The organism is Thermodesulfatator autotrophicus (assembly GCF_001642325.1).
Lineage (GTDB): Bacteria > Desulfobacterota > Thermodesulfobacteria > Thermodesulfobacteriales > Thermodesulfatatoraceae > Thermodesulfatator > Thermodesulfatator autotrophicus.
On record NZ_LSFI01000002.1, the window covers coordinates 1 to 55,648 of the forward strand.

61 protein-coding genes, 2 tRNA genes and 1 pseudogene (1 of these 64 cut by a window edge) are annotated in these 55,648 nt (G+C 42.3%); 24 read left to right on the forward strand and 40 right to left on the reverse strand.

Annotated features, from left to right (window positions below; translation table 11 throughout):
• A partial coding sequence (locus TH606_RS00460; RefSeq protein WP_068540486.1) for a chloride channel protein occupies positions 1-1,723 on the reverse strand: 1,723 nt, incomplete at its 3' end.
• 395 nt (positions 1,724-2,118) lie between these two features.
• A complete protein-coding gene (locus TH606_RS00465) occupies positions 2,119-5,145 on the reverse strand; it encodes a phosphoenolpyruvate carboxylase (protein WP_068540488.1) in 3,027 nt (1,008 codons plus the stop codon).
• Positions 5,146-5,197: 52 nt separating this feature from the next.
• Here TH606_RS00465 and TH606_RS00470 point away from each other — a divergent pair, with 52 nt between their 5' ends.
• Positions 5,198-6,634: a CCA tRNA nucleotidyltransferase gene (locus TH606_RS00470; RefSeq protein WP_068540490.1), complete on the forward strand. Its 1,437-nt coding sequence runs from the start codon at positions 5,198-5,200 to the stop codon at positions 6,632-6,634.
• Positions 6,635-7,022: 388 nt separating this feature from the next.
• Positions 7,023-7,493, forward strand: a complete 471-nt coding sequence (locus tag TH606_RS00475; protein ID WP_068540492.1) for a chemotaxis protein CheX — start codon at positions 7,023-7,025, stop codon at positions 7,491-7,493.
• 24 nt (positions 7,494-7,517) lie between these two features.
• Here TH606_RS00475 and fbp read toward each other — a convergent pair whose 3' ends face one another.
• The 3 genes from fbp to TH606_RS00490 all read right to left on the reverse strand — a co-directional run bounded on the left by fbp (position 7,518) and on the right by TH606_RS00490 (position 9,533).
• The gene (fbp, locus tag TH606_RS00480) at positions 7,518-8,663 is read right to left on the reverse strand and encodes a fructose-1,6-bisphosphate aldolase/phosphatase (RefSeq protein WP_068540495.1); all 1,146 of its coding nucleotides are present in this window, start codon (positions 8,661-8,663) and stop codon (positions 7,518-7,520) included.
• A 111-nt stretch (positions 8,664-8,774) separates the two neighbouring features.
• Positions 8,775-8,862 (reverse strand) — tRNA-Leu (locus TH606_RS00485).
• 104 nt (positions 8,863-8,966) lie between these two features.
• Entirely contained in the window at positions 8,967-9,533 is a 567-nt protein-coding gene (locus TH606_RS00490; RefSeq protein WP_068540497.1) for a prepilin-type N-terminal cleavage/methylation domain-containing protein, read from the reverse strand.
• 106 nt (positions 9,534-9,639) lie between these two features.
• On the opposite strand from TH606_RS00490, the gene TH606_RS00495 reads away from it, so the two are divergent.
• The 9 genes from TH606_RS00495 to TH606_RS00535 all read left to right on the forward strand — a co-directional run bounded on the left by TH606_RS00495 (position 9,640) and on the right by TH606_RS00535 (position 18,906).
• A complete protein-coding gene (locus TH606_RS00495; RefSeq protein WP_197460473.1) occupies positions 9,640-10,284 on the forward strand; it encodes a type II secretion system protein in 645 nt (214 codons plus the stop codon).
• A 22-nt stretch (positions 10,285-10,306) separates the two neighbouring features.
• On the forward strand, positions 10,307-11,944 hold the full coding sequence (locus TH606_RS00500) for a GspE/PulE family protein (protein ID WP_068540500.1): 1,638 nt from the start codon (positions 10,307-10,309) through the stop codon (positions 11,942-11,944).
• Complete coding sequence (locus TH606_RS00505; protein WP_068540502.1) at positions 11,944-13,158, forward strand: type II secretion system F family protein; 1,215 nt, start codon at positions 11,944-11,946, stop codon at positions 13,156-13,158. Before TH606_RS00500 ends, TH606_RS00505 begins: the two co-directional genes overlap by 1 nt.
• A gap of 1 nt (position 13,159) precedes the next feature.
• Complete coding sequence (locus TH606_RS00510; RefSeq protein WP_068540503.1) at positions 13,160-14,086, forward strand: ExeA family protein; 927 nt, start codon at positions 13,160-13,162, stop codon at positions 14,084-14,086.
• Positions 14,083-15,399 carry a hypothetical protein gene (locus TH606_RS00515; RefSeq protein WP_068540505.1) on the forward strand — a complete coding sequence of 439 codons (1,317 nt, stop codon included), beginning with the start codon at positions 14,083-14,085 and terminating at the stop codon, positions 15,397-15,399. The genes TH606_RS00510 and TH606_RS00515 overlap by 4 nt, the downstream gene beginning before the upstream one ends.
• A gap of 5 nt (positions 15,400-15,404) precedes the next feature.
• Positions 15,405-15,824: a hypothetical protein gene (locus tag TH606_RS00520; RefSeq protein WP_068540506.1), complete on the forward strand. Its 420-nt coding sequence runs from the start codon at positions 15,405-15,407 to the stop codon at positions 15,822-15,824.
• A 1-nt stretch (position 15,825) separates the two neighbouring features.
• The gene (locus tag TH606_RS00525; RefSeq protein WP_068540508.1) at positions 15,826-16,239 is read left to right on the forward strand and encodes a hypothetical protein; all 414 of its coding nucleotides are present in this window, start codon (positions 15,826-15,828) and stop codon (positions 16,237-16,239) included.
• Positions 16,240-16,552: 313 nt separating this feature from the next.
• Positions 16,553-18,058, forward strand: a complete 1,506-nt coding sequence (locus tag TH606_RS00530) for a hypothetical protein (protein WP_068540510.1) — start codon at positions 16,553-16,555, stop codon at positions 18,056-18,058.
• On the forward strand, positions 18,055-18,906 hold the full coding sequence (locus TH606_RS00535) for a tetratricopeptide repeat protein (RefSeq protein WP_068540512.1): 852 nt from the start codon (positions 18,055-18,057) through the stop codon (positions 18,904-18,906). Before TH606_RS00530 ends, TH606_RS00535 begins: the two co-directional genes overlap by 4 nt.
• On the opposite strand, the gene nusB is transcribed toward TH606_RS00535, so the two are convergent.
• From nusB to TH606_RS00550, 3 genes are read right to left on the reverse strand one after another with little or no spacing between them, the layout of a single operon-like run.
• Positions 18,896-19,318 (reverse strand): transcription antitermination factor NusB, encoded by a 423-nt coding sequence (gene nusB, locus TH606_RS00540; protein ID WP_068540514.1) that lies wholly within the window; start codon positions 19,316-19,318, stop codon positions 18,896-18,898. The genes TH606_RS00535 and nusB overlap by 11 nt on opposite strands.
• Positions 19,318-19,788 (reverse strand): 6,7-dimethyl-8-ribityllumazine synthase, encoded by a 471-nt coding sequence (gene ribH / locus TH606_RS00545; protein ID WP_068540516.1) that lies wholly within the window; start codon positions 19,786-19,788, stop codon positions 19,318-19,320. Before ribH ends, nusB begins: the two co-directional genes overlap by 1 nt.
• Positions 19,789-19,799: 11 nt before the next feature.
• Positions 19,800-21,014 (reverse strand): bifunctional 3,4-dihydroxy-2-butanone-4-phosphate synthase/GTP cyclohydrolase II, encoded by a 1,215-nt coding sequence (locus tag TH606_RS00550; RefSeq protein ID WP_068540518.1) that lies wholly within the window; start codon positions 21,012-21,014, stop codon positions 19,800-19,802.
• Positions 21,015-21,155: 141 nt separating this feature from the next.
• Between TH606_RS00550 and TH606_RS00555 the strand changes: the two genes are divergently transcribed.
• Positions 21,156-22,220, forward strand: a complete 1,065-nt coding sequence (locus TH606_RS00555) for a two-component system sensor histidine kinase NtrB (protein ID WP_068540520.1) — start codon at positions 21,156-21,158, stop codon at positions 22,218-22,220.
• Here TH606_RS00555 and TH606_RS00560 read toward each other — a convergent pair.
• The 8 genes from TH606_RS00560 to TH606_RS00595 form a co-directional block, all read right to left on the reverse strand.
• Positions 22,220-22,292, reverse strand: a tRNA-Thr gene (locus TH606_RS00560). The two genes, TH606_RS00555 and TH606_RS00560, sit on opposite strands and share 1 nt — an antisense overlap.
• 53 nt (positions 22,293-22,345) lie before the next feature.
• The gene (gene speB / locus TH606_RS00565) at positions 22,346-23,191 is read right to left on the reverse strand and encodes an agmatinase (protein ID WP_068540522.1); all 846 of its coding nucleotides are present in this window, start codon (positions 23,189-23,191) and stop codon (positions 22,346-22,348) included.
• Between the two features lie 58 nt (positions 23,192-23,249).
• On the reverse strand, positions 23,250-23,687 hold the full coding sequence (gene speD / locus TH606_RS00570; protein WP_013908468.1) for an adenosylmethionine decarboxylase: 438 nt from the start codon (positions 23,685-23,687) through the stop codon (positions 23,250-23,252).
• A 23-nt stretch (positions 23,688-23,710) separates the two neighbouring features.
• Positions 23,711-24,241: a cupin domain-containing protein gene (locus TH606_RS00575; protein WP_068540524.1), complete on the reverse strand. Its 531-nt coding sequence runs from the start codon at positions 24,239-24,241 to the stop codon at positions 23,711-23,713.
• A 414-nt stretch (positions 24,242-24,655) separates the two neighbouring features.
• Complete coding sequence (locus TH606_RS00580) at positions 24,656-25,876, reverse strand: molybdopterin molybdotransferase MoeA (protein WP_068540526.1); 1,221 nt, start codon at positions 25,874-25,876, stop codon at positions 24,656-24,658.
• Positions 25,863-26,450 carry a dephospho-CoA kinase gene (coaE, locus tag TH606_RS00585; protein WP_068540528.1) on the reverse strand — a complete coding sequence of 196 codons (588 nt, stop codon included), beginning with the start codon at positions 26,448-26,450 and terminating at the stop codon, positions 25,863-25,865. The genes TH606_RS00580 and coaE overlap by 14 nt, the downstream gene beginning before the upstream one ends.
• Positions 26,428-27,363, reverse strand: a complete 936-nt coding sequence (locus TH606_RS00590; protein WP_068540530.1) for an RluA family pseudouridine synthase — start codon at positions 27,361-27,363, stop codon at positions 26,428-26,430. Before TH606_RS00590 ends, coaE begins: the two co-directional genes overlap by 23 nt.
• Complete coding sequence (locus TH606_RS00595; protein WP_068540532.1) at positions 27,360-27,986, reverse strand: TrmH family RNA methyltransferase; 627 nt, start codon at positions 27,984-27,986, stop codon at positions 27,360-27,362. The genes TH606_RS00590 and TH606_RS00595 overlap by 4 nt, the downstream gene beginning before the upstream one ends.
• A 250-nt stretch (positions 27,987-28,236) precedes the next feature.
• Here TH606_RS00595 and purB point away from each other — a divergent pair, with 250 nt between their 5' ends.
• Genes purB through TH606_RS00620 form a run of 5 tightly spaced genes read left to right on the forward strand, consistent with a single transcriptional unit; the run spans position 28,237 to position 32,076 of the window.
• A complete protein-coding gene (purB, locus tag TH606_RS00600) occupies positions 28,237-29,559 on the forward strand; it encodes an adenylosuccinate lyase (protein ID WP_068540534.1) in 1,323 nt (440 codons plus the stop codon).
• Positions 29,556-29,957, forward strand: a complete 402-nt coding sequence (locus TH606_RS00605) for a (deoxy)nucleoside triphosphate pyrophosphohydrolase (protein WP_068540536.1) — start codon at positions 29,556-29,558, stop codon at positions 29,955-29,957. Before purB ends, TH606_RS00605 begins: the two co-directional genes overlap by 4 nt.
• A 4-nt stretch (positions 29,958-29,961) precedes the next feature.
• On the forward strand, positions 29,962-30,522 hold the full coding sequence (locus TH606_RS00610) for a Yip1 family protein (RefSeq protein WP_068540538.1): 561 nt from the start codon (positions 29,962-29,964) through the stop codon (positions 30,520-30,522).
• Between the two features lies 1 nt (position 30,523).
• Positions 30,524-31,267: a metal ABC transporter ATP-binding protein gene (locus TH606_RS00615; protein ID WP_068540540.1), complete on the forward strand. Its 744-nt coding sequence runs from the start codon at positions 30,524-30,526 to the stop codon at positions 31,265-31,267.
• Positions 31,267-32,076, forward strand: coding sequence for a metal ABC transporter permease (locus tag TH606_RS00620; RefSeq protein WP_068540542.1), 810 nt, complete (start codon positions 31,267-31,269; stop codon positions 32,074-32,076). Before TH606_RS00615 ends, TH606_RS00620 begins: the two co-directional genes overlap by 1 nt.
• 338 nt (positions 32,077-32,414) lie before the next feature.
• Here TH606_RS00620 and nadB read toward each other — a convergent pair whose 3' ends face one another.
• Genes nadB through TH606_RS00640 form a run of 4 tightly spaced genes read right to left on the reverse strand, consistent with a single transcriptional unit; the run spans position 32,415 to position 37,153 of the window.
• On the reverse strand, positions 32,415-34,043 hold the full coding sequence (gene nadB, locus TH606_RS00625; protein ID WP_068540544.1) for an L-aspartate oxidase: 1,629 nt from the start codon (positions 34,041-34,043) through the stop codon (positions 32,415-32,417).
• Positions 34,043-35,269: a cofactor-independent phosphoglycerate mutase gene (locus TH606_RS00630; protein WP_068540546.1), complete on the reverse strand. Its 1,227-nt coding sequence runs from the start codon at positions 35,267-35,269 to the stop codon at positions 34,043-34,045. Before TH606_RS00630 ends, nadB begins: the two co-directional genes overlap by 1 nt.
• The gene (locus tag TH606_RS00635; RefSeq protein WP_068540548.1) at positions 35,266-35,742 is read right to left on the reverse strand and encodes an FKBP-type peptidyl-prolyl cis-trans isomerase; all 477 of its coding nucleotides are present in this window, start codon (positions 35,740-35,742) and stop codon (positions 35,266-35,268) included. The genes TH606_RS00630 and TH606_RS00635 overlap by 4 nt, the downstream gene beginning before the upstream one ends.
• Positions 35,743-35,788: 46 nt before the next feature.
• Positions 35,789-37,153 carry a sensor histidine kinase gene (locus TH606_RS00640; protein WP_068540550.1) on the reverse strand — a complete coding sequence of 455 codons (1,365 nt, stop codon included), beginning with the start codon at positions 37,151-37,153 and terminating at the stop codon, positions 35,789-35,791.
• Between the two features lie 137 nt (positions 37,154-37,290).
• On the opposite strand from TH606_RS00640, the gene TH606_RS00645 reads away from it, so the two are divergent.
• Positions 37,291-37,746, forward strand: a complete 456-nt coding sequence (locus tag TH606_RS00645; protein ID WP_068540552.1) for an RrF2 family transcriptional regulator — start codon at positions 37,291-37,293, stop codon at positions 37,744-37,746.
• Here the strand turns inward: TH606_RS00645 and TH606_RS00650 are convergent.
• From TH606_RS00650 to TH606_RS00740, 20 genes are all read right to left on the reverse strand, one after another.
• Positions 37,739-38,176: a HEPN domain-containing protein gene (locus TH606_RS00650; RefSeq protein WP_068540554.1), complete on the reverse strand. Its 438-nt coding sequence runs from the start codon at positions 38,174-38,176 to the stop codon at positions 37,739-37,741. The two genes, TH606_RS00645 and TH606_RS00650, sit on opposite strands and share 8 nt — an antisense overlap.
• Complete coding sequence (locus TH606_RS00655) at positions 38,169-38,975, reverse strand: hypothetical protein (protein ID WP_068540556.1); 807 nt, start codon at positions 38,973-38,975, stop codon at positions 38,169-38,171. The genes TH606_RS00650 and TH606_RS00655 overlap by 8 nt, the downstream gene beginning before the upstream one ends.
• A 3-nt stretch (positions 38,976-38,978) precedes the next feature.
• A complete protein-coding gene (locus TH606_RS00660) occupies positions 38,979-39,365 on the reverse strand; it encodes a DUF6115 domain-containing protein (RefSeq protein WP_068540558.1) in 387 nt (128 codons plus the stop codon).
• A 2-nt stretch (positions 39,366-39,367) separates the two neighbouring features.
• Positions 39,368-39,550, reverse strand: coding sequence for a hypothetical protein (locus TH606_RS11445; protein ID WP_157627816.1), 183 nt, complete (start codon positions 39,548-39,550; stop codon positions 39,368-39,370).
• Positions 39,551-39,554: 4 nt separating this feature from the next.
• Complete coding sequence (locus tag TH606_RS00665) at positions 39,555-40,439, reverse strand: hypothetical protein (RefSeq protein ID WP_068540560.1); 885 nt, start codon at positions 40,437-40,439, stop codon at positions 39,555-39,557.
• Positions 40,439-40,822, reverse strand: a complete 384-nt coding sequence (locus TH606_RS00670; protein ID WP_068540562.1) for a chemotaxis response regulator CheY — start codon at positions 40,820-40,822, stop codon at positions 40,439-40,441. Before TH606_RS00670 ends, TH606_RS00665 begins: the two co-directional genes overlap by 1 nt.
• A gap of 53 nt (positions 40,823-40,875) precedes the next feature.
• Positions 40,876-41,679 (reverse strand): FliA/WhiG family RNA polymerase sigma factor, encoded by an 804-nt coding sequence (locus TH606_RS00675; protein ID WP_068540563.1) that lies wholly within the window; start codon positions 41,677-41,679, stop codon positions 40,876-40,878.
• Positions 41,676-42,509 (reverse strand): MinD/ParA family protein, encoded by an 834-nt coding sequence (locus tag TH606_RS00680; RefSeq protein ID WP_068540565.1) that lies wholly within the window; start codon positions 42,507-42,509, stop codon positions 41,676-41,678. Before TH606_RS00680 ends, TH606_RS00675 begins: the two co-directional genes overlap by 4 nt.
• The gene (locus tag TH606_RS00685) at positions 42,496-43,503 is read right to left on the reverse strand and encodes a flagellar biosynthesis protein FlhF (protein ID WP_068540567.1); all 1,008 of its coding nucleotides are present in this window, start codon (positions 43,501-43,503) and stop codon (positions 42,496-42,498) included. The genes TH606_RS00680 and TH606_RS00685 overlap by 14 nt, the downstream gene beginning before the upstream one ends.
• Positions 43,503-45,590 carry a flagellar biosynthesis protein FlhA gene (gene flhA / locus TH606_RS00690; RefSeq protein ID WP_068540569.1) on the reverse strand — a complete coding sequence of 696 codons (2,088 nt, stop codon included), beginning with the start codon at positions 45,588-45,590 and terminating at the stop codon, positions 43,503-43,505. Before flhA ends, TH606_RS00685 begins: the two co-directional genes overlap by 1 nt.
• On the reverse strand, positions 45,590-46,654 hold the full coding sequence (gene flhB / locus TH606_RS00695) for a flagellar biosynthesis protein FlhB (RefSeq protein ID WP_068540572.1): 1,065 nt from the start codon (positions 46,652-46,654) through the stop codon (positions 45,590-45,592). Before flhB ends, flhA begins: the two co-directional genes overlap by 1 nt.
• A gap of 2 nt (positions 46,655-46,656) precedes the next feature.
• The gene (fliR, locus tag TH606_RS00700) at positions 46,657-47,445 is read right to left on the reverse strand and encodes a flagellar biosynthetic protein FliR (protein WP_068540574.1); all 789 of its coding nucleotides are present in this window, start codon (positions 47,443-47,445) and stop codon (positions 46,657-46,659) included.
• A complete protein-coding gene (gene fliQ, locus TH606_RS00705; RefSeq protein ID WP_068540576.1) occupies positions 47,442-47,711 on the reverse strand; it encodes a flagellar biosynthesis protein FliQ in 270 nt (89 codons plus the stop codon). The genes fliR and fliQ overlap by 4 nt, the downstream gene beginning before the upstream one ends.
• Before the next feature lie 9 nt (positions 47,712-47,720).
• The gene (gene fliP, locus TH606_RS00710) at positions 47,721-48,464 is read right to left on the reverse strand and encodes a flagellar type III secretion system pore protein FliP (RefSeq protein ID WP_068540578.1); all 744 of its coding nucleotides are present in this window, start codon (positions 48,462-48,464) and stop codon (positions 47,721-47,723) included.
• Positions 48,445-48,714, reverse strand: coding sequence for a flagellar biosynthetic protein FliO (locus TH606_RS00715; RefSeq protein WP_068540580.1), 270 nt, complete (start codon positions 48,712-48,714; stop codon positions 48,445-48,447). The genes fliP and TH606_RS00715 overlap by 20 nt, the downstream gene beginning before the upstream one ends.
• The gene (gene fliN, locus TH606_RS00720) at positions 48,711-49,271 is read right to left on the reverse strand and encodes a flagellar motor switch protein FliN (RefSeq protein WP_068540582.1); all 561 of its coding nucleotides are present in this window, start codon (positions 49,269-49,271) and stop codon (positions 48,711-48,713) included. The genes TH606_RS00715 and fliN overlap by 4 nt, the downstream gene beginning before the upstream one ends.
• 4 nt (positions 49,272-49,275) lie before the next feature.
• The gene (fliM, locus tag TH606_RS00725) at positions 49,276-50,253 is read right to left on the reverse strand and encodes a flagellar motor switch protein FliM (protein WP_068540583.1); all 978 of its coding nucleotides are present in this window, start codon (positions 50,251-50,253) and stop codon (positions 49,276-49,278) included.
• A 2-nt stretch (positions 50,254-50,255) separates the two neighbouring features.
• Positions 50,256-50,738, reverse strand: a complete 483-nt coding sequence (locus tag TH606_RS00730; RefSeq protein ID WP_068540585.1) for a flagellar basal body-associated FliL family protein — start codon at positions 50,736-50,738, stop codon at positions 50,256-50,258.
• Positions 50,739-50,847: 109 nt separating this feature from the next.
• Positions 50,848-51,414: a methylated-DNA--[protein]-cysteine S-methyltransferase gene (locus TH606_RS00735; RefSeq protein ID WP_068540587.1), complete on the reverse strand. Its 567-nt coding sequence runs from the start codon at positions 51,412-51,414 to the stop codon at positions 50,848-50,850.
• Positions 51,362-52,009 carry a precorrin-2 dehydrogenase/sirohydrochlorin ferrochelatase family protein gene (locus tag TH606_RS00740; RefSeq protein ID WP_068540589.1) on the reverse strand — a complete coding sequence of 216 codons (648 nt, stop codon included), beginning with the start codon at positions 52,007-52,009 and terminating at the stop codon, positions 51,362-51,364. The genes TH606_RS00735 and TH606_RS00740 overlap by 53 nt, the downstream gene beginning before the upstream one ends.
• Here TH606_RS00740 and deoC point away from each other — a divergent pair.
• The 6 genes and pseudogenes from deoC to TH606_RS00765 all read left to right on the forward strand — a co-directional run.
• Positions 52,008-52,646, forward strand: a pseudogene (deoC, locus tag TH606_RS12050) (deoxyribose-phosphate aldolase); the annotation flags it as partial. The gene TH606_RS00740 and the pseudogene deoC overlap by 2 nt on opposite strands.
• A 9-nt stretch (positions 52,647-52,655) precedes the next feature.
• Positions 52,656-53,126, forward strand: a complete 471-nt coding sequence (gene rnhA / locus TH606_RS12055; RefSeq protein ID WP_068540636.1) for a ribonuclease HI — start codon at positions 52,656-52,658, stop codon at positions 53,124-53,126.
• A 177-nt stretch (positions 53,127-53,303) separates the two neighbouring features.
• Positions 53,304-53,867: a UbiX family flavin prenyltransferase gene (locus TH606_RS00750; RefSeq protein WP_068540591.1), complete on the forward strand. Its 564-nt coding sequence runs from the start codon at positions 53,304-53,306 to the stop codon at positions 53,865-53,867.
• Positions 53,867-54,718, forward strand: a complete 852-nt coding sequence (locus tag TH606_RS00755; protein ID WP_068540593.1) for a UbiA-like polyprenyltransferase — start codon at positions 53,867-53,869, stop codon at positions 54,716-54,718. Before TH606_RS00750 ends, TH606_RS00755 begins: the two co-directional genes overlap by 1 nt.
• A gap of 291 nt (positions 54,719-55,009) precedes the next feature.
• The gene (gene greA / locus TH606_RS00760) at positions 55,010-55,480 is read left to right on the forward strand and encodes a transcription elongation factor GreA (protein WP_068540595.1); all 471 of its coding nucleotides are present in this window, start codon (positions 55,010-55,012) and stop codon (positions 55,478-55,480) included.
• A 2-nt stretch (positions 55,481-55,482) separates the two neighbouring features.
• On the forward strand, positions 55,483-55,648 hold the 5' end (the start) of the coding sequence (locus TH606_RS00765; protein ID WP_068540597.1) for an Lrp/AsnC family transcriptional regulator. 296 nt of this gene lie beyond the right edge of the window; 166 of the gene's 462 nt are visible here — the first part of the coding sequence; it begins with the start codon at positions 55,483-55,485; its stop codon lies beyond the right edge, outside the window.

Below are 55,648 nucleotides of genomic sequence, written 5' to 3' on the forward strand. Positions count from 1 at the left end.
TGTAGAAATTGATTACCTCTCGGCGGCTTATCATGCCTAAAAATCTTTTAGGGTCATCGTCTGCTACTACCGGCAATTGGTCAATATTTCTCAGGGTAAATTTCTTTAAAACGGTGTTAATATCTTCTGAAGGATGGGTAGTTATCACATCTTTTCGGGCAATGTCTTTAATCAAAAGGATATCTTTTAACTCTTCGTTAAAAATAAATGGCCTGATATCATTTATAGAAAAAATTCCCACCAGATTGCCTTCTTTATCTACCACCGGGAAATAATGTTGCTCAGAGCGCCCAAAAAACTCCAGAAATTGCCTAAAGGTCATATCTTCAGGAATAACGGCCCAAACTTTCTGGGGATTGAAAATATCCTTTACTTTAATGTCGGTAAGGATGTCGGTAAAAAACTCACCCCGATGCGCAGGAGAATGAACCGGCGAGGGCACCTGTGATTCATAAAGACTTTTGTATGGCAAAAAGCGGGTAAGCCATGTTTGAATAAGATAAGCCAGCATCACCGAGAGGGCTGCTGCAGGCAGAAGCTGGAAACCACCAGTAATTTCCACCACAATCAAACTATTGGCAATGGGTGCTCTTGCCGCTGCCCCAAAAACCGAAGCCATACCTACCACCACGTAAGCCGCTGGGTCCTGGCCAAAGAGGCTGGCTACAAAGCCCCCCAGCATGCCTCCCACGTAAAGACTTGGGGCAAAATCTCCTCCCGAACCTCCTGAGCCTACGGTTAAAGAGAAAGCTACAGCTTTAGCCAAAGCCAAAAGAAGCATCAAGTCTCCTGAAAGCTCGCCATTAATGGCCTTTTGAACCCAGCCGTAACCAATACCAATAATCTGCGGGAGGAAAAGGGCCAAAAGCCCTAGGAAAAGGCCTCCCAGAGCGGGTTTCAAAAAAAACGGAAAAGGCATTTTTTCAAAAAAATTATGAATGGTGCCATAAACGTTGGGAAGCAAAGCAGCCATAAAACCACTAAAGAGACCCAGTACCGCAAAAAAGAAATATTCATGGCTATGGGTAATACCAATATTGGCTGGAAGACTAAAAAGTGGTTCCCAACCCATAAAAAAACCAGAAAAGGCGTAGGCCACCACCGCTGCGATTAAACAATAAAGCAAGGCCCGCGATTCAAATTCAATCTGGCTATAAAGGACTTCAATGGCAAAAAAAGCACAGCCTATAGGCGAGCGGAAAATAGCTGAAAGCCCTGCCGCCATTCCTACCAGAAGAAGAAGGCGTCTTTCATGAGCCGGACGCTTAGTAAGATAAGCCCAGATAGCCCCTACCCCAGAACCAATCTGGGCCGTAGGGCCTTCTCTTCCAGCAGCACCTCCTGAACCAAGGGTTACAGCCGAAGCAATCATCTTGACAAAAGGCACATGGGGCCTGACATGCCCTTCTTTATAATGGAAGGCTTTGATAGCGGCGTCTGTGCCGTGACCTTTAGTTTCCGGGGCCAGTAAATACACAATTAAACCTGAAAGAAGGCCACCCAAAGTGGTAACCACTGGGAGCAAAAGCAGGCCATAAGGCCCTATCCACTCTTCTAATGTACCACCCTCTAAAGGAAGGCCAGGGGGTTTATATTTAGCCAGGCGGTGTAAAAAAAACTCTTCAGAAATATCAACTAGATGAGCAAAAACATAAGCCGCAATGGCTCCTACGATTCCTAAAAAGAAAGCGTCAACTAAAAGCCATAAACGGCGTCTTTCCAATGGCTCCACCTTGCCCTAAAAAGCTATACTTTGCTTATATAACGAAAATTCATTAATTCAAGAAGTATTTTTAATATCGATTTTTATTACAGGACATCAAGCGAGGCGACGTAGTCGCCGTGACGATCCCTGATCCCTTTACTGCGAAACAGGAATGGCTTCGCCACTTTATAGTTTGCAATGACTCCTCTCCCTGTCACTGCGAGGAGCGCGTAAGCGCGACGAAGCAGTCTCATAAAAAATTACTCCACTCGTAAAAACCATACAAGGACGAACCATTTTGTCACCGCGAGAAACGTCTATCGTCATGCGAGGAGCCAAAGGCAACGAAGCACTCTCAGGGACAAAAAGATTGTTGACAAACAAAAAGATGTTATCTGTCTGGGACCCAACATTTAACCAAAAGAGCCGATTATATGAGTTACTCCACCTGTAATCCTTTTAACCAGCCGGTAAAGACTTTCCAGAGGAATAAAAATATTTTGATGTTCTTGAAAATATCCCAGGTACCGTTCGCTTTGATAAGTTGCTTTTTCTCCAAAATCTTCGGCTTCGGTGGAATACTCAAGGAGAGGAAAAATTTCTTTTAAAACTTTGACTGCCTCTTCCACTTCTAAACAAAGTATGCGCTCAATAACTTCTTCTCTGGTAGTCCCTCTTTGGGGGCTAAAATCAGGAATTTGAACAGCCAGAGTAAAAATATGGTAAATAATTGCCAACCTTATGGCGTGAAGAATTTCAAGGTAATCTCTAACTCTTTTGTCCATCCAGAGGCCATCTCTATCGTACAACACACCGGGAATGTTATCTCTAATGCTATAAATTACCTGTAGAATCTCGGTAAAAAGCAAAAGATCCAGGCCCAAAAAGCGGCCGATTCTTGAAAATTTTGTAAAATAGTCCTTGGCTTCAAGAGAATTAGCCACCTGACGCAATTCTTCAGCGTGAAGAGAGTTATCAGCCTTGGCAGATAACATGAGCCAAAAACCAGGGTCTAACACGTTAATGTAGCCCAAAAACGCGTAAAAATCAGAAAAAGAAAGGGCATATTCAGCCATAGAAATAATGAGCTTAAACCTGGGGGAATTTTTCTGAAGCTGTAAAAATATTTCAGGATTTTTCTTAATAGCCTGGCCAATTCCTCCCATGGGAATAGCCAGAAGGCCAAGTTGGTGCAAAACGGCGTTGTGGGGGATGGCCCTTATTTCAGCAGCAGTCAAAAGGGATTTCTCTATTTCAAACTGGCGCTTAATGGGCCTTGAGCCTGTGGGAAATAGAAAATTGCGTCCATAATCGTTCAAAAGAAGGGCATAATCCGGGTCCTGCATTAACTGTTCATTAAACTGCTGAATGGTGGTAAAAAATTCAAATATATAATCCCATTCCTGGTAAAAGGGGTCATTGTCTGGTTCTTTTAAAGATTTTTCAATAAACTCAAATATCCGGGCCAAAACTCCTAAGGCAAGATACGGATTTAAAAAATAAACGTAACCATCACCGCCTTGAAAAGAAACTTCCTCTTTTAAATCTATTCCAACCTGGGTTAACTCTTTCCGGCTGCGAGGAGACATTAAATAATTCAAGCGGGCTTCAAAGCTTGCCGGGTGAGCTCCTCTTCCAATAGATTCTCCGTGAGTATTGAAAATAACCAGTTCTATATCATTTAACTTGTGTTTATTTAAAAGTTTGGCCAGTCGTCGGCGAAAGTTTTCAATAATAAAACCAGCTGCTGTTTGCCCTAAATGCCGCCCGGCATCGGAAAAACCAGTTTGAATACAGAAACGCCCCCGAAGTAAGACATAGTTGCGAAAATAATAATTGCTGAACATTTCATCAACAATACGTGCTCCTCTGATTAGCGCCCGTGGGGTTTCAAGAAGGGGTGAAATATCAACTATTTCTTCCACGTTGAAAAGCTTGGCAAAATAAAGAGCAGCAATAGATGTAAAACTGCTCTCAGTTTCAGCAATAAGGAATCTAATTGGCGTTTCAGAATCAATATATTTAGCCATCTGGGTTACCAACATAAAAAGGCGCTTAGCTGTAGTACGCTCAGCAAGGAGTGACCCAAAGTTTATAGTAACCGGAGAAACTTCTGCCAGGAGATTATCAAGGGTCTTGAGATAAGTTTTCTTAGCACTTGGATCTTCGGGGTCTGTCTCAAGACCTATAAGGGTACGAATAGCATTATGAATTTGTTTGGAGTTCAGACGCACGTGAATATGTGAGCCACCAAGCCCAAAATTATCTATCTCCGCCCGCAAAAGGCAAAGTCTATGGAGAATTTCTGGATAATCCTGAGCCCGGCCTATAGCCTCATCAACCCAGCTAATAAGAAGACTTGGCCTGGTGAGACGGCGTGATAAACCTTTGTACATTTTTTGAGATATACGGCGTAAGTCATCAAGGCTTTCTAAACTATTTTCAGATAACTTACGAAAAACTTCTATTTCTTCGTCTATGCCCTCAAGGTTTTCCGTAACAACTTTTAAGGCCTGGGCCAATCCCTCTCGTAAAGCCTCATTGTTACCAGAAATCGGACATAAATCTAAAAGGGCCTGAAGCTGGTCCTGGTAGCGCTTAAGAGAAAGTTTCCTTTCCTCAAGGCGAAAGGTAAAAGAACGGGCCCAGTCAATATCGCGCCGTCCGTCAAGGTCATATCCCACCCATGAGGCTACTGTTATCAAGCGGGGCCTAATCTCCCACCATTTTTCGGGAAAATGCTCTTTGGCCACTTTATATACCAGGTCATAAAGTCGTAATATTGCTTTCTTCAAATTAGAAATAGCCTCTAAAGCCAGGGAGTGTTCTTTTTCAAGGGTAATATCTGGTTCAGGAAGATGTTCAACGTGTAAGGCCTTTAAAAGGAGTTGTTTTATCTGCTCTTTGTTTAAAGGAACACCAGCTAAGTTTCGGCCGCTGGCAAGGTCCGACAGGGCTCTTAACAAGTCAAAGCGCAGGGCAAAAGTGGGATGGCCTGTAATAACTATACCCAAAAATTCCCGGGCTACCTGGACTGCAAAAGTCTCCCAGTCTTTTTCTTTAAGGCCAGGGAGATTTTCAATAAATTTTTCAATAACTTCCAGGTTTTTAAGTGGTTCTGTTTCGCTTACGTACTGACCAATACGTTCAGCTCGCACTACATAGGCCTTGGTATCAAGAAATTGAATTAACTGTTCCAAAGCAGAAAAAGTTATCTCACCCTTTTCTAAACGCTGGGTAAGATGAATGGCCAAAAGTAAAATGGGGTTAGCAAATGGGTTTTCATCAGTTACCGAACGGAAATGCCTGAGATGAATTTTAAGGTCTTCATAAAGACCTAGGATATCGGTTTCTCTATCAACAGGTTTAAATAATAATGAATCTGAGGGGAAAAGGCCTCTGCCTTCGGTTACAAGGTTTTGAAAAATATCTCGGAGCATGTTTTTTTTTATATTAAAAACCTAAAAAAGAAAAATCAATACCGGAAATAATATGAATTTTATTCCATCGCAGCTAATAGATGTTCTCAAAGATTTGATTGACCAAGAAATATACGTTACTGGAGGTCCGATAAGAGATACTTTTTTAAAAAGGCCTTTTAAAGACATTGATTTAACCTTACCCCAAGGGGCCAAAGAGCTGGCCCAGAAGGTAGCCCAAAAACACCATGGACATTGTGTTCCCTTAGATGAAAAAGAAGGTGTTTTTCGGGTAGTAATAGAAAACTATTTTCTGGATTTTTCAAACTTTCGCCAAAAAAGCCGCTCTATTGAAAAAGATTTAAGCCTAAGAGATTTCACCATAAACGCCATGGCCGTTACGCTGGAAGAGTTTCTCCATGAATCTCCTTCAGCCTGGAACTTAATAGACCCTTTTGAAGGCCAGAAAGATTTATCCCGACGATTACTAAAAGCCCTAGGACGCACAAATTTCATAGATGACCCTCTTCGCATGCTAAGAGGCTACCGCCTGGCAGCTGAACTTGACTTTGCTCTGGAAGCCCAAACCAGAAAATGGATAAAAGAACTACATAAGCATTTAGGCCACGTGGCCAGAGAAAGGATAGCCACTGAACTGGAACTTCTTTTTTCTCATACGGCAGGCAAGGTCATTGCTCTTATGGCTGAGGATGAACTTTTGTTTGAGATTTTTCCTGAATTAAAAGCAGCCAGAAATGTAACCCAACCATCTTTTCACCATTTAGACGTATTTGGTCATCTTTTGTTAGCTTTAGAAATGTCTGATCTGGTAATAGAGGCTCCGGAAAAATATTTTGGTGATCTGGAAGCCAATAATCCTTTTACCTCAATTAAAGATAGTCCTCGTAAAAAGACAGCTATTCGTTTAGCTGCCCTTTTTCACGATATCGGGAAGCCTCATACTTTCGCTATAAGGCATCGCATAACTTTCTACGAGCATGACCGCGTTGGTGCCGAAATTTTCTTAAAGATTGGGGAGCGTTTAAGATTTCCCAAAAAATTCACTAAAGAAGTAGCTCTTTTAATAAGGCATCACATGCGCCCTTTTCACCTTTTACATGAGTTTAAAGTCAACCGATTAAGCCGCCGCGCCATACGCCGGCTAATAAAAGATGTTCCAGACTATCCTTCTCTTTTCATGGTAGCCATGGCTGATAGCCTGGCTTCAGCCGGGCCAGACAAAGAGCCCGGCCTTGAAATAGAACTGGCTAATCTTTTTTGGGAGATTCATCATTTTAACCAGGAAGTACTTATAAATCAGGAAAAAGAGAGATTGGTAACAGGTCAGGATCTGATAGATTTATTTGGGCTTGAGCCTGGCCCTATTTTCCGCGAACTCCTTGAAGCCGTAGAAGAGGCCCGCAGTGAAGGCAAAATAAAGACCCGCGAAGAAGCCCTTTCATTTTTGGGAATACTTATCCAGGAAAAGTTCAGGGAAAATTTCAAATAAACGTGGTTATTAATGAGAGCCTCTGTTACATTACAGAACGTCATCGCGAGGCGACGTAGTCGCCGTGGCGATCTCTGATCCCTTCGCTACTGCTCGGGATAAAGATTACTTCGCTCCGCTCGCCATGACAAAGAAGGGGTCCCTAATGACTGCTCCAAAAATTGTTATATGTTTTGTGCTCCCATTCCTGTGAAAATGGTCTTAAGGGGACAGGCCAGGGGGCCTCACCCCGCCAAGCTTTTCATGCCTTCGTTGTGCCCCGCAGGGGCATGGCGGTGGTTAATAAAATTTGTAAGTCTATTTATAGACACTAACAGAATCCCAAACAAGAATCCTTAAAGTTTTTTATTTTTTATCACGAAATAAAAGAAAAAACTCGGGAGGGTGAATGTCTAAGTCACCAATTGTGGAAGCTATTGAAGCGTCGGTTATTGAAGTTTTAAGCACCTATACCGGTCAATCTCCCTCTCCAGAAAAAACTTTTATCAGGCACGAGAGGGAATCCCTGGGGGATGTATCGGCAATTTTAGGGCTCACGGGCAAGGGCTTCACCGGCACTTTTGTGGTCACCTTTGAAAAAAATTCTCTTTTTGGTGTAGTAGAGAGCCTATTTGGACATAGGCCCGAAGAAATTAATGATGAAGTAAGAGATGCAGCCGGAGAAATGGCCAATATGATTTGTGGGGCCTTTCGTCGCCGTTTTGAACAAAACGGTATAAGCCTTCAGAGTTCAACTCCGGCCATTGTTTCTGGGGAGAACCATACCCTTGAAATACTTTGCAAGTCTCAAAGGTTGGTAATGCCTTTTTCTTTTAATGGTTCAAAAATTTTTATAGAATTTTGCCTGGATAAAAAGTAGGGGAGGCATAGCTCCCCTACTTGATTACTCGTGGATTTCTCCTTCACCAGAACCAGGGGCTTTGGCCTCGGGTTCGCCAATATCAACAAAGCGGTCCTTAAGCTTTTCAAGCACTTTAGGAAGGGTGGTATATTCCATCTCTTCTGGTGGCAAGCGGTGAGGCTCAAAAATACCCTGCCGACGCAATTGATTGGCCAGTAATGCACAACGATTACGCGCGTCATCAAAAGCAGGGTCGTCAAAGAGGTCATTGGGACCTACAAGCTTTCCTTCACAGAGTTGATAACCAGCAGCAATCACCCGAGGAGGACCATCAAAACGGGTGGGTTTGGCCTCTTTAAAAGAAACGGGCATAAGCGGCCCGGTGTGAGAACCACGCATCCAGCCTTCCACCAGCCAGGGACGAGCGAAAGGCTCAAGGGCTTCACCCACCGCCGGAAAACCACTCTGACAACGGACAATAAGGACAGGGTCATCCTTTCCAACATAGCGGCCAGCCATAAGGGAAAGCTTCTGGGTAGAAGCTACCGCTGCAATTTCCCCGTCACGATTGCGATAAACTGCTCTTACTACATAGCGGCTGGTAGCACCAATGAATACCAGAAGATCGTAAAGCTCGCGAGGGGTTTCTAACTTTACAGCCTTACCAGAGTAAACATCCATAACTTCAAAGGTAAAACCATCGTGCATGGAAGGGTCGATTACCAGGCCAGCAGTGTTCATAGGGTCAGCAAACATCTCGTAAAGAGCCAGGTTCCAGGCGCTGGGAGAGGTTTTATCAGCAAAATAGACGATAAAAGGCTCACTTTTGCGTTCTTCTATTTCCATTTCAGCCACTCCCGGGCCCATGCCCTTTACGTTTCCCGAAAAGGCATCAGCCAGAAGATCCTGCCCTGCGCCGTAAAGCTTAAGCTTTTTGGCCACTTCAGTACCTGCTACAAAGGCGTCCCAGGCTAATTTATGAATTTCTTCATTATCTTTGCCTTTAGTGTGGGTCATAACAATAGCGATGTCATCACCACAGGTGATAACTGAGGCGTCAAGCAAAATGCCCTTTTCTACCCCGGCCTTGGCATATTCTTCAACCTTAGCCACCACTTCAGGATGCGTAGAAGAATGCCCTACATAACCGCCAATGTCCGCTTTAATAACGGAAATTGTAACTTTCATAAAAAGACCTCCTTTTTTTAGGTTGGTTTTTATTCGGAGAAGAACCCCTTTATTTAATACCAACTTTTAGGAAAAATTAGAAGGAAAATTTTTAGAAAATAGGATGAAAGATGGTGCCGAGGGCGGGAGTCGAACCCGCACGGGCGCAAGGCCCAGTGGATTTTGAGTCCACCGCGTCTGCCAGTTCCGCCACCTCGGCGTTTTGTTAATCACATAACATAAAGACTTTTAGCCTGCAAGCTTGGAAGGATAACAGCAGGCGAGGGCTTTAATGCTCAGCCCTCGCCCTATTATAGGTTGAAATTAAAGACGGAAGCAAAGGGTATAGGATGTTGCAGGATCATAAGTAGTAGCTGAACCATCTCCCTGAATACTTCCCGAGTTGGGAATTCCGTCATCATTAGTTCTATCTATAGCATCAGCTACGTCGCCAGGAACATTCTGAAAACAAATCGTATGTCCAGAAATATTATAGTCATTATAATTAATATAAACTCTACCCCCAAAAGCATGGGTAGGATGGGTACTACCTGACCCCGGAATAATTCCTGCGCATCTTAAATGGTGCCAGTATCTACCCCAGGTGGTTCCATCTTCATCATCCATACGGCCGTCTCCGTCTCCATTCGTGGGGACAGGATTACAAGTAGCAAATCTGGTAGCAGCATTGCGATCATCTCCAGGAAGGGCACCGTATCTTTCCTGATAAGTATAAATAGCTGCTACATAGCCCTGATAATCGTTATAAAGGCGCTTAATTTTGGCGTTTTTAATGATTTCCTGGCCTTTAAGCACCCCTCCTAAAATAATACCAATGATTACCAGCACAATGGCCAACTCTACCAAAGTGAAACCTTTTTTGTTATGCATTTTAAAAACCTCCTACTCTTTAAGTTTTCCAATTTATATTTTTGTTAATTTTATTTTCGGCCGAAAGAAAATTTAGATTAAATTTATTATGGTGTCAAAAATTAAAATGGGAAACAAAGGCTTAACTTTAATAGAATTAGCTATCGTTCTGGTTATCATGGGCTTTATTTTAGGCCTAGGTGTAAGCATGTTAGGCCCGCTTACTAAGCGAGCTAAATATATTGAAAGCCGAGAAAAACTTGACGCCAACCGAGAAGCTATTATCGGTTATATTATCACCTATAGAAAACTCCCCACTGCCAATGAAGTCGCCACAATCGTCCCTTACAGCAAAGACAGCACCGGAAAACCATTTCTATACATTTACGACCAAAACCTTGCCAGTGGAGACATCTGCGATCAAACCAGTACAAACATCAAACTAAAAGATCCAGATAATACAACAAAAGAAAACATAGCTTTTGTTTTAGTAGGAAGCGGTATTAATTACAACATTCAGACGGGAATTGCTAGCGGTTCCACTGATGATATAGCAGAAAACGGCTTGTTTACTGCTAACATAACTAGTGACGTAACCGTAAAAATTTACTCTCAAGGAGAACCAGATGTTGATGATTTCGAATTCTCCTCTGAAGACAGCTCTTATAAAGACATCTTTCGCCCTGAAGAATACGACGACATTTCACGCTGGGTGACACTCTGGGAACTCAAATCAAAAATATGTTCCAGTAGTTATGATAGCAGTAAATAAACAGTAAGGCAAAAAAACAGCCATGAAAAAACCCATTGGCCAATTACTTAAAGAAGCAGGGTATATTACCGAAGAGCATATTAAGTTTGCTCTGGTAGAACAGCAGGCCACCGGCGAGCGCCTAGGTGAAGTGCTGGTACGCCTTGGCCTGGTTACGGATTTTGAGATCGCCAGAGTCCTTGGAGAGCAAAACTGGCTTCCTTTTATAGACTTATCAAACATTACTCCCGAAAAAAAAGCCCTTTTGAAAGTTCCCAATAAATTTGCCCGTGAAGCCCTGGTCTTACCATTCAAACTTGATGAAAAAGGCGTTTTACACGTGGCCATTGCTGACCCTTTTGACCGTCGCACCATAGAAGCCCTTTTACGGCACGCCCAAAGTAAAGTAGAACTTTACGTGGCCCCCAAGTCACAAATACAAAAAACTGTAGAGCATTTCTACTACTTTCTTCAGCACCCACCCCGCGAAGAAATAGCTGCTCTCCTTGAAAAATTAAAAAGAAACCCCACTCTTAACTTTGACGTGGACCAACTCTTTCAAAACCTGATGATAGAAGCCATCAAATTAAACGCCACAGACATACATTTTGTGCCCTATGAAAAAACTTTTCGGGTATATTACAGGGTTGACGGTTTATTGGAATTGGCCTTTGTTTTTCCAGCTACAGTTCATGGACGGTTGATAAACGCCGTAAAAGTTAGAGCCAATATGGACATTGCCGAACAACGCCTCCCCCAGGACGGCAAAATGCGCTTTATATTTCTCGGAGACGAATTTGACTTAAGAATCTCCACCGTGCGAGGACTTTTTGGGGAAAACCTGGTAATCCGTCTTTTACCTGTTAAAGCCTCCATAAAACATCTTACTACCCTGGGTTTTGACCAGGAAGAAGTGAAAGCCCTAGAAGAACTCTTTACCAAGCCACACGGAATGGTGCTGGTAACCGGACCCACAGGTTCGGGAAAAACCACCACTCTTTACGCTGCTCTTCGCTTAATTGACGCCATCAAAAAGAATGTTATGACCGCAGAAGACCCGGTAGAATACCACTTCCCTTTAATTCGCCAGACGCAAATAAACGAAGACATAGGCTACACCTTTGCTGCAGCCATCAGGCACTTTTTGCGTCAGGACCCAGATGTAATACTGGTAGGCGAGATAAGAGACGAGGATACCGCTCAAATGGCCGTACGTGCCGCTTTAACCGGGCACCTTTTGCTTTCCACCCTCCATACCAATGATGCCATCTCTGCGATTGAACGCTTACGAGATTTAAATGTTACGGACTCTCTACTGGCTGGAAGCCTTCTCGGAGTTACTGCCCAGCGCCTTTTGCGGCGTATATGCCCTGATTGTATGGAAGAATACCATCCTCCCACAGACCTACTTAAAAAGTATGGACTGCCAGAGGATGGAATCTACTTCCGAGGAAAGGGTTGTGATAACTGTCATGGCAAAGGATATCGCGGAAGGATAGCTATAACAGAAATTTTGATCCTTTCTGAAGATTTAAAAGAAAACATGGCCAAAGGTCTTCCTGCTACAGAGATAAAAAAGCAAGCTCTTTCTCGAGGAATGAAAACTTTATGGGATTCTGCTAAAAAACGCATACTAGCAGGAGAAACTACCTTAGAAGAAGCCATAAGGGTGCTCGGCTGATGCCTGTATTTATTTACGAAGCCCTAGAGCCTGCCACAGGAAAGCGCATAAAAGACGAAGGGGAATTTACAAGCCCTCTTGAACTTTTGCGCTGGCTTGAAAGACAGGGCTTAGTTCTCCTCAAATACAAGCCTAAAAAACATTATTTATGGGAAAGCCTGTTTCAACCTCGGGTAACTCGCAGAGAACTGGCCGAATTCTGCCGCAACCTTGCTTTTATGATAAAAGGTGGGGTGCCCTTAATCCAGGCCCTGGAAGACCTCGAAAAAACCACTGATAATAAAACACTTGCTCGTGCCATCCGAAAACTCAGACGAAATATTGAAGGAGGAAAGACTTTTCACGAAACAATAAAAGAACACGAAAAAATATTCTATCCCATTGTTCAGGCCTTAACGCTGGTTGGCGAGGAGACCGGCCGGCTTGACGAAACCCTTTCAGCAGCAGCCGAACATCTTTTACGCGTGGATGAAATTATCTCAAATACCAAAAGGGCCTTTATTTACCCTGGCTTTGTTCTGGTGAGCATGACAGCGGCTCTGGCCTTCTGGATATTTTTTGTCTTGCCCCAAATTCTTACCCTTTTTAAGGAAATGAGAGTTGAATTACCACTTGCCACGCGCATTCTTATAGCCGTAGTTTCTTTTTGTACAGCTAACTGGATTTACTTTTTGTTTTTCCCCATGCTAATAGCTTTTGTTTTGCTGGGAGCCTGGAAAAACAGGCAATTTCGTTTTTACCTGGAAAAAGGTATTTTAAGACTGCCTTTCATAGGCAAAGTAAAACGTGCCTCTCTTATGGCCTTTTTCTTTGAATACTCCGCCCTTTTATTAGAGGCAGGGGTAAACCTTATGCGCACCCTTGAAATTATGGGGCAGAGCCTTAAAAACCCTTATATGGACGAAATTTTAAAGACCCTCAAAGCTCGTATTGAAAGCGGTTTTAGCCTTTTTGAAGCCTGCCAGGCCACAGACTTTTTCTCCCACCTAGAACTTCGCATGATAGGCGTTGGAGAAGAAACCGGACGCCTCGTTGAACAACTCCGCTATCTGGCCGATTACTATTATCAGAACCTTGAAAGATTGGTGGCTGTGTTTTCTAAAATAATAGAACCTATTCTCATTGTAATAGCAGGGCTTATGTTTTTGATAATTGCTCTGGCCTTAATCGGGCCAATTTATGATATGATTTCTCAGATTGGAGCAAGCTATTAATATGACCCAAATACCTGATTATTTGGATTTTTTTGCTTTAAAAGACCATCCTTTCAGGCTCACGCCTGATACTTCATATTTTTTTCCTTCCTATAAACACCAGGGAACTTTAGAAGTTTTGCGCTACGCTCTGGCTCGCGGTGAAGGGTTTTTAATACTAACCGGGGAGCCCGGCACTGGAAAAACCCTTATTTTGCGGCTACTTGTTGAAAGTTTGCCAAAAGATAAAGAAACTGCCTTTATTCTATCTCCTACCCTTAACCCTAAAGAACTTTTAGAGGCTATACTTGAAGATTTAGATATAGAAACCTCCGCTTCCGAAACCAAAGAACAGCTTTTAAGAAAGTTTAAAGATCATTTACTAGACTTGGCTAAAAAGGGAAAAACTCTTGTTCTTATCGTTGATGAAGCACAAAATCTTCCAATAGAAAGCCTTGAAGAACTGAGACTCCTTTCTAATCTGGAAACCGAAAAGAAAAAGCTTATCCAGATTCTTCTGGTTGGTCAGCCAGGCCTAAAAGATAAATTAAAGTCTCCAGAGCTTTCTCAACTTCTTCAACGAATTTCTGTATGGGAAAAACTTGAGCCCTTAAGCCCTTCAGAAGTGGTGGAGTATATTAATTTTCGCTGGCATAAAGCTGGTGGCATAGGGTTAAACCTAGATAAACGAGCTTATAAACTTCTTTATAGAGAAAGTCAGGGAATTCCTCGTTTGATAAACAAGATAATGGACAGGGCAGTACTTGTAGCGGCGGCTGAAAATAAGAAAAAAATAGACGAAAATCTTTTAAAAGACGCCTTAAATACCCTAGACCCTTATGATAAAAAAAACGGCAAAATAGTTTTTTTTAAAGTAGGAATATTGTTTTTATCAATAATAATTATCTGTATTACCTGTCTTATAATCTGGCGCTGGTGGCTTAAATGAAAAAGATTTTCGTTTTACAAAAAGAAGGCGAAAAATATATAGCCGCTCAATTTAAAAAGAAGGGCTCGGAAATTATTTTACAGGACTACCCAGAAGAGACTATTCTTAAAAAATTCAAAGCCAGAGAACTTACATTAATAAAGTATTTTCCAGAACTTTATCTTGGAAAAGAAGTCATACCTAAAGGCCCTAAAGAGCTTATCAAAATTCAAATAAGAGAACGACTTAAAGAACTGGGTATTTTTGAAAGCACTCCTTTTATAGTTTTCAAAATAGAGGAAGATTTAGAAACTCAATTAGAAGTTAGCTTTATAGCAGTAAACAAACTGCTCATAGAAGAGATTGTCTCTGAAACTCAAAAAATAGAAGCAAGAATTAAGCTTCTTTCTGCAGAACAAATAGCCACTTGCTACTTAACTATTCACGAAACAAAAGAAAATATTATCAGCATATATCTAAGTGAAGATAAACTTTACATAGCCATAACTGGTCTTAATAAAATCATTTATCTTAGAACATTATCTATTAATAAAAGCTTTGGTATTACTCCTTCGCAGGTAGAAGAAACTCTGCTTACCACTATTGATTATGCTGAAAGAGTTTTAGGAATAAGTCTAAAAGGCATAATAAGTTACGGGCCTAAAAGGGAACTTGTTCCTGAAACATCTATTCCTTTAATAGAAGCTTCTTTTTCTTTTATTAAAGGCGCAGATATTAATCTGATTTTAGAAAAACCTTATTTTTTTGGTTCTTTTTTTATCCCTGAAGAATATAATCTTTTACCAGAAGACTATAAAACTTTTCAAAAACATTTTAGTTTAGTAAGAAAAATCGCATATTTTATGCTTTTAAGCTCTTTTTTAAGTTATGGTGTCTGGTTTTATTACACCCCCAAAGCAAAGACAGAAGAAGAAAAATATAAAGTTTTAGTTAAAGAGTTAAGATTAAAAAATGCTGAACTAGAGCAGATTATACCTCCAGAAACAGAAGAAAAATTAAAAAAGATTATTTCTTTAAAAAAAGATTATCTTAAAACCTTTAAGTTAAATACATTTTTATCCTGGTTAAATACTATAACTCCTGGAGAAATAAGAATTTCTGATATAGAAGGTAAAAAAGAAGAAAATGAAAAATTTTCTCTTTTAATTAAAGCAGAATGTAAAGGAGAATTAAATTATATTCAGAACAAATTTGACGTTTTTTTACTTAGATTAAAAAATAAAATAGAAACAAACGAAAATCTTATTTCTTTTATTTATGACGAAAAAAACAAAAAAGGATATTTAACAATAAAAGGATTTTATAAAAATTAACTATTATGAAAGAGATTATAAATAATATTAAAAAACACCTAGAAATATTGGGACTAATATTAATAAGCCTATTTTTCATATTAAGCACAACAAAAGCCTTTGAAGCTAAAATAAAATACGAAAAATACAAAAAAATTAATAACAACTTAAAAATAAATATTGAACGAGTCAAAAAACAGAAAGACAATATTAAATTAGTAGTTAATAATCTAGCCCAAAAAGAAGTTATTAACTCCAAAATAAACGCAGATTTTATTGCAAACAACGAAATAGAAATAAACAAATACATAAATTCAATCTACAAAAGAAATTATCTAATTTTTTTAGATAACATTAAAATAAAAAATGAATGCAAGAAAAATATCTGCTTTTTAAAAATTAAATTATCAGGAGAAAAATTTACATTTTATGACAATAAAGAGTAAAATGAACATCTTATTATTATGGCTGCCAATAATTATGGCCATAATCATTACGGGTATCAAAATATGGAAGATAAAAAATTTCAAAATATATATTCCAAACACAAAATATATAAATATTGAAGATCTATCTATTAAAAAAGAAATTAAAAATATCAGTAATATAGAAATAAATAAGCAAAAAATTTTTTTATTTAAAACTAACAAAGAAGAAAAATTAACAGTTAAGAAAGCATTAAAACTATCAGGTATCATAACAATTAATTCCCAAAAAATTTGTATTTTAAATGGCAAATTTCTTAAGGAAAATGAAGAAATAAATTCAATAAAAATAAAAAAGATTCTAGATAAAGAAGTTATCGTAGAAATAGATAATAAAGAAGAAAATATAAAAATTGGGCAATTAAAATTCATTTAAAAAGACTTTTGCAAAATTCTAGAACATTAATTTTAGATCGCCACGGCGACTGTGTCGCCTTGCGACAAGGATTGCTTCGCCACTTTGTGGCTCACAATGACAGAGTGGGAACCGTGGCTCGTAATAAGGCTCCGTTTTGTCACTGCGAGGAGCGCGTAAGCGCGACGAAGCAGTCCCTGTCCCGAGCGCTAGCGAAGGGATCTAGATCCCTCGCTTCACTCGAGGACAAGCAAAGCAGTCTTAAAAATATTTTTCAAAGGTCTCTAAAATTACAAAGAGAAAGAAGAAGTAATGAAGTAATGGAGAAAGAAATATGAAAAAAATAATTACTTTTATACTTTTGGGATTTATTTTAACAAGCTGTGCCAGCTCCTCCAACTACAATAACTCAAATATTGAAAATTATACATTACATATTCCAGAAATAACATCAAATGGCTCACAAAAAAATATTTCACAAGAAAAAACAAATAAAAAAGAAGAAATTGAATTTAAACCAAAATTTAAAGAATTATCACCTTTAGAAAAAGAACGAATAAATATTTCGGTAGTTAACGAAGATTTTGAAAAAATTTTATTTATAATCGCCAAAGCAGCTGGGCTTAATCTAATCATTAATGACGACATCAAAAAAGAGCTTCCAGAAGAAAAAAGACTTATAACTATAAATCTAAACCAAGTTACATTAAAAACCGCACTAGATATTATCACAAATCTTACCGAAACTACATACAAAATAAAAAATGGAATTATTTATATTAGTTTATATGAGGAAAAATTTTTTGATTTAAATTTTCTTACATCAATTAGAAGTAGCAATTATGAGTTAGGTGGAGATGTTTTAGGAAATGAAGATCAAAAAACAGAAGAAGATATTACAACTCCACTTAAAGGAAAAATAGAAATCAAAGGAAATACAGAAAGAAAAAACATATTTGATACCATCAAAAACAATATAGAAAAATTATTATCTAAAAATGGACAATATACACTTAATGAATATACTGGCACACTCTACATAAGAGACAAAGCTAAAAACATAAAAACGGTAAGTAGTTTTATAAAAAGAATAAAAGAAAAATACTCAAAACAAGTATTAATAGAAGCAAAAATTATAGAAGTAAATCTAGAAAAAAAATACCAACTAGGAATTAGATGGGAGAATATCTTAAGGAACAATCTCAAAGACACCTTACACTTAAGCAGCAGTTCTAGTTTTTTCTGGAACAACTCACAATCTTTTATATTAAATTTAACAGGTAATCCCTATTTCGACATAATACTTGAAGCTATCAAAAAATATGGCCAAATTAAAATTATATCTAACCCTAGAATCAGAACAATACATGGACAACCTGCATTTATAGGGGTGGGCAAATCAATAGCTTATATTAAAGAAATAAAAAGAGAAACAACAGCTTCTGAAGGCATAACAACCGTAGAAACTACCATTGAAACTAGCTCTGTATTCGATGGACTAATATTCAAGGTAATTCCATACCTAGATAAAGACGACAATATTTTATTATCTATAATCCCCATTAAAAGTGACATAACAAAACTAAATACAAGCACAATTGATGACTATCAAATAACTCTTCCTGAAATAAATTTAAGAGAAACAAGCACGGTAATAAAAACAAGAAACAACGATCTAATAATCATTAGTGGATTAATAATGAACAAAGAAGAAAAAAACAATTACAGTGTACCAATAATAAGTAAAGCGCCAATAATAGGAAATCTTTTTAAAAGCAGAGAAGACTTATCATCCAAAGTGGAACTCGTAATCCTACTGAAAGTAAACTTAATAAAATGAGCAAACTATTTGAATCCATAAAAAAATTAGAAGAAAAAAAGACAGAATTTTCTATAAAAGGGAACTACTCGATCAAAAAAGAGAAAAGAATTAAAAGAAACAAATTTTATATCTATATAATTTTGAGCTCTTTTTTAATCGGATGCCTAACCTTAGTAGCTTTTTTTATTTTTAAAGCAAAATTTTATCAGGGAACAGAAATAAAAAATATAAAAACAGCCTTCCCCAAAACAGCTAAAAATAGCATAGATAATAATCAAAAACCTCAAAAATTAACCAAAAAAGAAAAGAAAAACCATACATTAATTCAGACAAAAAGAGAAACAAAAACAAACATTCAAAAAGAGAATAAAAAAGAAAACAAAATGATATCAGAACCCAAAAAAAGTAAACTAAATCATTACACGACAAAGAAAAACAAAAAACATATCACTAGAAAAGAAAACAATAAAATCGAAAAAATTTCAATCTCAGAACTTTCCACAAAAAAACATATATTAAACAGATACATTATGTTTGCAGAAGAGGCTCGCAAAAATAAAAATTACGAAATAGCAATCTTTTACTATCAAAAAGCATTATCAGAAACAAACGAAAAGACGAAAAAAGCTGAAATATTGAACAATTTAGGTGCAATTTATTTACTAGAAAATAAAATTAATCTTGCCCAAACAGCTCTTGAAAAAGCTATCAAATTCTCCGCTTCTCCAGAAATAGTCTACAACTTAACTATAATATACCTAAAACAACAAAAAATTGATAAAGCCTGTTCTATAATTAAAAGAAATAAAAATAAAGCTCTTCCTGAATTAATATCCATCCAAAAAAAGTTTTGCTCTAAAAATTAGCTATTTTTTTATACTCATGTTTATAAATAGCATCTAAAATACCATTTACAAAAGAAGCAGACTCATCTGAACCAAAAGATTTAGCAAGCTCTATGGCTTCATTTATAGAAACCCTAGGAGGGATATCAGGCCGATAAAGCAACTCATAGGTAGCCAGGCGTAATATATTTCTATCTGTGGCAGACATTCGCGAAAGCTTCCAGTGCTTAGAATATTTCTCAATAATTTTATCTATTTCTTCCTGCTTTTCGGCTACTCCATTTACCAATTCTTTAGCAAACTCTAATACTTTAGGTGACGGATTAAAATAGCCTTCATAGGTCTTAAAGGCTTCACTAAAAGGCACTCCAGCTACGTCTGCCTGATAAAGAATCTGAACGGCTATTTCGCGTGCTTTTCGGCGCAAACCCATTATAGTTTCCTCAAAAGATTGGCCATTTCTATTGCTACCATAGCGGCATCAAAGCCCTTGTTGCCAGCCTTAGTACCAGCCCGTTCAATAGCTTGTTCAATATTGTCAGTTGTTAAAATTCCGAAAGCTATGGGAACCCCCGTCTCCAGCATAACCTGAGCAATACCCTTGCTGGCTTCAGCTGCCACGTAATCAAAATGAGGCGTAGCTCCCCTTATGATGGTCCCCAAACAAATAATGGCATCATATCTTTCTGACTGGGCCATTTTTTGGGCCACCAAGGGAATTTCAAAAGAACCTGGCACCCACACTACTTCTATATTTTCTTCAGAAACTCCATGACGGCTTAAGGCATCAAAAGCACCTTCTAAAAGTTTCTTTGTTATCAAGCTATTAAAACGGCCAACTATTACACCAAACCTGAGACCTTCTCCCTTAAATTCTCCCTGTATAGTTTTAATCTTATCCATATATCCTCCAATCAGGCTTTTGCTTCTTTAAATACGCTTAATATATGCCCCATTTTTTCGCATTTACATTTGAGATAACGGTAATTTTCTTCATGTGGTTTTATTTCTATAGGCACTCTTTCTACAACTTCAAGGCCATAGCCCGCAAGACCTATTAATTTTTTGGGATTATTAGTCATAAGACGCATTTTTTTAACGCCAAGGTCCCTTAAAATCTGAGCCCCTATACCATAGTCTCTTAAATCTGGCTTAAAACCTAGAGCTTCGTTGGCCTCTACCGTATCCTTGCCCTGGTCCTGCAACACGTAAGCTTTGAGTTTATTTAAAAGGCCTATGCCCCGGCCTTCCTGCCTCAAATAAAGAAGAACTCCCCTTCCCTCCTCAGCAATCATTTCAAGGGCTCTAACAAGTTGAGGCCCACAATCACAACGCAAAGAACCAAAAACATCCCCTGTAAGGCATTCTGAATGCACTCGTACTAAAATCGGCTCTTCGGTAACTTCCCCCATAACTAAAGCCACATGGGTGAAAGGGTCAATTAAATTGGTATAGGCCAGAAGCCTAAATTCACCCCAGGGAGTAGGGAGCCTGGTTTCAACTTCCCTTTTAACCAGACATTCGTTTTTCAAACGATAAGCAATTAAATCTTTTATTGTGACTATTTTTAAGCCGTGTTGTTCAGCAAATTTTTCAAGCTCTGGCATGCGGGCCATACTGCCATCATCATTCATTATCTCGCAAATAACACCAGCTGGCTTTAAACCGGCAAGCCTTGCCAGATCTACCGAAGCTTCAGTGTGTCCGGCTCTAACTAAAACACCCCCATCCCGCGCCATTATGGGGAAAACGTGTCCTGGAGTCACTATATCTTCTGGGCCGCTTTTGGGATCAATAGCTACCTTGATGGTATGAGCCCTATCGTAGGCCGAAATACCAGTGGTTACTCCGTGGCGGGCTTCAATGGAAACAGTAAAAGCCGTATCAAATTTGGTTCCATGGCGCTTGGGTTGAAAAGGTAACTGGAGCCTTTCCACATCTTCTCTAGTAAGAGTTAAACATATTAGGCCGCGACCATATTTAGCCATAAAATTTATGGCTTCAGGGGTGATCTTTTCTGCTGCCATCACTAAATCGCCTTCATTTTCACGGTCTTCGTCATCGGTTACGATGATCATTTTCCCCGCTTTTATATCCTCTAATGCCTCCTCAATGGTAGATACAGGCATAAACCCTCCTTCAACTCTCAAGTCTTTGTTCATTATACATTTATTAGCGATTAGGCCAATTACACAAATTCAAAAATTTTACTTGTCATTTTACCTGGATATTATGCTAAAAATTTAAAAAAGACCTTCAAGGACGCCATTTTGGAAAAAAGAGAAGTAGATGTAGTTATAGTAGGGGGAGGAAAAGGTTGTCGGGAACTCTTAGTCTTATTGGAAGAATATGAACCCAAACATTTGCATCTTGTCATTTTGGGAGTAGCAGACATTAACCCCAATGCCCCTGGATATCTTTACGCCAAAAGAAAGGGTTACTTTGTTACCACTGATTTTCGGGAATTATTCAAACGATTTCCTGATGTAGACCTGGTAATAGAACTTACCGGTTCAGACGAAGTCCTTGACGAAATCTTTAAAACAAAACCTCCTAAGACCAAAGTAATTGACCATTTAGGAGCCAGGCTTTTCTGGGAAGTCATCGCTATTTTACAGGAAAAGAACCTCTATGAAAGAAGACTACAACAATTAGAAGGAATTAAATTAAACATAGATATAATTGCTCATTTAGCTCATGAAATAAGAAATCCTTTATTAGTTATAGGCGGCTTATGTAAAAAGATATCAAAACTAAAAGAGATAGACCCCAAAATTAAAACTTATATAAACGCTATAATTCAAGAAGTAAATCGTCTAGAAAACCTAATGAATAGATTAACTTTTATTAGTAAACCTTTACAACCTAATTTAAAATTATGTTCCCTAAACAATTTAGTTAAAAAAGTTGTAGAGGATTTTAAAAAGAATTTACCTCCAAATATAACGATAGAATTAATCTTAGAAGAAGAGATACCTGAAATATTTTTAGATGAAGAGCTGATTGCTCAAGCCTTGTATGAATTACTGGAAAATGCCAAAGAAGCAATGGAAAAGACAGGGGGACAAATATTAGTAAAAACTAAAATTTGCTATGATGAAGTGGCTATAATGGTAAAAGATGAAGGGCCTGGTATGGAAAAAAGCGTTCTGGAAAAAGCCACCATGCCCTTTTTTACCACCAAACCACAGGGGACAGGTTTTGGCCTTTTTTTTGTTCAAAAAGTAGTCCAGGCCCATGGAGGAACTTTACATATTTTGAGTGAACCTGGGGAAGGAACAACTGTGGTGACGGAGTTGCCGGTGAGGATGTTCTATCCGATTCCGCCAGTGTAAGCCGGCGGAGGGAGTCGAACCCTCAACCCCGGGATTACAAATCCCGTGCTCTGCCGATTGAGCTACGCCGGCAAACCAGGATAAGAAATAACATGTTCTTTGAAAATGAGCAACAAAGCCAAAATTTAAGCTTTACTATACAAGTATGACAAAAATTTATAAATAAGTTTAGCCGCAAAAAAAGCAGAGCGATTATCAATAGGCAAAAGTTCTACCACATCAAAACCAACCACGTTTAGCTTTGCCAGTTCCCTTAAAATTAAAAGGCCATCATACCATTTGAGGCCACCGGGTTCAGGGGTGCCTACTCCTGGCACTTCTGAGGGGTCAAATCCATCTAGGTCTATGGTTACGTAAACAGGTCGAAGGCCAATTGTATGAGAAATTTTCTGGACCATGGAATAGGGATTAGCCACTACCTCCTTAGCCCAGAAAATCTCAAGGCCCTTTTCACGTACAAAATCCATTTCTTCTCGGGAAATAGCCCTAATACCTACAGGAAAAAGCTCTACACTGAGTTCTAGAGCCCGCCTCATGGTGCAGGCGTGTGAATAACGGCTCCCCTGATAAAAGTCTCTTAAGTCTGCGTGAGCGTCTATCTGCACCACACAAAGGTTGGGATATTTTCGGGCTAAAAGCTCTATTGGAGCAAGGCTAACCGTATGTTCTCCGCCAAGGACTATCGGAAACAAATTCTTTTCTAAATGAGGTTCAAGGCGTCTCTTAAGCTCCTCAAGCATTTGTTCTGGAGCAAGAGGAAGATCTTCTTCTGGCAAGGTCAAAAAAGGAGCTTTTTGATAAACTTCACAATCTGTTTCTTCGTCATAAAACTCAAGGTAAGGGCTTGCTTCTAAAATGCGCCGTGGGCCAAAACGCGCCCCAGGCAAAAAAGAAGTGGTAGCGTCGTAAGGAGCCGGTAAAAAAACTATTTTGGCCTTTTCAGGATTTTCTGGAAGTCCAAGAAAAGTCATTTCACATAATAAAGGCCGGGAAACCCCGGCCTTTTAAGTTTCTTCTTTTAACAGCTTCTTATACGGTAAACTGATTGCGTTCCGCCCTGATAAAACGTTCTACCGTTCTTATAGAGCGGGGGAATTCAAGTCCACGGTCAAGGACTTTTATCTCGCTCTTTTTGACTTCAAAAATTTTAGTAATATCACGAATAGCCTTGTCCACGTCAAAATCTTTACAGGAAAAAATATCCACACTCATATAAAGTTTTTCCGGGAAAGTGTGAATACTTATATGACTTTCAGCAATGATTACAAAACCAGATATGCCCCAATCTTCAGGAACCGGTGCGTGATACTTAAAAACATAAGGGGGCATAATTTTTGTCATTTCAATTTCTGCCGGGTAATTGCTCAGGAAATCGTAAATAAAATCAATATCCATGAGCTTTTCCCGGTTACACCCATAACCGTCAAGAATTAAATGTTGACCAAAACCGTATTCTATCTTTTCCATGGCCTTCCCTCCTAAGCGAAAATTTAAAAGGTGGGCGGGGATACCACCCACAGGATTTGGGCCATGGAGCGCCCCACGTTCTCCACGAAATGGCGCTTGTCGGCCCGAAAGTAAAAACATTCACCTTTACGGAGCTTCTCGGCTTGTGCTCCTATCCAGAGCTTCACCACTCCCTTCAAAATAAAACCAAACTCTTCGCCCTCGTGGGGCGCATCCGGTGTGGTTTTCTCCCCTGGTTTAAGGGTAACCAACACCGGCTCCATTATTTTTTGCCCTGATCCCGGGATCAAAAACTCAATTCCGCTACCTTCTATCTTCTGGCGGTCTTCCTGGCGAAAGACCACCCGCTCCGCACTTTCCTCTTTAAAGAACGTCGCTAAATCTGTTCCCAAGACATCTAAGATATCTTTTAAAGTGACTATCGAGGGATAAGTTAAATCCCTCTCAAGTTGAGATATATAACCCTTAGTCAAACCAGCCCTGCTAGCCAGCTCTTCTTGTGTAAGATCATTTGCTATTCTCAATTTTTTTATTTTTTCTCCTATCTTGAGCATATTATGGGCTTAAAGCCCAGCCTCCTTAAACAATAAACCTGAACCGGCCCTTTAAAAGACCTGGTCCAGGTTTGATTACAATCTTTAAACAAAAAGTTTAATGTTAGTGTGCGCCGTTCATATAAAAAACATTTTAGGAGTTGTCAAGAAGTGAATTCAAAAAAATTAATTTTTGGCATGTTAATTTTGGCATAATCGTGTCATCCCACAAGATTGCTTTCGCCACTTTGTGGCTCGCAAGGACGGAAAGAAAAAGACTCGCATGACTGGCCCAGTTGTCACTGCGAGGAGCGTGTAAGGCGCGACGAAACAGTCTCCCAATCAGATCGCTCCACGGCACGGCTAGTGTCTCGGAAGCAAGATTACTTCGCTTGCAATGACAAAGTTAGAAAGAAAGGCCAGCCTCGTTAAAATCTAAAACGAGCAGGAACAGAAAGGTTTTAATAGACGCACACAAAGAGGCTCTCCTGCTACTATTATCGTTTTGCCTTCTGGGAGAACAGCCAGGGCCTCGGCCTGGCCTAAATAGCTCAAGCGGCTTTTAAAAGGTGAGGCTTCAAAATATACCTTATCTTCTTCTTTAAAAAGTTTACCGAAGAAAAACTGGGTCCAGTGTTTTTGCCCTGAAAGGGGTTTACGATTAAAGGCTTTTATAGTGGGAAAGGGGTCCATGTCCCGGCCAGAAAGCTTAAAAAGTCCTGGCAAGGCTAAATTCAAAAAGGCCATCTGGTTTGATGGAGGGCCTCCTGGCAGGGTAAAAATCACTTTTTCGTCAACTTTGCCAAAAGAAACTGCTTTACCTGGCCCGATACGCACGTAGTTAAAAATCTCTTGCCAACCAAGGTCTTCAAGGACTTTTAGCACCAGATCTTTAGGGCCCCTCCAGGCTCCACCACTGGTAATCAAGACGTCGTTCTGGGAAAAAGTTTCTTCAATGGCTTTCTTTAATGACGATTTTTCGTCATTGATTAACGCCCAGGATACCGGAAAACCAAAGTGTTTACACCAGCTAACCAGGGTAACCAGGTTACTGGCATAAAGTTTACCGGGCTCAAGAGGTTTTCCAGGGGCTACCACCTCGTCTCCAGTAGCAATTATCTTAACTTTAGGTCGGGGAAAAACTTTGACCCTATCAAAGCCAGCTGCTGCTAAAATTCCCACTTCCATAGGTGAAAGAAGGGTGCCTGCCTTCAAAATAATGTTATCTGCTGAAAGGTCTTCTCCTCTTTTAAGGACGTTCAAACCACAGGGAGCATCAGCCAGGGCTAAAATCTTGTCTCCTTCCACGCGACTGAATTCTTCAGATAAAACGGCATTGGCACCTTGAGGCAAAGGGGCTCCAGCCGTAATTCTCACACAGGTGCCAGGCAGAACTTCAAAATCCTCGTCTCCTCCGGCAAAAACCTGGCCAACGAGATTAAGGACAACAGGATTTTCTGGATTAGCTTCAGAAATATCCTCAGACCGCACGGCAAAACCATCTTTAAGGGATACATCCCGATTGGGTACATCTACTTTTGCTATCACGTCTTCCGCCAGAACAAAGTCTTTTGCTTCCCAAACGGGCAAATAAATGGGTGGAAAAGGACTTAAGTGCTTGGCAATAAGGGTGAGAGCTTCTTTAAAAGAAATCATTTTTAATTTTTTCCTCAATTTTGGGAAGTGAATCCGTGCTTTCAATTACTAAATCCGGAAAAATTTTTTCCGGTAAATCTTTCTTATAACACTTAAGAAGTTCTTTGGCGAGCTTTTCATCTTTTAAACGCTGGCTCAGGCGTTTGAGTAAAACTTCTTCTGGAGCTATGACCCAGATAACCCGGTCAAAAAATCTCTCCCAACCGCCCTGGTAAAGAAGAGGAATTTCAGCTACCACCAGTGGTTTGTCCCTATTTTTGTCAAACCAGAGCAGAAGACTATTTTTGACCAGTGGATGGAAAATTTCTTCAAGTTTTTTTTTAATTTCTAGATTTGTCAACATAGCGCAAAGAAGCTTACGGCGATTAAGCTCGCCTTCTTTAGTCAAAAATTCCTTACCAAGGGCTTTTATCACCTGGTGAAATCCGACCTTACAAGGTCCAGATAGCTTTCTCACTTCTTCGTCAGCTGAAAAAACCGGCACTCCCTTTTTTGCAAAAATTGAAAGCACGGTGGTTTTTCCCGCCGCTGGTGGGCCGGTTATGGCCACTCTAAGATTTTTGGCGCAACTCATTTAAAAGCTCCTCAAAGTCTTCTGGCAAAGGGGCCTCAAAGGCAAGGTCTTCACCGGTAACGGGGTGCTTAAACTCAAGGCGGAAGGCGTGAAGCATCTGCCGCCTGGCTTTTGGGCCATGAGGTCTTGCCCCACCATAAAGTTCGTCTCCCACTATGGGGTAGCCTATAAAGGCCAGGTGCACTCTAATTTGATGGGTGCGCCCGGTTTTGGGTTCCACCTCAAGAAGGGCCGCTTTAGAGAATTTTTCCCTTATCCGGTAAAAAGTTATGGCCTCGCGGCCACTTTTAGCGTGAACCGACATCTTTTGCCGGTTTACAGGATGCCGCCCAATGGGCTTTTCTATTTTTCCCGCTGCTAATCTCGGAACACCATGCACCAGAGCAAGATAAACCTTTTTCACCTGGCGGTCTTTAAACATCTGGGTTAAGGCCTGGTGGGTAGGGTCGTCTTTAGCCACCACCAAAAGGCCTGAAGTGTCTTTATCAAGGCGGTGCACAATCCCCGGCCTTAGCTCTCCACCAATACCAGAAAGGTCTTTTAAGCGAGCCAGGAGCCCATGGACAAGTGTGCCCTCGTAATGCCCTGCCCCGGGATGCACTACTACCCCAGGGGGTTTATTTATCACGGCCAGATGTTTATCTTCATAAAGTATCTCAAAAGGCACTTCTTTCTCAGGTTTTATTTCAAGAGGTTTGGGCGCAGGCACTATGACTTCTATTTTCTCATCTGCTTTAATTTTATATTTCGGTTTTTCAACTATATTTTCGTTTACTTTCACGTGTCTGCTTTCAATTAACTTTTTGGCTTGCGAGCGAGTAATTTCAGGGATTTTTTCCGCCAGAAAGCTATCAAGGCGTTTACCTTCATCATCTGGTAGCACCTTGATTTTAAAGATTTTCCCTTCGCTCATGAAGAAAGCCTTCCCCTGGCCTTATCTTTGATTACTCGCCGATAGGCCCATTCTTCAAGGATAGCCTCCATTTCCTCTTGAGAAAGATGCGGCGTCTCATAAAGGCCCTTTTCCTTTCGCTGTCTTTCTGCTTCGTAGAGAATAATCCCTGTAGCCACAGAGACATTTAGACTTTGCACCATGCCGTGCATGGGAATTTTGACCACCAGGTCAGCTAGCTCGCGCACTGTTTCTGAGATTCCCTCAAGTTCGTGCCCTACGATAATAACGGTGGGGCTGGTGTAATCTACCTCGCGAAAATCAATAGTTTCGGGAAAAAGGCCGGTGGCCACCAGTTGAAAGCCCTGGTCTTTCAGGCGGGTAAGGGCTTGCTTGACATCGTTTTCGCGGTGAAGCAAAAGCCAGCGATGGGCCCCACAGGTTATGGCGTCATTTATTGGAAGTTCGCCTTCATGGAAATAATGTACATTAAGCACACCTACGGCGTCTGCTGTACGTAAAATAGCACTTACGTTGTGGTAATTCACCACGCGCTCAAGAAATAGGCGCAAATCAGGCTGGCGCCTTTCAAGCACCTTTTTTATGCGTGCGAGCCTTTCTGGAATAACTAAAAAATCCTTCATAAAGGCCTCCCTTTGGGTTATGATTTTTAGCCGATAATAAAGTCTTTGCAAAATTTATTAATGAGAGCGTAAAACAGATGACAATTTTTTGGGGTGTCATGGCGAGCAAAGCGAAGCAATCTTTATCCTGAGCAGTAGCGAAGGGATCAGAGATCGCCACGGCGACTACGTCGCCTCGCGTGACGCTCTGTAATGTAAAAAATGCTCCTATTAATAAAAACCGCATAATCAGAACAAAAGGAGAAAGACTATGATCGCACGTTATACCCGAGAGGTAATGGCTAAGCTCTGGAGCCCAGAGGAAAAATTAAGGGCCTGGCTTTTGGTGGAAGTGCTGGCTGCTGAAGCCTGGGCCAAACTAGGTAAAGTGCCAGAGAGTGCCATAAAAGTTATCCAGGAAAAGACCAGGCCTTTTCTGGAAAAAGGTTTTAGCCCTGAAGACGTATCTCAGGTGGAAGAAATTGAACGTGAAACCCGCCATGACGTTATCGCCTTTTTGACCTACATGGAACGCGTAATTGGCCCTGAAGGCCGCTACCTCCACCTGGGCATGACTTCCTCTGATATGCTTGATACTGCCATGGCCTGGCTCATGAAACGGGCCATGGAGATTATCCTGGAAGACACCGATGAACTCCTTGAAGTTTTAAAACGTCGGGCCTTTGAGCATAAAGACACCGTCATGATTGGCCGCACCCACGGCATCCACGCCGAGCCCATAACTTTCGGATTAAAGTTCGCCCTGTGGTACGAAGAAATGCGCCGCAATAAAAGGCGCCTTGAAGCTGCCCTTGAAACTATTTCTTACGGCAAGCTCTCAGGTGCAGTGGGCACCTTTGCCCACATTGAGCCTGAAGTTGAGGCCTATGTTTGTGAAAAACTGGGCCTTAAACCCGAGCCAGTCTCAAACCAGGTAGTCCAGCGTGATCGTTATGCCGAATACATGGCGGCTCTAGCGGTGATGGCTGGCACGGTGGAAAAAATCGCCACGGAGATAAGGCACCTCCAGCGCACCGAGGTGCTTGAGGCCGAGGAGTTTTTTGCCAAAGGGCAGAAGGGGTCTTCTGCCATGCCACACAAGCGCAACCCCATTCTCTCAGAAAACCTGTGCGGCCTGGCTCGTATGGTGCGTGGCTATGTCATGCCTGCCCTTGAAAACGACGCCCTCTGGCATGAGCGGGACATAAGCCACTCTTCAGTAGAGCGAGTAATAGTGCCAGACGCTACCACCCTTTCAGACTTCATGCTCAAGCGCTTAACAGGTATGCTGGATAAGCTGGTGGTTTATCCTGAACGCATGAAAAAGAACCTGAATCTTTTAAGGGGGTTAATTTACACCCAGCCCCTTCTTCTTGCCCTTACGGAAAAGGGGCTTCCTCGGCAGGAGGCCTATGTGATGGTTCAGCGACGGGCCATGGAAGTCTGGGAAGATGAAAGTAAGACTTTTCCAGAAGTAGTGAAAGGTGATCCAGAGATAACCAAACACCTTTCATCTCACGAGTTAGAAAAAATTTTTGACCTTAGCCATTACCTGCGGCACGTAGATACTATTTTTAATAGGGTTTTCAAATGAAAAGGTTTCCCGTGGTAGCGGCCTGTTTATTAAAAGATGGCAAAATTCTTCTAACTCAAAGACCTCCGGGGAAAATAAGGGGAGGGTTCTGGGAATTTCCTGGCGGGAAACAGGAAGAAGGAGAAACACTTGAACAGGCTCTTAAGCGAGAAATATTAGAAGAACTTGGCCTTAAAGTTTCTGTAGGCCCAAAACTCGCTCAGGTTGATTTTGACTATCCTGAAGCGGCTATAACCCTTTACTGCTTTAGCTGTGAAATAGTATCAGGCAGCCCCAGGGCCCTTGAAGGACAAAAAATTGGCCTATTTTTACCTTCTGAGATAGAAAAATTACCACTGGCACCGGCTGATAAGCTATTATGGGAAAAACTAAAACGGGCCTTTAAGGCCGGGAGGTAATGAAATGAATTTACTTTCACGCGCTAAAAAAATAATCCTTTCTCCCAGAGAAGAATGGCAGGTAATATCCCAGGAAGACTTAACATTGACTGATCTATATCTCAATTACGCCCTGATTTTTATTCTTGCCGTATTTATTGCCAGTTCTTTAGGTTTAGTCTTATTTAGCCCTTTCCCGATGGGGCCTGGCCTCCTGGTAAGGCAGTTAATACTTAGCCTATTAGCAGGTTTAGGAAGCCTTTTTATTATGGCCTATATTGTTGATTTTCTCGCTGTCCGTTTTGGAGGAGAAGCCGACCTGCTTGCTTCCCACAAATTGGTAGTTTTCTCTTCAACCCCGGGCTGGGTAGGCGGGCTTTTAAGTATTTTCCCGCCGGCAAGTATTATTGGCCTTATTTTTGGTTTATACGGCATTTATATCTTCTATCTCGGAGTTCCCGTTATAAAGAAAGTTCCTCAGGAAAAAGCGGTTTTATTCACCGTGGTGGTTATTTTGATATCTCTGGTCTTTTTCTCCCTGTTGGGTTTGCTTTTAAGCCCTTTTTCCATGTACGCTACCAAATAAAATGGACGTTCTTGTAGAAATAAGGCATCTGTTCTTCTGGTACGGCCAGCGCCTGGTGCTAGAAGACATTAATTTTGACATAAAAAGAGGCGATTTCCTGGCCATTCTTGGGCCAAATGGCTCAGGGAAGACCACCCTGTTAAAATGCATCTTAGGGCTGCTTAAACCCCAAAAAGGTGAAATTAAGCTTTTTGGAGTGCCTGTTGAAGAATTTTCTGAAAAATGGCGTCTTGGTTATGTGCCACAGAGAGCTATTGCCCTGGTTGACCCGGTCTTTCCTCTATCAGTAGAGGAGGTAGTAGGGTTTGGTCTTTTACCCAAGAAAAAATTTCCCCGTTTTTTGGCCAGGGCTGATAAAGATGCCATTTTAAAAGCCCTAAAACAGGTTGAAATGGAAAATTATCTTCATCAGCGTATTTCAAAGCTCTCCGGCGGACAACAACAGCGAGTCTTTATTGCCAGGGCCCTGGTTAGCCGCCCTGAAATTTTAATCCTTGATGAACCTACTACTGGTATTGATGCCGCCACTCAGGAACGCTTCTATGACCTTCTGGCAGAGTTTAACCAGAAAGGTTTAACTATTGTCATCGTTACCCATGATATAGGAATTGTTAATAAGCATGTAAAACAGGTGGCTTGTCTTAACCGCAGGTTAGTTTATCACGGCACTCACGAAGAATTTTGTTCTTCACCCAGGCTTCAACAAATAATTGGTGAACATCACCTGGTAATTCATAGGCACTAATGATTTTTGAGCTTCTACAGTACGACTTTTTCAAGCGCGCTATTCTGGCCGGGGGCTTTCTAGCCTGGGCAGCATCTATCCTGGGAATATTTCTGATTCTTAGGAAAGACGCCATGATGGGCCACGGCCTCACTCACATAGCCTTTGCTGGAGTGGCTCTTGCTCTTCTTTTAAATGTTCTTCCCTTTCCGGTAGCCCTTATTTTTTCGGCGCTGGCCGCCTTTCTTATCTTAAAAGTACGCGAAAAGGTTGGCCTTTACGGAGACACAGCGGTAGCTATTCTATCAAATCTTGGTCTGGCTGCTGGCATTTGCCTGGCTACGCTGGCCAAAAACTTCAATGTTTCCCTGCTTTCTTTTCTCTTTGGAAACATTTTAGCGGTAAGCCCTGTTGAACTTTATTTTTCAATAGCCTTAGCCCTGGTAGTAATAGCAAGCCTTTTACTTTTTTATCACGAACTACTTTACATAACTTTTGATGAAGAAAGTGCCAAAGCCGCCGGGCTCCCTGTAGCCAGGCTTGATGCCCTGCTGGCCCTACTTACCGCCATAACCGTGGTGGTTGGCATGAAAATAATGGGGCTGTTATTAGTGTCAGCCCTTCTGGTTATACCCTCAGCTGCAGCCCTACAGGTAGCCAATAATTTTCGTTTATGCCTGGGGCTTGCTTCCTTTTTCGGAATAGTTAGCGCTTTTTTAGGTATAATTTTAGCAGGCATTCTAAACCTACCCGCTTCAGGGACTATTGTCCTTTTTTCTGGTCTCATTTTTGGTCTAAGCTTTTTATGGAGGATTATTAAAGGCGAATAAAGCCATTTTATTAATGAGGGCGTAAAACACGAGCCTTGCGATAACACGATGTTATTGTTAAAAACTTTCTGCAAGGGTTGCCTCAGTATTACCTCAAAAAGTACATCGCTGATACAACCTTTATAGGGCTGGTAGGCGTTAGCTTGAGCTTAGGTAAAAGCTAGATCATTGATATCAACGGCAGGGGTGATTTTAACTCTGATTGCGAGGCATACACTGAAAAACTTGTTCTCCAATACACTTTCTAACATAACTAGAGAAAAGGAGGCCTTAAGCCTCCTTATCATTGTTTTTCGCAAATCCCTTAAAAATACCCAAAAATAACCTGAAAACGGAAGTTAGCTTTCCCTGGCGCGCCAGAGAACGGTATCTTTGCGAAAAAGGGCATCGTTTTTCTGGGGATATTCCACCATAAAATGTGTTCCCCGGCTTTCTTTACGCCTTAGAGCACACTCAATGACCAGCTTGGCCACGTGAGCCAGATTTCTCAATTCAATAAAGTCCGCGGTCAGGATGTAAGCCCAGTAGTGAGCTTCTATTTCTTCAAGAATGGAATTAAGCCTTTTTTGAGCCAGACGAAGCCTTTGTTCAGTACGTACTATGCCCACATAGTTCCACATAAGACGCCTTATAGCATCCCAGTTGTGGGAAATAAGGACTTTTTCCTCCATATCTACGGCGCCACCAGGGTCCCAGTCAGGCACAGCAGGAGGCTCAAATCTCTGGTAAAGGGGCCATTCTTTTTTCAGGTGAATTGAAGCCTGATGGGCAAAGGCAAGTCCCTCAAGGAGAGAATTTGAAGCCAGACGGTTAGCACCGTGAAATCCCGTACAGGTGCATTCCCCTAAAGCGTAAAGACCTTTTATGTCTGTAAGGCCATAGCGGTCAGTAATAATGCCACCGCAAAAATAATGGGCCGCAGGAACAACTGGAATAGGCTCTCTGGTAATGTCAATACCAAATTTTAAACAGGTCTCATAGATGTAGGGAAAACGTTTGATGATAAAGTCTTTCGGTTTATGGGAAATATCCAGATAAACACATTCTTTTCCCGTTTTTTTAAGCTCAAAATCAATGGCCCGGGCTACAATATCTCGCGGGGCAAGCTCTTTTCTTTGAGGATCATATTTATGCATAAAAGGCTTGCCAAAAGGATCAAGTAGAATGGCTCCCTCGCCTCGTAAAGCCTCGGAAATGAGAAAATTTTTGGCCTTGGGATGATAAAGGCAGGTGGGATGAAACTGCACAAACTCAAGGTTAGCTACCCGGCAACCAGCCCTATAAGCCAGGGCCATTCCATCCCCTGAGGCCACATCAGCATTACTGGTATATAGATAAACCTTTCCGGCCCCTCCTGTGGCTAATACCGTAACCCTGGCCAGAAATGTTTCTATTTCGTTAGTCTCTTCGTTTAAAACATAGGCCCCGAGACATCTTTCATGCCCAAGGACCTCTCGTGGACAACCACGGTAAACCTTGCAAAGGGTTATAAGATCAACAGCCAGGTGGTTTTCAAGTATCTCTATGTTAGGATGCTCGCGGGCATGAGAAAGTAAAACCTGTTCTACTTCCCGGCCGGTGTGGTCTTCCACATGAACGATGCGCCTACGACTATGCCCTCCTTCTAAAGTGAGATGTAGTTTTGAAGGGTCTTTAGGATCACGGGTAAAAGGGACTCCCAAATCAAGGAGTTCTTTAATACGGTCAGGGGCCTGACAAACCACTAACGAAACGGTATCTTCTCGCGCCAGGCCATCTCCAACCCTCAAAGTGTCAGCAATATGGAGATCAAAGGAATCGTCTTCTGCCAGAACACAGGCAATACCACCTTGAGCCAAAGTGGTATTGGCATCTTCAGCTCGCTTTTTGGTGATAATGGTAACCTTGCCAAGATCAGCTATCTTAAGGGCCAGGGAAAGACCGGCAATCCCTGACCCAATTATCAAAAAATCTGTCTTTCTTGACATTATTCCTCAGGAAGATTGGGCTCTCTTTCCAGAAAATGACTTAATAATTTTTCCCCTGTCTTAAAAAACAGGCCAGTTTCAGTAGCGTCTTTTTCATTATAGCCCTGACTGCGCTTTATTTGCGGCTGGCGAGAATCATAAATGGCAAAAGGTACTGGCCTTGAAGCGTGGGTGCGCAAAGAAATAGGGGTGTAATGGTCTGTCACCACCATGAGGCGATATTCTCCTATTTGAGCCGTAGCCTCTTCAAGGACAGTGCGCACCACATAGCGGTCAAAATCCTGGATGGCTTTGATTTTCAAGTCAAGAGAACCTTCGTGGCTGGCTTCATCAGGGGCCTCTATATGGAGAAATACGAAATCTATATCTTCTTTTAGGGCCTCAATGGCAGCCATGGCCATGCCTTCGTAGTTGGTATCAAGATAACCAGTGGCTCCTGGCACGATTATAATCCTTAAGCCGGCAAGCACTCCGAGCCCTTTTATTAAGTCCACTTCAGCTACTACTGCTCCATTTAATCCCCACTTTTCTTCAAAAGGTTCAAGCCGTGGCATTCGCCCCTGACCCCAGGGCCAGAGGGCATTGGCCGGATTTTTACCCTCTTCCCTGCGCTTTATGTTTATGGGATGTTTTTCCAGAAAAGCCATGGCTTTAAGGAGAAAATCTCGCAAAATGGGCTCATTTTCATAAACCATCCAGGCTTCGTATATATCCCTGCCTAAAAGATCATGGGGAGGATAAGTCTTTATACCTTCAGGACCTCCTCGCCAAACAAGTATATGACGATAGCTTTTCCCAGGATGTAAAAAAAGCTTATCACTGGAAAGGTGCTCATTTAGCTCTTTGATAAGGACATGGGCCTCTTCTGTGGAAATATGGCCTGCACTGTAGTCATACATAATGTAGTGGTCATCTACCTTTTTTATGGTAACGAGGTTACAACGAAAGGCTACATCTTCAGGACGTAAACTTAGGCCAAGGCTCGCTGCTTCTATAGGCCCCCGGCCTGTATATTGATACTCAGGGCGATATCCAAGCAGAGACATATTGGCCACATCGCTTCCAGGTTCCATCCCTGGAGGCACCGTCTGAACCAGGCCCAGGTCTCCATGTTGAGCTATAAAATCCATACCTGGTGTGAGTGCTGCTTCAAGGGGGGTCTTTCCATCAAGCTCTTTTAAAGGGAAATCGCCCATCCCGTCACCAAGAAGTATTATGTATTTCATTGCTCCCTCCTCGCTTCTTCCTGACCTTGAGCGTCAGAGTCCCTTTTCTTTATGCCTAAAATATCTACTTCAAAACGCAAGGTCTTCCCTGCCAGAGGGTGATTAAAATCCACTACCGCCAGGCCTTCTTCTACTTTTTTTAAAATAGCCGGGTGAACCACACCGTATTCATCTTGAATTTTTACTAGAGAACCTGGATTTATACCCTCTGGCAATTTTTCAGCAGGTATTATCTGGAGTTTTTTAGGGTCATATTTCCCGTAATGTTCTTCAGGAGAAACTAAAACAATGACACGTTCTCCAGTCCTGTGACCTACTAAAGCCTCTTCCACTGCTGGCATAAACTTACCTTCTCCCACTTTAAGGACGATCGGTTCTTTTGAAGAATCGACCACTTCTTTGTCAGCTAAAACCCTGTAGTTAACGAGTATTTCGTCTCCAGGCTCTATAACGAGGGAATCTTTTTTATCCAAAATTTCCTCCCTTTCTATCTGGAGCATAATATTATCAAAGCGCCAGTCAATGACATTTTATTTCTTTATCTGAGTCTTTATCTATTTGAGGCGGGGTTTTTAAGGGAAGAATAAAATAAAAGTTATTGCCCAGAGGAGTTGGTTCATAACCAACCACACCTCCGTGTAATTCTATAACCTTCCTGACGAAATAAAGCCCTCGCCCAAAACCCGGCTTACCGTTAGTATTACTACCACGCCAGCCCTCTTCGAAAAGCTTTTGGGCTTCTTCTGGGCTGAGGTGAGGGCCGGTGCTGAACACATTAAATTTTATACCATCTCGCCCTGGGCCGAAATAATCAGGTATCACCTCACGTCCAAAAGAAATAAATTTTATCTTTTCTCCCTTTTCGTTGGTTACTTCCTGAGCATATTTTAAAACGTTACTGAAAAGATTAGCATAAACTTGTGAAAGGAGCCCCACGTCAACGGCTAAAACGAATTCTTCTTCTGCTGGAACTCCGCCCAAACGGTTATCTATCATAATACCAGCCTGTTCAAAACGTTTACGGTATCTTTCAAGCTGGGCTTCAATAATTTCTTTGGCAAAACGGCAGGGCCTGCGCCGCAAAACAAATCGGCCTTCTCTGAAGTGCTCTTGCCTGAGAAGGCTTTCTAGAAAAAGGCTGGTATTTTCATAATGTTTCTCTATTTGCTGATAACAGCTAAGCAATTCTTGATAAAGATTTTCTATCATTTCTTTTTCTCTGTCACTAATATCTTTATCAGTTAAAATTGTTTTTATTTCTTTTAATGAATCTATTTTTTTTCGTAATTGTTTAAATAAGTAGCGATAATAAATATTAGGTATAATAACATTGTGTTCAATATCAGCTACCAATTCATTTACAAATCTTATGTGCTGTAGTATTTGATCTATAAGTAACTTTATATGCAAACTATAGCCAATACGGTTAGCATATTTCTGGAAGAAAAATTTTTCCTGTTCAGAAAGGTTATTTGCCTTTACTTCAAGGATTCCCAGCAAGTCTTTTTCTTTATGAGCAGGAATGAGATTTAAAAGCTTGCGATTCCCTACAAAAGGAAAAAAATGGCGGTTACCCTCTCTGAAATATTCTCTTTTTAAAGGAAGGTTGGTTTTTTGAGGGTATTCTAAAAGGCCCTTTTCACTTGAGGCCACCAGCTCAACATAATTATCTCCTTGAACCAGATACAAAAAACTTTCGTGGTCAAAAAACTCTTTGGGGATTAACACACAGAGGCGATAAAAGTTTTTGATAGAAGCAAACTCCTGGGCCAGATCAAAAAAGGCCCAGAGGGCATAAAGCTGTTCTTTTGAGAAATTATATTCATCGTATAGGTCTTTTTTAGTGAGAAGACGTTCTCTTATTGTTTTTAAGCTTATATCCATATCTAAAATCTAAATTGAAAACAGCCAAAATTCAAATCTGGAATAAAAAACTCCAGTTTAATCTTAAAAAAATTTTTGTTGACTTTTGAAATATATTATATTTTCTATCAAATAACAGCATTTCATAGGAGTACATCATGAAAATAACCACCAGAAGCAGGTATGGAACCCGTATGATGATAGAATTAGCCAAACATTACCGTCAGGGCCCCCTCCAGATAGGAGAGATTTCTAAAAGGCAAAATCTGTCGGTAAAATATCTGGAACAGTTGATTATACCACTCAAAAAAGCCGGGCTCATAAAAAGTGTAAGGGGGCCTAAAGGTGGGCATATTCTTGCCCGGCCGCCTGAAGAAATTACTGTCTGGGACGTGGTTTCCGTGCTTGAAGGGATAGAAGCCCTGACCCCCTGTATTGTTAAGCCAGAGCTCTGTGAACAAAGCGATACCTGCCCCACCCGCGATGTATGGGTTCTATTAACCAAAACTATTGAAAATTGCTTAAAAAGCATTACCCTGGCTGACCTGCTTAAAAAAATGGAAGAGGGAGAAGAGCCGACAGTTGAAGTAAAGTGCCCCTTAAAAGCTATTTAAGTCGGTGCTCAAGATGATTAATGAGTAGCTTGGCGGCCTCTATCACTCTTTTAGCGTCATGGGTGGTTAAAGGGCCAAGCTGCATGGAACCATCTAAAAATAAATCCTCGTGTTTAGCCAGCCTTTTAAATAAGTCCAAAAATTTAACCGCCTCTCTAACCGAGCGAGGAGCGTTTTCCCCTTCTGGAAATCTTAAAAAAAGTTCTTCAAGGGAAGAGGCTGAAATTCTTTTTTCGGCTTTACGTTCCAGGGCTTTTAAAGCTTTACGCGCCGCCTGCCAGGCCAGATGAGCGGAAAGATCAGGCTCTTTTTCAAGAATTTCCTCGGCACGTTTTAAATCTTTATAAGAGCTCGCCAGCCAAGAGGAAGGTTTTTGAGATTCTAAAATGGGTTCTTTTTCCTGGCCTTTTCGCTTTAAAAATTTAAACATTTAGCTTCAAAATTTGCCCAGGTGTAGCAGAAAGTCTATCACTTTTAATAATAACCTGCTGTTTAAACTCCGAAAACATTTCCTGTAACCCTGGTAAGGCTTTTTGGGCTTTTTCAAAGGCCTCTTCACTGGCAAAGTTGAGCTGAATAGTTAGCCCTCCCTGGTAACATAAAAACCTTGCTTCCATAAGGCCTAAACGAGAAAGAAAAACCACTAGAACAAAAACGCGCTCGCCTTTTCTTCTGGGGACACTGCTATCTTCTGCGAGATAACCCCAGGAAACACGGTCTCCTATAATAAAGGGGATTAAAAATTGGCCTTCTTGCCAGTTTTTGAGCAAAAAATCCCGCAATTCTTTTTGGATTGGTTCTTTTGTTTCGTTTGCCCCTGTCTTTTCCTTTTTTAACAGGTTAGCTAGGAAAAATTCTAAGACCTTTTCCCGAGGAACATCTTCTAAAAAAGGAGGCTTTTTTCCAAGGGCTTTAAAAATATTACCTAAAATCAGCAAAAAATTTTCCTTAGAAAGAACCTTTTCAAGGCCAAGAGATAGAACTAGAGGTGGCCCCAGGGAAACAACCTTGAGCTTTATTGACTGGCCAGGTTTTAAAAGATGCAAAGGCACCTCATCAGAGATAAGGGCTTCTAAACGCTCATGCCCCACAAAAAGTGTTAATAAACGGCCTTCTATAGTTTCTACTTTGGCGCTGATTACCTGCCCAGGCCTTAATCCTTCAATAAAGCCTTCAGGCAACTGCCTTAAGGTTAACGGTGCAGTAAACCTGACTGGAGGAGTTATCATGATTTAGCCTTTTCTTTTTTTTACGGCAAGAATAAGATTTACTTCACCTTCCTGAAGCCCGGTTTTTTTGGCTATTTCTGAAATATCAAAACCTTTTCGAGCCAGTTCATAAACCCTGTTTTTTATATCTTTGGCATCTTTACGCGTTGATTCCCAGGCATTAGCCCCGGTTTCAAGAGCGGTAATAATTTTTTCTGAGAGTTCTTTTTTTTGAGCCAGGTTTTCTGAAAGTTTTTCGCAAAGTTCATTAGCGGCTTTTAATCGTTTCTCTACTTCATCAATAGGGATTTGCCCCACACGCCTTAACTGAAGATAGAGCAAAAAAAGCAAAAGAAGGAGAATTAAATCAAAAATAGCCTGAAAAAGAAAAAAAATAGTTACATCAGCCATATTCACACGCAAATATTAATTATTTTACCTTTGGGTAAAGACAATGATTCTTTGGATTTTTTCTCTTTCTTTTTGATGAACTTTTTAGCCGGCCTTCCTTCACGATGAGGGAGACGTTTGGAAGGATCTTCTACCCGCATCATTAGATAATTAACAGAATATAGTCCTTTTAGTTCATCAGCCATGATCTTATTTTAAGATATAACCACTTACTTTCACATCTATTGGTACTACATCAGCAATCTTTTTCTTTGTCAAATAATTTAAGAATTCCTTTTTAATGATTTTTTCCCCCTGGGGGTTCTCCCACACGTAAAGTGGGACATTACGTAATAAGCGATAAAGGTGCTCTCTTAAGAGAAGTTCGTTCCGTTTGGCCATTTCATAGTCCCTTTTATTAGCAAAATAAAGGATAACCTTGGCTTTTACGAAAACATTTTCTCCTGAATTTTTCTGATAAGGGATAAGAAAATTTTTAAGCAGCAACATTTTTTGACTTTCTACTGCTATAGGTGAGGCCACCAGAGGGACTTGTTTTTCAGCCTTAGGGGGAGGAGTTTCAGGTTTAGCCGGTTCCTTTTCAGGGATAGTAACTAGCGGTTGCTGGTAAAGCTTCAAGAAAGTAAAAACTCCAGAGGCCAAAAGAATAGCAGGGATCAAAATAGCAAGAACAAGCCAAACTATACCTAGTTTTGAAGCCTGTTCCTCTTCATCTTTGTCTTCTGGTTCATCTTTCTCATCTTTGTCTTTTGAATCTCCTTCCTGAGAAGAATCCTTTTCGGATTCAGAAGTATCTTCTTCTTCCAACAATTCCTCATCAAGGAGGCTGGCTAAGGGGTCTTCTCCAGGTAAAGGGGCACCATCTTCCCCGGTATTTTTTTCCTTTTCTACATCTAATTTTTTGTCGGGTTCTTCTTTGATTGCCTCAGAATCTTTAGCTTCATCCGTTTCGGCAGCGGATGTTTCAGAGGGGGAAACTTCCCCCTCCTCATCTTCTATTAAAAGTTCAGCCAGAGGGTCATCCTGCTCTTCTTCAGGGGGTTTATTTTCTAAATTTTTTTCTTCTTCAGGCATCAGCTAAAGATTTTTTTCAATTTTTCCTGCAAAGTTTCAGGTGTAAACGGCTTAACAATATACTGGTTAACTTTATATTTTACCGCTTCTATAATATTTTCCTTTTGCGCCTCAGCCGTTACCATAAGAAACGGCAAATCTTTAAAGCGTTCGTCACTTCTTACCTTTTTCAAAAGTTCAATACCAGTCATTTTGGGCATATTCCAGTCAGAGATAATAAGATCCACCTTTTCGCCTTTATCAAGAATTTCCCAGGCAGTAGTACCGTCATCAGCCTCAATGATATTTTTAAAACCAAGCTGAAGCAAAATGTTTTTGATAATACGGCGCATGGTAGCAAAGTCATCTACCACTAGCACTTTCATATTTGTATCCATAAACATCAACCTCCTTAATTTCGTTTCTTCGTTACTTATCGGTCAGCTTGAAAAAATTCCTAAAGCTCTTCAAAAAATTCTTTTCCCACCCGGCCTCTGAGTTTGGCCCTTAAACGCTTCAAGGCCTTGCTATGAAGTTGAGAAATGCGACTTTCGGTATAACCAAGGATTTCTCCTATCTCTCTCATAGTAAGGCCTTCGTAGTAATAAAGGCTCAAGACCAGCTTTTCTTTTTCTGGCAGGCTATCAATGGCCTCTGCCAGAAGGTCTCTCAATTCTTTTAGGCCACATTCTTCAAATGGGTCTGGCTGGTCTGGATCTTCTATTAAGTCAAAAATGTCTTCTTCGTTTAAGTCCGGAAGCTTTCTCTTGATGGTTTCAATATCTATAAAAGAAACATTTTTGGTCTCTTCCAGCATTTTATGAAACTCTTCAATGCTAACTCCTAACGCTTCTGCCACTTCTTCATCTTCAGCCGGGCGTCCAAGGCGCTGTTCCAGTTCCTGATAGGTCTTTTCAATAGCATTGGCCTTTTTTCTAATGGAACGGGGCACCCAGTCAAGAGAACGCAGCTCGTCAAGCATGGCCCCGCGAATACGAAACTCAGCAAAGGTCTTGAACTGGATATTTCTCTCTGGATCAAAGCGGTTAATGGCATCTATAAGGCCCATAATCCCCGCGCTGATAAGATCGTTGATATCCACATTGGGTGGTAGCTTCAAGGCCAGTCTTCCAGCTATGTATTTTATAAGAGGGGCATATTTAATAATGAGTTCATTTCGATGTTTAAGGTCCATGTTCTTGGGGAACTCCTCTTTCAATTGCTTTTCTATTTCTTTGGTCATCAAGTTTGGAGCTTTCATGCACAACCCCCCATGATTTTTCGTCCAAAAAATTGCAATCCACCTTCTAAAGGATCTGTTTTCAGATTAGCTATTTCCAGGGCTATTTCTCTGATGGCCTTACTGGCTGGTGAATCTGGAAATAATTCAAGCAATGGCACCTGGGCCCTTATAGCCTCTGAAACCCGTCTATCTACAGGGATACCACCCAGAAGATTAAGGGATATGCTCCCTAAGAATTTTTCTACCACCCGTAAAAGCTGCCTATATATCTCAAAGGCCTGAGATGGCCGTCTTATCATATTCACCACCAGGTGAAATCGTTTGATGCGGTAGCGTTTAAAAAGGACCTTTATCAGAGCGTAGACATCGGTTAAGGCCGTAGGTTCAGGGGTACAAATAAGGATCCTTTCTTGAGAGGCCAGGTTGAAATAAAGCACGTTTTCTGAAATGCCAGCGGCTGTATCAAGGAAAACATACTCAAGGCCAGCGGTAAGACGGTCAAAGGCCTCAAGTAAAACCAGTTTTTGTGATTCAGAAAGACTGGTCAATTTAACCAGCCCGGAGCTAGCAGGAAGTATTTTTAGGCCCCTTGGTCCAATTAGAACTATCTCTTCCAGCTGGCAACGCCCGGCCAGGACATCTCCTATGTGAAATTTTGGACTCAACCCTAAAAGGACATCAACATTTGCCAGACCCAGGTCAGCATCAAAAAGTAAAACGTCATTCCTGCCACTCAAGGCGCAGGAAACATTAAGGGCAAAGGTGGTTTTGCCTACACCGCCCTTGCCGCTTGAAATAGCAAAAACTTTGGGTCCATTTTCTGGATACAAAGCCTCATACCCCAGCATATCTTTCCTCCAGTTCTAAATTCCTCATAAGCAAGCCAAACAAACGTTTGGGGGTTACTCTTTCAAAGTCTTCTGGCACCTGGTCTCCGGTGGAAATAAAACTCACAGGGGGCATTTCTGGCAAAAAAAGACCGAAAAGAAGCCCCCCTGAAGGGAGACTTTCCACATGGGTCAAGACAAGGGAGGCCACGGGAATTCCTCTCAAACGCTTAAAAAGAGAGGGAAGCACCAGTGAAACATCAGCCGCCCGCACTACCAAATGAAAAGAAGAGTCTTTTATGTTTAGGAACTTTTTAAGACCGAACTCAGGGAATCCTGCCCCAAGGGCCGGGGTATCAATCAGCACGTAATCAAATTCCTTAAGTTTTTTAGATTCTTCTGGAAAGTCCTCAGGATGAGAAAAGTAAAGGGGAAACTCCAAAAGCTCGGCAAAGCGACTTATTTGTTCTCTGGCCCCTACGCGTACAGTATCAAGAGAGACAAGGCCCACCCTGTATCCTGCGGCTGAAAGCCTCGCGGCAAGTTTTATAACCGAAGTAGTTTTTCCAACTCCGGCCTGGCCAATAAAAAACAGAAACTTAGAAAGCCTGGCCGGAGCAACACGTTCCCTAACTTTAGCGGCTATGTTTTTGAGGAATAATTCTTTGCTACCGTTACCATTGCCTGAAAGAATTTTTATTACCCTGGCGGGAACCCCCTGCTCAATGAAAAGCTCTGTCCAGGCAGAACGGGGTTTTAAGCTTGCTTCAAGGCCAAGGATTATCTCTTTCAAAGAAGCAATCTCTTTCATTAAAACGGAGATATTTTCTCTTTCAGGAGGCTTTGTTTCTTTTTCTTCTGGTTCAAAATCAATGGCAGCTGTAATCTCATAAAGCCAGCGGCCGTCCTCTCTAACCCTTCTGGTAGAAAGGATTACCGCTTCCTCTCCCAAGGCCTCTTTGACCTTAGCCAAAGCCTCCACCGAAGTTTTGGCTCGAAACTTTTGTACCTTCATTAGACAAGCCTCACGGTTTCATGTATTTCAACCTGAATTTGCGGTGGAATTTCTGCTTGAGAAATAACCGCTGCCTGCGGGAGTGAACGTTCTATTAAGCGGCGTAGGTGACGCCTGGAAACTGGCCCGGTTAAAAATACCGGCGTATAACCAGCCATAACCAGCCTTTCGGCCGCCTGGGTGCAGGCAGCCACAATACGGCTTCCTACTTTAGGGTCAAGGGTGAGAAAAGTGCCCTGGTCTGTACGCTTAAGGGCGCGCTTTATGGCTTCTTCTATATCTTCGGCAATGGCGGCTACGTGTAATTTCCCATCCTCAGCGAGGTAAGGCTTAACAATTAATCTGGCAAGTCTCTGTCTTACGTATTCTGTCAGTAGGTCCGGATCTTTTATGCTCTGGCCGTAATCTGCAATAGTTTCAACAATAGTTAGCAGGTCCCTTATGGAGACCCGTTCATGCACCAGGTTGTGAAGCACTTTCTGTACTACCCCAAGGCTAACGGCGTTTAGACACTCTTCCACGGCTTTGGGATAGCGTTTGGCCAGGGCGTCTAAGAGCTTCTGGACTTCCTGTCTGCCCAGCAATTCTTCGGCGTTATTCTTGATGACCTCGGCCAGATGGGTAACGATAACCGTGGAAAGGTCCACCACAGTATAGCCTGCAAGTTCAGCCTCTTCCTTCTTTTCTTCTGGCACCCATATAGCGGGAAGCCCAAAGGCCGGCTCCTGGGTGGGTATGCCCTCAAGTTGTTTTTTGACTTCTCCAGGGTCCATGGCCAGCACGTGCCCGGGCATAAGCTCAGCCCTGGCCACCTCCACCCCCTTTATAAGAATTACGTATTCGCCAGGCTTTAGTTGCAAGTTGTCACGTACGTGCAGAGGAGGCACAATAAGCCCCATTTCCAGGGCAAACTGGCGTCTCATAGTGCGGATACGTTCAAGGAGATCTCCACCCTGTGTCTCGTCCACCAGGGGGATCAAGGCGTAACCTACTTCAAGCTCTAGCACATCTACCACCAACAACTCTTCTACTATTTCGGGAGCTTCTGTTTTTTCTTCCGGTGTGGCAGATTCTTCTCGTTCTTCTTCACCTGGCCATTCTTTCTGAGTGCGGTAGGCCACATAAGCCAGGGCTAGCATCAACACTGAAAGTACGACAAAAGGCATGGTGGGAAGACCGGGAAGCATACCAAAGATAAAAATAATAACTGAGGCAATAGCCATGGCTTCAGGCCTGGTGGCAAACTGTCTGGCAAAGTCTTTCCCCATACTGGCCTCAGCTGCCGCCCGGCTGATAATGATACCAGCAGAGGTAGAAACGATCAGGGCAGGAATCTGTGAGACCAGGCCATCTCCAATAGTAAGCAGGGTGTAGCTCTGGGCCGCTTCTCCTAAAGAAAGCCCCTTCTGGGCCACACCAATTATCAAGCCTCCCAGAACGTTAATGGTCATAATAATGAGGCCGGCTATGGCTTCACCACGCACAAACTTGCTGGCACCATCCATAGCCCCGTAAAACTCGGCTTCTTTAGCTATCTCTTCACGGCGTCTTTTGGCCTCGGTTTCGTCTATCAAGCCGGCGTTTAAGTCAGCGTCAATGGCCATTTGTTTGCCAGGCATGGCATCAAGGGTGAAACGGGCAGCCACTTCAGCAATACGTCCGGCTCCTTTGGTTATGACCACGAAATTGATTATCACTAAAATGGCAAAGACAATGGCTCCAACTACGTAATTCCCTCCCACCACGAACTGGCCAAAGCTTTTAATTACGTTTCCAGCAGCTGTTGGCCCTTCGTGCCCGTGAAGGAGAATAAGTCTTGTACTGGCCACATTTAGCGACAGCCTAAAGAGGGTAGTTACCAGCAAAAGGGCTGGAAAAGCCGAAAAATCAAGTGGCTTTTTTATGTACATGGACATGAGCAAAATAAGTAAAGCCAGGCTAAAGCTAAGGGATAGCAAAAAGTCTAAGAGATAACGCGGCAGGGGGAAGACCATTATTGTAAGTATGCCCACCACCCCAGCGGCTACCGCCAGGTTAGAGGAGTCTAAAGAAAATTGTCTGTTTAAAGGAAGCGCTTTTTCAGCCATTAGTTAACCTTCCTCCTCAAGCGATATACGTAGGCCAACACTTCCGCCACCGCCTGATAAAGCTCAGCCGGAATGTATTCCCCGATTTCAACTTCCCTATAAAGGGCCTGAGCCAGGGGAGGGTTCTCCACAATGGGAACCCCTGCCTCTTTGGCCACTTCTTTTATACGCTGAGCTACCAGGCCTTCTCCTTTAGCCAGCACCTGTGGGGCTGGCATTTTCCCTGCCTCATATTTAAGAGCTACCGCGTAGTGAATGGGGTTGGTGATTACCACGTCGGCCTTGGGCACCTCGGCCATCATACGACGCTGGGCCATGGTGCGTTGAATCTGGCGAATTTTGCTCTTAACCCACGGGTCACCTTCGGTTTGCTTGAGTTCTTCTTTTAGTTCCTGTTTGGTCATGCGGAGCTGGCGATGGGTTTCCCAGCGCTGAAAAAGAAAATCAAGTATGGCGAGCACGGCTAAAGCCATAAGGGTCTTTAAAACCAGGTTACGCGAAAGGAGGTAGATGTTTTTGCCAATTTCAGCCGGGGCTTGATCCGCCAAATAAAGAACCAGGTCTTTTTCAGACATTAAAACCAGATAAGCCACCAGGCTTATAATGGTGAGCTTGGCAAGAGACTTTAAAAACTCAAAAAGAGCCGGAAGAGAAAAAAGACGCTTAAAACCTTTTATAGGGTCAATCCTTTCGCCTTTGGGCTTCAGGACTTCCCAGGCGGATACACTTCCCACCTGAAGATAAGCTGAAAGGAAAGAAACCATAAGAAGGACAATCAAAAGGGGCATAAGCACTTTGCCCCCAAGCTTTACTGAGAGCATAAGAACTTCGTAAACCCTGTTGCTATCAATAAGGGGCTTTGAAAAGCTTAAAAACTCACGATAAACAACCAGCATCTGGCCAACCATGTAAGAACCAGCCATTACAAAGACGAGCACACTGCCAGAAAGCACGGCCACCGCGGATATTTCACGGCTTTTGGCCACCTGCCCCCGGCGTCTGGCTTCTTCAAGCCGCCTCGGCGTAGGCTCTTCTGTTTTTTCCTGAAGGCTCTCGTCCGGCATAACTATTTCCCAAACGCCTTAATAATCTGGGGTACAAAACCCACAGCCTCGCGCCAGGAAGGCGCAAGCACCATGCTGAAAATCTGAAGGGTAAGCCCGAAAAAGAATAACCCCACGGCAATGGTTAAAGGGAAACTCACAATCAAAATGTTTATCTGGGGTACAAAGCGGGCCACTATTCCCATGGCTATCTGGATAAGAAACAGGATAGCCATGGCTGGAGCCATTATCTTTATGCCCAGCACGAAAATCTCTTTTCCCTTGAGTACGAGGACTTTAAAGACTTCAACCGGCGTCTTGAGAGTGGCCGGTGGAAGGAGCTTTAGGCTCTCGCCCAGAGCTAGCAGGAAATAATGATGCAGATCCAGGACCAAAAAGAGCAAAAGGGCAATCAAATAGGCAAACTGAGAAAGCACAGGGGCCTGGAGCCCGGTGGCCGGGTCAAGCACATTTGCCACACCAAACCCCATCTGAAAGCCCAGTAACTGCCCTCCAAATTGCACTCCGGTAAAAATAAGTCTTACCAGAAATACCAGAGAGACTCCCAGAGCTGCTTCGTTCAGGGCCAAAAGGCAAAACTCCCAGGGAGAAGCAGGCATAATAACCCTTCCCACCCAAATTGGCGTAAAAACAAGGGAAAGGACCAGCACAAGGGCGGCCTTTACCTGCAAAGGGATAAGCCTGCTTCCCAATATCGGTAAAAAGGCCACAAAAAAGCCCACCCTTACCAGAATAAGGGCAAAGGCCACGGCATATTTGGCTAGCTCGGTGTAAAAGTCAAAAAAATTCATTTAATGTACCCCGGAATCCCAAGAATTATTTGTTCGGTAAAAGTAAGCATCTTTCGCATAATCCAGGGAAAGGCCACCATTAAAGCCACCAGTACCGCCACAATCTTGGGCACAAAAGTCAGAGTCATCTCCTGAATCTGGGTCACGGCCTGAAATAAACTGATAAGAAGGCCTACAACCAGGCCAGCCAGAAGCATGGGCATAGAGACAAGAAGGGTCAGCTCAATAGCTTGTCTGGCAAGCCCTACCACAGTTGTCTCTGTCATCTCTTCCTCCTACCCAAAGCTTTTCACCAGAGAGCCCACCAATAAATGCCAGCCGTCAACCAGCACAAAAAGAAGCACTTTAATGGGCAAGGAAATCATCACCGGTGGAAGCATCATCATACCCATGGAAAGAAGAACACTTGCCACCACCATATCAATAATCAAAAAGGGTATGTAAAGAAGAAAGCCAATTTCAAAGGCCGTGCGCAATTCGCTAATCATAAAAGCCGGAATAAGGGTAAGGGTGCTTACGTCTTCTTTGTTTTCAGGTTTTGGAGCACCAGAAAGCCTTATCATCAAAGCGAGGTCTTTTTCACGAGTATTTTTGAACATGAACTCCCGAAAGGGCTTTACCACGTCTTTAAAAAATTCTTCATCTCCGATTTCTCCGGCAAGGTATGGGGAAACCGCCTGATTATAAGCCTGGCTAAAAACCGGGCTCATAATGAAAAACGTAAGGAAAAGGGCCAGCGCAATGAGCACCTGATTAGGGGGAGTTTGTTGAGTTCCCAAAGCGTGGCGTAAAAGGGAAAAGACTATCACGAGCCGGGTAAAAGAAGTAACCATAAGAAGGAGAGCCGGAGCCACCGAAAGAACCGTAAGTAAAAGAAGGACCTGAAGCACGGTAGCCATCTGCTCAGGCCCTTTGGCCTGTTCCAGGCCAAAGCGCACCGTAGGTAAAGTAATGGCTGAAGCTATTTGGGGAGTCAGCAATAAAGCCAAAGTTATCAAGCTAAGAGTTACTCTTTTCATCTTTTTTCCAGCGCCGAATAAGTTTTGGCCCGTTTTCACCCAGGCCAATAAGCATCTTTTCGCCAAACACTTCAATGAGGGCTAATTGAGCTTTATGGTTTAGTGGTCGGTAAGCCAGAAGTTTTATCTCGCCTGTCATCTCTCCTTTAGTGAATTTGAGCCTTTTAAGCCCCCAGAGCCCTGCCACTAACAGGGCACATAGGACAAAAGTTGCGCCCAAAACCTGTAGATAAAGAGCTAATTCGTTCATGAGCCGAGCTGCCTTACCCTTTCTTGTGGAGAAATTATTTCTGTAAGCCTTACGGCAAAGCGGTCGTTTACCACCACCACCTCGCCCCGGGCCATAAGGCGTTTATTCACATAAATTTCTGCTGGTTCTCCGGCAAGTTTGTTTAACTCTATGATTGAGCCCTGAGAAAGCTTCAGTAGATCATTGATAATCATTTTGGTGCGGCCAATTTCTACGGAAATCTCAAGGGGAATGTCCAGAATAAAATCAAGATTGGGATGGCCTTCGGTTCCGTTGCCGCCAGGCTTAAACTCTTCAAAATCAGGCTGAGAAGCGCTTACTTCTTCCTTGGCAGGCTTTTCTTCTGCCTTAGGCGAAGAGGTTTCTGCTTCTTTGGCCTCCTGCAAGGCCTCTTCCCACTGGGCCAGAAGGTCTGCTTCGGCATCACCAATATCTGGCTGGGCTGCTTCCTGAGTATCTTTTTCTTCTGTCTGGCCTTCAGTTTGTGTAGTCTCTTCTTTGGGTTCTTCCTGGTTCAAAAGGGCATCAATATCATCCTGGCGTAGTTCGTCAGACATGGTTTTACTCCTCTTTTAAAAATTCAATTACACGAACCGCTTTGCGGCCCCTATAAATACCAAGCTCTCCAAGCATTTTATGGATTCCTTCCACATAGACCGGCAAAGGCTGGTCAATCTTCGCATCAAGTTCAATTATGTCACCTTCGTTTAGCTCAAGGACATCTTTGCCAGAAACCTCAGCGCTACCCATGGGCACTAAAATCTCTACCACTACGGAACGAATGATTTCCTCAAGCTGTTCACGCCAATAAGGGTCTGCATCTTCTTCGCTCTGAAAAGGGGAATAAAGTTTGGCTTTAACCGGTTGTAGGGTGCCCAGACCGTAGCAGAGAAGCAGTTCACCTTTTAAGTCCTCAAGCTCAAGATTGAAGGTACAGACCACTACGGTTTCATCAGGCTGAAGGACTCTGGCAAACTGAGGGTTAATTTCACTACGAACATATTGAGGTTTTACGGGATGGATCCCTCGCCAGGCCTTTTCAAGCTCTTGCAGTGCGGCTTCAACTACTCGTTTAATCAGGCGTTGTTCAATAATGGTAAATTCACGGCCTTCAACCTTGAGCATACGACGGCTACTTCCCCCTAGAAAACGCTCCACAAAAGTAAAAACCAGACGACTTTCAAAATTAAGCAGGCAAAGCCCACGTAAAGGCTCAAGTTTAAAAAGGTGAAGAGAAGCTGGAACTGGTATGCGATTTAAAAAGTCCTTAAAGCGCTCAAGCTTTATGGGAAGCGCAACGATATCCACCACCTCGCGCAAGAGAGAAGAAAGCGTACCTCTGAAACCCCTGGCAAAATAGTCATTCACCACCTCAAGGCCTGGCATCTTAAGCCGGGCTGAGACGGTATAGTTCCTGAAATCAAAGGGGCGAATGTCTTTGTCTTCGTATTCCGGTTGTTCGGGGGTAGTATCAACCGCCCCTTCGTCTATACCGCTTAATAGGGCATCAATTTCTTCTTGCGAAAGAATATCACTCATGGCTATTGCACCACAAACTGGGTAAAATATATGTTCCTTACGCTATTAGGCCCTAAAAGTTCGTTTAGCTTTCGTATTAACTCCAGGCGCAATTCAAGCTTGCCTTCAGGTGATAAGACCTCTTCTACGGTTTTGCTTGAAAGCACCATAATGATGGCGTCATTTATCTGAGGCAAACGCTCATTGGCCAGCTGGTAGGCCTTGTCATCCCTAAATTCAATGGTAATTTTGGCCCGCAAATAGCGCTGGCCAGTGGGGTCTGCCAGGTTTACCACAAAGGGGTCAGGCTGAAGAAATGGCCCTACTTCGGGTTCAGGTGGCTGCTCCTGCTCTGCCTCTTCTGGTGGGGGGCTGCTTTTGGCAAAAAGGAAAAAGTAAGCCCCACCAGCGCCACCAAGCAATAAAACTACCCCTACGATGATTATTAACAGGAACTTTTTACCGCCTTTCTTTTCTTCCTGCTGCTCTTTTTCTTTTTCGGCCATGGCTACCTCCTTCGACGAAAAGAGATTTGCAAAGTGAGTGCCAAAAAGGAAAACGGCTAAAATGGCGTTTTTTGGGAAGAAAAGATAATAAAGGGACTTATACTTTCTTTTAAAACGTCAAACTATTGACATTAACCCCTTCAAGGGCAAGGAGCTTTTTCTTCACTTTGAAGCCAGAGCTAAAGCCTCCAGGGCCATTTTTAGCGACGATTCTATGACAGGGATAAAAAATAGGGATAGGGTTTTTAGCCAGGGCCTGGCCTACCGCACGCAAGGCCCTTGGAGAGCCTATTTTTTGAGCAAGCCAGGCATAGGTCTTGACCTCGCCCCAAGGGATTTCAAGTAAAGCCTGCCAGACTTTCTTTTCAAAAGGACTTCCCAGAAGAAAAGAGGGATAAACTGGAGTCTTCTTATGCCCTGAAAAGTAGGTCAAAAGTTCCTTTACTACGGATTCCTTAAAGGCTTGTGGAGCCAGAACAAAAGATAAGGAATAGCCTTTTTGTTTTAGGCGTTTGAGAAAAAGAGGAGCGGGAGCGTCTCCAAAAGTAAGGTGCCAGAGACAGCCCTGCTCATCCCAGAGAGCGGTAAAAAGAAAACCTTTCGCTTCAAAGGTGGCCTTAAATTTAGGACTCATCGTCAAAGGTGAGGCCAAAGGTATTAGCCAAAGATTTGACATGATGACGCTCCCCCCTTTTTAGCCATAAAGGCACAGGGGCCAGAACCAGTTGTTCAAAAATTTGGCGCTTTTCTTTTTCAGAAAGCTCACGGGAAAGGACTTCCTCACGCCAGCGAGCCATTAAATCAAGGTATTCGGCATACTCCGGGCCAAAAGTCTCTTCAAGCTGTTCTCGCAGGCGTCGCGCAAGGGCCGGGCTAGCACCAGAGGTAGAAATAGCAATCTGAAGCCTTCCCCTTTTTACAATAGAAGGCACAATAAAGGAACAAAGGACAGGTTTATCCACCACGTTACAGAAAATGTTCTTTTCTTCGGCCTCGGCAAAAACTTGTTTTTGCACGTTAGGGTCATCAGTGGCAGCGTAAACCAAAAAAGCCCCTTCTAAATCTCCTTTTTGATAAGGACGTTTTATCCACTCTACTTCGCCCTGTTCATCAAGTTTTTTTATTTCTTCTGTAACTTCAGGAGAAATAACCTTGACTTTGGCGCCAGCTTCAAGAAGAGTTTTAATCTTGCGGGCGGCTACTTTTCCCCCGCCGATAACAACACACAGCTTTTGCTCAATTTTAAGAAAGATGGGATAATACTTAGCCATGGAAATAACCTCCGTAAAAGAATTGGCCAAATACATTGACCTTACTTTACTAAAACCTACCGCTACTGTCAGGGATATAAAAGCCCTTTGTGAAGCGGCTAAAAAATATGAAGTAGCAACTGTATGCGTAGCTCCAACCTTTGTGCCCCTGGCAAAAGAACTTTTAGAAAAGTCTTCAGTAAAAGTCTGTTCGGTTATAGGTTTTCCCCTTGGGTTTCAAATAACATCGGTTAAGGCCTATGAAGGGAAAGAACTAGTAGCCCTGGGTGCCGACGAATTAGATTTTGTCATAAATCTTCGCTGGGTAAAAGAAGAAAGGTTTGAATTCGTAGCTGCTGAAGCCCAGGAACTCAGGGCTTCCATGCCAAACACCGTATTAAAGGCCATTATTGAATGCGGCTATCTCAACCGCGAAGAGATGGAAGCTCTGGTAGATATTCTTGCTGAAAGCCAGATTGACTTTGTGAAAACCTCTACAGGTTTTGGCCCGCGAGGGGCTAGCCCTGAAGACGTGAAAATTTTGAGTGAACGAGCCTACGGACGCCTAAAAGTAAAGGCCGCAGGAGGGATAAGAACCCTTGAACAGGCCTTGGCCCTGATTGAAGCCGGGGCCTCTCGGCTTGGTACAAGCGCAGGTATTGAAATTCTGAAGGAGCTTGAAAGTCAAGGGAACACGGCAAAAAGAGTGGAAATCTTTGTAGATGGAGCCTGTCTGGATAACCCCGGCCCTGGTGGGTATGCCGCTATTTTAAGGTATAAAGGCCAGGAAAAGATAATTACCGGCGGAGAAGCAAACACTACCAATAATCGCATGGAGCTTATGGCTGCTATCAAAGCCCTGGAAAGCCTCAAAAGGCCTTGCCAGGTAAAAATTTTTACAGATTCCCGTTACCTAAAAGATGGTATCACCAAGTGGCTTCCTCGCTGGTTAGAAAATGGCTTCCGCACCAGCGCCAAAAAACCAGTCAAAAATCAGGACCTCTGGCAAAAACTGGCTGAACTAACTCGCAAACACCAGGTAGAATGGCAATGGATTAAGGCCCATGCCGGGCATCCTGAAAACGAGCGTTGTGATAAACTGGCCCGCGCCGAGGCTCAAAAATATTCCAGATGGTGATATAAGGCCAATTGGAATGAAGCTTGGTAGAAATTGCTTTGCCACTTTGTGGCTCGCAAGGACACTTTCCTTTCTCACTGCGAGGAGGCCGAAAGGCCGACTAAATAATTTCTCATCACAGGGACAGGCAAAGCGATCTGAGCCATAGACAAACAAAATTTAGAGGAGAGTTTTCCAGTGAAAAAAGTTTTGGTAGCTATAACTGGAGCCAGTGGTAGCCCATACGCGGTTTCTTTTTTAAAGCTCCTAAAACAAAAAGGTGTAGCCACAGAGACCATTATCTCTGAAGCGGCCAGAAAGGTATTCCCTTTAGAAACCGAACTTAACCCTGAAAAACTTTTGAACTTTACCGAAAGGCTTTATAGTGAGCATGAAATAAGCGCACCACCAGCCAGCGGATCTTCTAATTATGAAGCTATGGTGGTTATTCCCTGCACTATGGGCACGCTGGCGGCCATTGCCCACGGGCTGGCCAAGAATTTAATAAGTCGCGCGGCTGACGTAATGCTTAAAGAAAAGCGTCCGCTTATTTTGGTGGTGAGAGAGACCCCTTTTAACGAAATCCACCTTAAAAATATGCTTTTGGCCGCTTCAGCTGGAGCCACTATCTATCCGGCCATGCCGGCTTTTTATCATAAACCCAAAGACATCCAGGAAATGGTTGACTTTTTTACCCAAAGACTGGCTGAATTTTTAGGTATAGAAATTACAAATCTAAAACGCTGGCGGGGGTTAGATTAATGTGGCGCAAAATAAAAATTCTGCTTGATATGATAAAATTTGAACACACTATCTTTGCTCTTCCTTTTGCCTTTACCGGCGCCTTTTTAGCGGCAGGAGGTATTCCCCCGGCTAACAAGTGCTTGCTTATTCTGGGAGCCATGGTAGGGGCCCGTACCGCTGCTATGACCTTTAACCGCATTGTGGACCTTCCTTTTGACGCCCAAAACCCTCGCACCAAAGACAGGCCCCTTGTAGCCGGGCTGGTTGACAAAAAAGAAGCCTGGCTTTTCTTTTTAGTGGCAGTTATTGTCTTTTTTGCCTGTGCCTGGGGGCTAAATTCCCTTACCTTTAAGCTTTCACCCATAGCTCTTTTCATTGTGCTGGCCTATTCTTATACCAAGCGTTTTACCTGGCTCTGCCACGTATTTTTGGGGTTGGCCATAGGCCTTGCCCCTTTAGCCGGCTGGATTGCCGTTAAGCCTTCGTTTGATTTGGTCCCTTTGGTGCTTTCCTTGGGCGTGCTTTTCTGGGTAGCGGGCTTTGACATCCTTTACGCCTGTCTTGACGAAGAGTTTGACCGAAAAGCCGGACTTAAATCAATCCCTGCCAAATTTGGACGCAAAACTGCCTTTTCCATTTCCGCCTTATTTCACGCCCTGGCCTTTTTTCTTTTTACTTTAGCAGGCATTCTGGCCAATCTTTCCTGGATTTATTATGTAGGACTAGGGATTACCCTGGCTTTGTTCGTGGCTCAACGCGTGGTAATAAGCCCCGAGGACTTGAGTCGTCTTAATCTTTCTTTTTTTACTTTTAATGGAGCCATAAGTGTGGTATTATTTTTAGCCACAGTTTTAGCCTTGCTCTTTTAGTTAAACTCGTTTAAATTTTTAGCTAACTTTTACCGCACAAATCGTGCGGTTTTTTTATTATTGAGAGACCTTTGCAAAACTTTAATACATTGTTTTTTATAAACTTTGTAGGGGAGAGATTGCTTCAAGGGAGAGGAGATCCCTTGCTTCGCTCGGGACAAGCGAAACAGTCTCAGAAAAATATTTTGTAAAGGTCTCTATTGACTTAAAAATCTTAGGGAATCTCTCAAATCAAGAGATTCTTTTTGTATAAACACTTATTAATTTTAGAATAAGTGGGTGGAGGAGCTTATGGAAAGAATCCCTATGACCAGACAGGGTTACGAAGAACTGCGTGAAGAGCTACGCCGTCTTCAAACCACCGAGCGTCAAAAGGTCATCAAGGCCATAGAGGAAGCCAGAGCCCATGGAGACCTTTCAGAAAACGCTGAATATCACGCGGCCAAAGAAAAGCAAGCCCACATTGAAGGGCGTATTCAGGAGCTTTCTGACCGTCTGGCCAGGGCTGAAGTGGTAGATATTCCCAAGACCCCTCCTTCTCGGGTTCAGTTTGGCGTTAAAGTCACCCTTTTAAACCTGGATACTGATGAAGAAGAAACTTATCAACTGGTAGGTCCTTACGAATCTGATGTTGAAAATGGAAAAATATCGGTCACATCACCTATTGGCCGGGCTTTGATTGGTAAAGAAGAGGGCGACGAGGTAGAAGTACAAACTCCCAAAGGAGTGAAGGTTTACGAAATTGTTAAGATAGAGGTCTAGTCTTGCACCAATTAGATCCGTTAGACAAAAAACTACTTCAAATAATTCAAGACGACTTTCCCCTGGTATCAGAACCTTTCACTGAAATTGGGGCAAGGGTGGGGCTGAGCGCCGAGGAAACCCTTGCCCGCCTTAAAAAACTTAAACAAAAAGGTATTTTGCGGCATT

Bases quoted from the DNA above. Each gene is read 5' to 3' on its own strand.
- TH606_RS00530 (WP_068540510.1), top strand. From the start codon at position 16,553: ATGAAAAAAATAATTACTTTTATACTTTTGGGATTTATTTTAACAAGC.
- TH606_RS00680 (WP_068540565.1), bottom strand. From the start codon at position 42,509: ATGCTGGGGTATGAGGCTTTGTATCCAGAAAATGGACCCAAAGTTTTT.
- fbp (WP_068540495.1), bottom strand. From the start codon at position 8,663: ATGAAAGTTACAATTTCCGTTATTAAAGCGGACATTGGCGGTTATGTA.
- TH606_RS00730 (WP_068540585.1), bottom strand. From the start codon at position 50,738: ATGGCCGAAAAAGAAAAAGAGCAGCAGGAAGAAAAGAAAGGCGGTAAA.
- TH606_RS00650 (WP_068540554.1), bottom strand. From the start codon at position 38,176: ATGTTTAAATTTTTAAAGCGAAAAGGCCAGGAAAAAGAACCCATTTTA.
- flhB (WP_068540572.1), bottom strand. From the start codon at position 46,654: ATGCCGGACGAGAGCCTTCAGGAAAAAACAGAAGAGCCTACGCCGAGG.
- TH606_RS00645 (WP_068540552.1), top strand. From the start codon at position 37,291: ATGAAAATAACCACCAGAAGCAGGTATGGAACCCGTATGATGATAGAA.
- TH606_RS00610 (WP_068540538.1), top strand. From the start codon at position 29,962: ATGAATTTACTTTCACGCGCTAAAAAAATAATCCTTTCTCCCAGAGAA.
- flhA (WP_068540569.1), bottom strand. From the start codon at position 45,590: ATGGCTGAAAAAGCGCTTCCTTTAAACAGACAATTTTCTTTAGACTCC.
- TH606_RS00550 (WP_068540518.1), bottom strand. From the start codon at position 21,014: ATGCCTGTATCTACCATTGAGGAGGCATTAGAGGATATAAAAGCGGGG.
- TH606_RS00475 (WP_068540492.1), top strand. From the start codon at position 7,023: ATGTCTAAGTCACCAATTGTGGAAGCTATTGAAGCGTCGGTTATTGAA.
- purB (WP_068540534.1), top strand. From the start codon at position 28,237: ATGATCGCACGTTATACCCGAGAGGTAATGGCTAAGCTCTGGAGCCCA.
- TH606_RS00595 (WP_068540532.1), bottom strand. From the start codon at position 27,986: ATGAAGGATTTTTTAGTTATTCCAGAAAGGCTCGCACGCATAAAAAAG.
- TH606_RS00630 (WP_068540546.1), bottom strand. From the start codon at position 35,269: ATGAAATACATAATACTTCTTGGTGACGGGATGGGCGATTTCCCTTTA.
- TH606_RS00740 (WP_068540589.1), bottom strand. From the start codon at position 52,009: ATGGCTAAGTATTATCCCATCTTTCTTAAAATTGAGCAAAAGCTGTGT.
- TH606_RS00715 (WP_068540580.1), bottom strand. From the start codon at position 48,714: ATGAACGAATTAGCTCTTTATCTACAGGTTTTGGGCGCAACTTTTGTC.
- fliN (WP_068540582.1), bottom strand. From the start codon at position 49,271: ATGTCTGACGAACTACGCCAGGATGATATTGATGCCCTTTTGAACCAG.
- fliR (WP_068540574.1), bottom strand. From the start codon at position 47,445: ATGAATTTTTTTGACTTTTACACCGAGCTAGCCAAATATGCCGTGGCC.
- fliQ (WP_068540576.1), bottom strand. From the start codon at position 47,711: ATGACAGAGACAACTGTGGTAGGGCTTGCCAGACAAGCTATTGAGCTG.
- TH606_RS00500 (WP_068540500.1), top strand. From the start codon at position 10,307: ATGAAAAAACCCATTGGCCAATTACTTAAAGAAGCAGGGTATATTACC.
- TH606_RS00575 (WP_068540524.1), bottom strand. From the start codon at position 24,241: ATGCTCAAGATAGGAGAAAAAATAAAAAAATTGAGAATAGCAAATGAT.
- TH606_RS00640 (WP_068540550.1), bottom strand. From the start codon at position 37,153: ATGGATATAAGCTTAAAAACAATAAGAGAACGTCTTCTCACTAAAAAA.
- fliP (WP_068540578.1), bottom strand. From the start codon at position 48,464: ATGAAAAGAGTAACTCTTAGCTTGATAACTTTGGCTTTATTGCTGACT.
- fliM (WP_068540583.1), bottom strand. From the start codon at position 50,253: ATGAGTGATATTCTTTCGCAAGAAGAAATTGATGCCCTATTAAGCGGT.
- TH606_RS00655 (WP_068540556.1), bottom strand. From the start codon at position 38,975: ATGATAACTCCTCCAGTCAGGTTTACTGCACCGTTAACCTTAAGGCAG.
- ribH (WP_068540516.1), bottom strand. From the start codon at position 19,788: ATGGATAAGATTAAAACTATACAGGGAGAATTTAAGGGAGAAGGTCTC.
- nadB (WP_068540544.1), bottom strand. From the start codon at position 34,043: ATGTCAAGAAAGACAGATTTTTTGATAATTGGGTCAGGGATTGCCGGT.
- TH606_RS00735 (WP_068540587.1), bottom strand. From the start codon at position 51,414: ATGTCAAATCTTTGGCTAATACCTTTGGCCTCACCTTTGACGATGAGT.
- TH606_RS11445 (WP_157627816.1), bottom strand. From the start codon at position 39,550: ATGGCTGATGAACTAAAAGGACTATATTCTGTTAATTATCTAATGATG.
- TH606_RS00465 (WP_068540488.1), bottom strand. From the start codon at position 5,145: ATGCTCCGAGATATTTTTCAAAACCTTGTAACCGAAGGCAGAGGCCTT.
- TH606_RS00490 (WP_068540497.1), bottom strand. From the start codon at position 9,533: ATGCATAACAAAAAAGGTTTCACTTTGGTAGAGTTGGCCATTGTGCTG.
- TH606_RS00470 (WP_068540490.1), top strand. From the start codon at position 5,198: ATGAATTTTATTCCATCGCAGCTAATAGATGTTCTCAAAGATTTGATT.
- greA (WP_068540595.1), top strand. From the start codon at position 55,010: ATGGAAAGAATCCCTATGACCAGACAGGGTTACGAAGAACTGCGTGAA.
- TH606_RS00505 (WP_068540502.1), top strand. From the start codon at position 11,944: ATGCCTGTATTTATTTACGAAGCCCTAGAGCCTGCCACAGGAAAGCGC.
- TH606_RS00525 (WP_068540508.1), top strand. From the start codon at position 15,826: ATGAACATCTTATTATTATGGCTGCCAATAATTATGGCCATAATCATT.
- TH606_RS00535 (WP_068540512.1), top strand. From the start codon at position 18,055: ATGAGCAAACTATTTGAATCCATAAAAAAATTAGAAGAAAAAAAGACA.
- TH606_RS00670 (WP_068540562.1), bottom strand. From the start codon at position 40,822: ATGTTTATGGATACAAATATGAAAGTGCTAGTGGTAGATGACTTTGCT.
- TH606_RS00685 (WP_068540567.1), bottom strand. From the start codon at position 43,503: ATGAAGGTACAAAAGTTTCGAGCCAAAACTTCGGTGGAGGCTTTGGCT.
- TH606_RS00615 (WP_068540540.1), top strand. From the start codon at position 30,524: ATGGACGTTCTTGTAGAAATAAGGCATCTGTTCTTCTGGTACGGCCAG.
- TH606_RS00510 (WP_068540503.1), top strand. From the start codon at position 13,160: ATGACCCAAATACCTGATTATTTGGATTTTTTTGCTTTAAAAGACCAT.
- TH606_RS00605 (WP_068540536.1), top strand. From the start codon at position 29,556: ATGAAAAGGTTTCCCGTGGTAGCGGCCTGTTTATTAAAAGATGGCAAA.
- nusB (WP_068540514.1), bottom strand. From the start codon at position 19,318: ATGGGTTTGCGCCGAAAAGCACGCGAAATAGCCGTTCAGATTCTTTAT.
- TH606_RS00515 (WP_068540505.1), top strand. From the start codon at position 14,083: ATGAAAAAGATTTTCGTTTTACAAAAAGAAGGCGAAAAATATATAGCC.
- TH606_RS00755 (WP_068540593.1), top strand. From the start codon at position 53,867: ATGTGGCGCAAAATAAAAATTCTGCTTGATATGATAAAATTTGAACAC.
- TH606_RS00520 (WP_068540506.1), top strand. From the start codon at position 15,405: ATGAAAGAGATTATAAATAATATTAAAAAACACCTAGAAATATTGGGA.
- TH606_RS00660 (WP_068540558.1), bottom strand. From the start codon at position 39,365: ATGGCTGATGTAACTATTTTTTTTCTTTTTCAGGCTATTTTTGATTTA.
- TH606_RS00675 (WP_068540563.1), bottom strand. From the start codon at position 41,679: ATGAAAGCTCCAAACTTGATGACCAAAGAAATAGAAAAGCAATTGAAA.
- speB (WP_068540522.1), bottom strand. From the start codon at position 23,191: ATGACTTTTCTTGGACTTCCAGAAAATCCTGAAAAGGCCAAAATAGTT.
- TH606_RS00620 (WP_068540542.1), top strand. From the start codon at position 31,267: ATGATTTTTGAGCTTCTACAGTACGACTTTTTCAAGCGCGCTATTCTG.
- coaE (WP_068540528.1), bottom strand. From the start codon at position 26,450: ATGAGTTGCGCCAAAAATCTTAGAGTGGCCATAACCGGCCCACCAGCG.
- speD (WP_013908468.1), bottom strand. From the start codon at position 23,687: ATGGAAAAGATAGAATACGGTTTTGGTCAACATTTAATTCTTGACGGT.
- TH606_RS00665 (WP_068540560.1), bottom strand. From the start codon at position 40,439: ATGCCTGAAGAAGAAAAAAATTTAGAAAATAAACCCCCTGAAGAAGAG.
- TH606_RS00580 (WP_068540526.1), bottom strand. From the start codon at position 25,876: ATGATTTCTTTTAAAGAAGCTCTCACCCTTATTGCCAAGCACTTAAGT.
- TH606_RS00495 (WP_197460473.1), top strand. From the start codon at position 9,640: ATGGGAAACAAAGGCTTAACTTTAATAGAATTAGCTATCGTTCTGGTT.
- TH606_RS00590 (WP_068540530.1), bottom strand. From the start codon at position 27,363: ATGAGCGAAGGGAAAATCTTTAAAATCAAGGTGCTACCAGATGATGAA.